Source organism: Streptomyces sp. NPDC007907, from assembly GCF_042959365.1.
In the GTDB taxonomy this organism is placed as follows: domain Bacteria; phylum Actinomycetota; class Actinomycetes; order Streptomycetales; family Streptomycetaceae; genus Streptomyces; species Streptomyces indiaensis.
This window is the reverse complement of the sequence record NZ_JBIBKR010000006.1, coordinates 401,318-456,139: the sequence shown is the minus strand read 5'-3', so window position 1 is coordinate 456,139 and position 54,822 is coordinate 401,318. Positions and strand designations below refer to the sequence as shown.

At 71.8% G+C, this 54,822-nt stretch carries 55 protein-coding genes (2 of these 55 only partly in view); 27 read left to right on the top strand and 28 right to left on the bottom strand.

Annotated elements, in window-relative coordinates:
- Nucleotides 1-199: the 3' portion of an NADH:flavin oxidoreductase gene (locus ACFZDI_RS26520; RefSeq protein WP_391253747.1), read on the top strand. The gene continues 929 nt to the left of window position 1, outside the view; only the last 199 of its 1,128 coding nucleotides appear in the window; its start codon lies beyond the left edge, outside the window; its stop codon occupies nt 197-199.
- A 91-nt stretch (nt 200-290) separates the two neighbouring features.
- Nucleotides 291-1,844, top strand: coding sequence for a carboxylesterase family protein (locus tag ACFZDI_RS26515; protein ID WP_391253745.1), 1,554 nt, complete (start codon nt 291-293; stop codon nt 1,842-1,844).
- Nucleotides 1,845-1,847: 3 nt separating this feature from the next.
- Here ACFZDI_RS26515 and ACFZDI_RS26510 read toward each other — a convergent pair whose 3' ends face one another.
- The 4 genes from ACFZDI_RS26510 to ACFZDI_RS26495 all read right to left on the bottom strand — a co-directional run bounded on the left by ACFZDI_RS26510 (nt 1,848) and on the right by ACFZDI_RS26495 (nt 4,499).
- The gene (locus ACFZDI_RS26510) at nt 1,848-2,417 is read right to left on the bottom strand and encodes a hypothetical protein (protein WP_391253743.1); all 570 of its coding nucleotides are present in this window, start codon (nt 2,415-2,417) and stop codon (nt 1,848-1,850) included.
- Between the two features lie 13 nt (nt 2,418-2,430).
- Complete coding sequence (locus ACFZDI_RS26505; protein WP_391253741.1) at nt 2,431-3,234, bottom strand: hypothetical protein; 804 nt, start codon at nt 3,232-3,234, stop codon at nt 2,431-2,433.
- A gap of 250 nt (nt 3,235-3,484) precedes the next feature.
- Nucleotides 3,485-3,667 (bottom strand): DUF397 domain-containing protein, encoded by a 183-nt coding sequence (locus ACFZDI_RS26500; protein WP_372486701.1) that lies wholly within the window; start codon nt 3,665-3,667, stop codon nt 3,485-3,487.
- A complete protein-coding gene (locus ACFZDI_RS26495) occupies nt 3,660-4,499 on the bottom strand; it encodes a Scr1 family TA system antitoxin-like transcriptional regulator (protein WP_391253739.1) in 840 nt (279 codons plus the stop codon). The genes ACFZDI_RS26500 and ACFZDI_RS26495 overlap by 8 nt, the downstream gene beginning before the upstream one ends.
- A 114-nt stretch (nt 4,500-4,613) precedes the next feature.
- Between ACFZDI_RS26495 and ACFZDI_RS26490 the strand changes: the two genes are divergently transcribed.
- From ACFZDI_RS26490 to ACFZDI_RS26470, 5 genes are all read left to right on the top strand, one after another.
- The gene (locus ACFZDI_RS26490; RefSeq protein WP_391253908.1) at nt 4,614-4,859 is read left to right on the top strand and encodes a hypothetical protein; all 246 of its coding nucleotides are present in this window, start codon (nt 4,614-4,616) and stop codon (nt 4,857-4,859) included.
- A 135-nt stretch (nt 4,860-4,994) separates the two neighbouring features.
- A complete protein-coding gene (locus ACFZDI_RS26485; RefSeq protein ID WP_391253737.1) occupies nt 4,995-7,025 on the top strand; it encodes a hypothetical protein in 2,031 nt (676 codons plus the stop codon).
- A gap of 92 nt (nt 7,026-7,117) precedes the next feature.
- Entirely contained in the window at nt 7,118-7,759 is a 642-nt protein-coding gene (locus ACFZDI_RS26480) for a hypothetical protein (protein WP_391253735.1), read from the top strand.
- A 50-nt stretch (nt 7,760-7,809) separates the two neighbouring features.
- Complete coding sequence (locus ACFZDI_RS26475) at nt 7,810-8,346, top strand: VOC family protein (protein ID WP_234850608.1); 537 nt, start codon at nt 7,810-7,812, stop codon at nt 8,344-8,346.
- Entirely contained in the window at nt 8,339-9,142 is an 804-nt protein-coding gene (locus ACFZDI_RS26470) for a TipAS antibiotic-recognition domain-containing protein (protein ID WP_391253732.1), read from the top strand. Before ACFZDI_RS26475 ends, ACFZDI_RS26470 begins: the two co-directional genes overlap by 8 nt.
- 42 nt (nt 9,143-9,184) lie before the next feature.
- On the opposite strand, the gene murQ is transcribed toward ACFZDI_RS26470, so the two are convergent.
- Together murQ and ACFZDI_RS26460 are read right to left on the bottom strand one after the other, a co-directional pair.
- Entirely contained in the window at nt 9,185-10,117 is a 933-nt protein-coding gene (gene murQ, locus ACFZDI_RS26465) for an N-acetylmuramic acid 6-phosphate etherase (RefSeq protein WP_234850606.1), read from the bottom strand.
- Between the two features lie 46 nt (nt 10,118-10,163).
- On the bottom strand, nt 10,164-11,099 hold the full coding sequence (locus ACFZDI_RS26460) for a MurR/RpiR family transcriptional regulator (protein WP_234850605.1): 936 nt from the start codon (nt 11,097-11,099) through the stop codon (nt 10,164-10,166).
- Between the two features lie 55 nt (nt 11,100-11,154).
- On the opposite strand from ACFZDI_RS26460, the gene ACFZDI_RS26455 reads away from it, so the two are divergent.
- Together ACFZDI_RS26455 and ACFZDI_RS26450 are read left to right on the top strand one after the other, a co-directional pair.
- A complete protein-coding gene (locus ACFZDI_RS26455) occupies nt 11,155-11,538 on the top strand; it encodes a hypothetical protein (RefSeq protein WP_234850604.1) in 384 nt (127 codons plus the stop codon).
- A 7-nt stretch (nt 11,539-11,545) separates the two neighbouring features.
- Complete coding sequence (locus ACFZDI_RS26450) at nt 11,546-11,833, top strand: DUF4031 domain-containing protein (protein ID WP_234850603.1); 288 nt, start codon at nt 11,546-11,548, stop codon at nt 11,831-11,833.
- On the opposite strand, the gene ACFZDI_RS26445 is transcribed toward ACFZDI_RS26450, so the two are convergent.
- On the bottom strand, nt 11,803-12,858 hold the full coding sequence (locus ACFZDI_RS26445; protein ID WP_391253900.1) for a GNAT family N-acetyltransferase: 1,056 nt from the start codon (nt 12,856-12,858) through the stop codon (nt 11,803-11,805). The genes ACFZDI_RS26450 and ACFZDI_RS26445 overlap by 31 nt on opposite strands.
- Nucleotides 12,859-12,892: 34 nt before the next feature.
- Nucleotides 12,893-13,555 (bottom strand): hypothetical protein, encoded by a 663-nt coding sequence (locus ACFZDI_RS26440; protein ID WP_234850602.1) that lies wholly within the window; start codon nt 13,553-13,555, stop codon nt 12,893-12,895.
- A 47-nt stretch (nt 13,556-13,602) separates the two neighbouring features.
- Here ACFZDI_RS26440 and ACFZDI_RS26435 point away from each other — a divergent pair, with 47 nt between their 5' ends.
- Nucleotides 13,603-14,283, top strand: a complete 681-nt coding sequence (locus ACFZDI_RS26435) for a maleylpyruvate isomerase family mycothiol-dependent enzyme (protein WP_234850601.1) — start codon at nt 13,603-13,605, stop codon at nt 14,281-14,283.
- 377 nt (nt 14,284-14,660) lie between these two features.
- Nucleotides 14,661-15,353, top strand: a complete 693-nt coding sequence (locus tag ACFZDI_RS26430; RefSeq protein WP_391253729.1) for a copper homeostasis protein CutC — start codon at nt 14,661-14,663, stop codon at nt 15,351-15,353.
- A gap of 31 nt (nt 15,354-15,384) precedes the next feature.
- On the opposite strand, the gene ACFZDI_RS26425 is transcribed toward ACFZDI_RS26430, so the two are convergent.
- The 3 genes from ACFZDI_RS26425 to ACFZDI_RS26415 form a co-directional block, all read right to left on the bottom strand.
- On the bottom strand, nt 15,385-16,125 hold the full coding sequence (locus ACFZDI_RS26425; RefSeq protein WP_391253727.1) for an ATP-binding cassette domain-containing protein: 741 nt from the start codon (nt 16,123-16,125) through the stop codon (nt 15,385-15,387).
- Entirely contained in the window at nt 16,122-18,221 is a 2,100-nt protein-coding gene (locus ACFZDI_RS26420) for a hypothetical protein (RefSeq protein WP_391253726.1), read from the bottom strand. Before ACFZDI_RS26420 ends, ACFZDI_RS26425 begins: the two co-directional genes overlap by 4 nt.
- 73 nt (nt 18,222-18,294) lie before the next feature.
- Nucleotides 18,295-18,588 carry a lactococcin 972 family bacteriocin gene (locus ACFZDI_RS26415; RefSeq protein WP_234850712.1) on the bottom strand — a complete coding sequence of 98 codons (294 nt, stop codon included), beginning with the start codon at nt 18,586-18,588 and terminating at the stop codon, nt 18,295-18,297.
- 431 nt (nt 18,589-19,019) lie between these two features.
- On the opposite strand from ACFZDI_RS26415, the gene ACFZDI_RS26410 reads away from it, so the two are divergent.
- A complete protein-coding gene (locus tag ACFZDI_RS26410; RefSeq protein WP_391253724.1) occupies nt 19,020-20,420 on the top strand; it encodes a hypothetical protein in 1,401 nt (466 codons plus the stop codon).
- Between the two features lie 14 nt (nt 20,421-20,434).
- Here ACFZDI_RS26410 and ACFZDI_RS26405 read toward each other — a convergent pair whose 3' ends face one another.
- Complete coding sequence (locus ACFZDI_RS26405) at nt 20,435-22,474, bottom strand: UvrD-helicase domain-containing protein (RefSeq protein ID WP_391253722.1); 2,040 nt, start codon at nt 22,472-22,474, stop codon at nt 20,435-20,437.
- 267 nt (nt 22,475-22,741) lie between these two features.
- On the opposite strand from ACFZDI_RS26405, the gene ACFZDI_RS26400 reads away from it, so the two are divergent.
- A complete protein-coding gene (locus ACFZDI_RS26400) occupies nt 22,742-22,933 on the top strand; it encodes a hypothetical protein (RefSeq protein WP_104786066.1) in 192 nt (63 codons plus the stop codon).
- Between the two features lie 123 nt (nt 22,934-23,056).
- On the opposite strand, the gene ACFZDI_RS26395 is transcribed toward ACFZDI_RS26400, so the two are convergent.
- Both ACFZDI_RS26395 and ACFZDI_RS26390 read right to left on the bottom strand, forming a co-directional pair.
- A complete protein-coding gene (locus tag ACFZDI_RS26395) occupies nt 23,057-24,700 on the bottom strand; it encodes a DNA repair helicase XPB (RefSeq protein ID WP_391253720.1) in 1,644 nt (547 codons plus the stop codon).
- Between the two features lie 232 nt (nt 24,701-24,932).
- Nucleotides 24,933-27,470, bottom strand: a complete 2,538-nt coding sequence (locus ACFZDI_RS26390; RefSeq protein ID WP_391253718.1) for a helicase-associated domain-containing protein — start codon at nt 27,468-27,470, stop codon at nt 24,933-24,935.
- A 153-nt stretch (nt 27,471-27,623) separates the two neighbouring features.
- Here ACFZDI_RS26390 and ACFZDI_RS26385 point away from each other — a divergent pair, with 153 nt between their 5' ends.
- Together ACFZDI_RS26385 and ACFZDI_RS26380 are read left to right on the top strand one after the other, a co-directional pair.
- Entirely contained in the window at nt 27,624-28,616 is a 993-nt protein-coding gene (locus ACFZDI_RS26385; protein WP_391253717.1) for a hypothetical protein, read from the top strand.
- 62 nt (nt 28,617-28,678) lie between these two features.
- A complete protein-coding gene (locus ACFZDI_RS26380) occupies nt 28,679-29,320 on the top strand; it encodes a haloacid dehalogenase-like hydrolase (RefSeq protein WP_391253715.1) in 642 nt (213 codons plus the stop codon).
- On the opposite strand, the gene ACFZDI_RS26375 is transcribed toward ACFZDI_RS26380, so the two are convergent.
- Nucleotides 29,299-29,547 (bottom strand): hypothetical protein, encoded by a 249-nt coding sequence (locus ACFZDI_RS26375; protein WP_391253713.1) that lies wholly within the window; start codon nt 29,545-29,547, stop codon nt 29,299-29,301. The two genes, ACFZDI_RS26380 and ACFZDI_RS26375, sit on opposite strands and share 22 nt — an antisense overlap.
- A 164-nt stretch (nt 29,548-29,711) precedes the next feature.
- On the opposite strand from ACFZDI_RS26375, the gene ACFZDI_RS26370 reads away from it, so the two are divergent.
- Entirely contained in the window at nt 29,712-30,095 is a 384-nt protein-coding gene (locus ACFZDI_RS26370) for a cold-shock protein (RefSeq protein ID WP_003991106.1), read from the top strand.
- A 25-nt stretch (nt 30,096-30,120) separates the two neighbouring features.
- Here the strand turns inward: ACFZDI_RS26370 and ACFZDI_RS26365 are convergent, their stop codons facing one another.
- From ACFZDI_RS26365 to ACFZDI_RS26350, 4 genes are all read right to left on the bottom strand, one after another.
- Nucleotides 30,121-30,969, bottom strand: coding sequence for a 1,4-dihydroxy-6-naphthoate synthase (locus ACFZDI_RS26365; RefSeq protein ID WP_234849640.1), 849 nt, complete (start codon nt 30,967-30,969; stop codon nt 30,121-30,123).
- Nucleotides 30,959-31,786 (bottom strand): futalosine hydrolase, encoded by an 828-nt coding sequence (locus tag ACFZDI_RS26360; RefSeq protein ID WP_391253711.1) that lies wholly within the window; start codon nt 31,784-31,786, stop codon nt 30,959-30,961. Before ACFZDI_RS26360 ends, ACFZDI_RS26365 begins: the two co-directional genes overlap by 11 nt.
- On the bottom strand, nt 31,756-32,229 hold the full coding sequence (locus ACFZDI_RS26355; protein WP_391253709.1) for a DUF2771 domain-containing protein: 474 nt from the start codon (nt 32,227-32,229) through the stop codon (nt 31,756-31,758). The genes ACFZDI_RS26360 and ACFZDI_RS26355 overlap by 31 nt, the downstream gene beginning before the upstream one ends.
- 105 nt (nt 32,230-32,334) lie before the next feature.
- A complete protein-coding gene (locus ACFZDI_RS26350; protein WP_234849643.1) occupies nt 32,335-33,768 on the bottom strand; it encodes an MFS transporter in 1,434 nt (477 codons plus the stop codon).
- A 273-nt stretch (nt 33,769-34,041) separates the two neighbouring features.
- Here ACFZDI_RS26350 and ACFZDI_RS26345 point away from each other — a divergent pair, with 273 nt between their 5' ends.
- From ACFZDI_RS26345 to ACFZDI_RS26330, 4 genes are all read left to right on the top strand, one after another.
- Nucleotides 34,042-34,968, top strand: a complete 927-nt coding sequence (locus tag ACFZDI_RS26345) for a DUF3027 domain-containing protein (protein ID WP_391253707.1) — start codon at nt 34,042-34,044, stop codon at nt 34,966-34,968.
- A 109-nt stretch (nt 34,969-35,077) separates the two neighbouring features.
- Complete coding sequence (locus ACFZDI_RS26340; RefSeq protein WP_391253705.1) at nt 35,078-38,206, top strand: sacsin N-terminal ATP-binding-like domain-containing protein; 3,129 nt, start codon at nt 35,078-35,080, stop codon at nt 38,204-38,206.
- Between the two features lie 194 nt (nt 38,207-38,400).
- Nucleotides 38,401-39,309 carry a hypothetical protein gene (locus tag ACFZDI_RS26335; protein ID WP_234849647.1) on the top strand — a complete coding sequence of 303 codons (909 nt, stop codon included), beginning with the start codon at nt 38,401-38,403 and terminating at the stop codon, nt 39,307-39,309.
- 210 nt (nt 39,310-39,519) lie between these two features.
- Complete coding sequence (locus ACFZDI_RS26330; RefSeq protein ID WP_391253703.1) at nt 39,520-40,374, top strand: hypothetical protein; 855 nt, start codon at nt 39,520-39,522, stop codon at nt 40,372-40,374.
- A gap of 106 nt (nt 40,375-40,480) precedes the next feature.
- On the opposite strand, the gene ACFZDI_RS26325 is transcribed toward ACFZDI_RS26330, so the two are convergent.
- From ACFZDI_RS26325 to ACFZDI_RS26315, 3 genes are all read right to left on the bottom strand, one after another.
- On the bottom strand, nt 40,481-42,874 hold the full coding sequence (locus ACFZDI_RS26325) for an HAD-IC family P-type ATPase (RefSeq protein WP_391253701.1): 2,394 nt from the start codon (nt 42,872-42,874) through the stop codon (nt 40,481-40,483).
- A gap of 133 nt (nt 42,875-43,007) precedes the next feature.
- The gene (locus ACFZDI_RS26320; protein ID WP_391253699.1) at nt 43,008-43,853 is read right to left on the bottom strand and encodes a methyltransferase domain-containing protein; all 846 of its coding nucleotides are present in this window, start codon (nt 43,851-43,853) and stop codon (nt 43,008-43,010) included.
- A 111-nt stretch (nt 43,854-43,964) separates the two neighbouring features.
- Entirely contained in the window at nt 43,965-44,252 is a 288-nt protein-coding gene (locus ACFZDI_RS26315) for a DUF2530 domain-containing protein (protein WP_234849651.1), read from the bottom strand.
- Nucleotides 44,253-44,369: 117 nt separating this feature from the next.
- On the opposite strand from ACFZDI_RS26315, the gene ACFZDI_RS26310 reads away from it, so the two are divergent.
- A complete protein-coding gene (locus ACFZDI_RS26310) occupies nt 44,370-45,821 on the top strand; it encodes an NCS2 family permease (RefSeq protein WP_234849653.1) in 1,452 nt (483 codons plus the stop codon).
- On the opposite strand, the gene ACFZDI_RS26305 is transcribed toward ACFZDI_RS26310, so the two are convergent.
- Nucleotides 45,791-46,063: a BrnA antitoxin family protein gene (locus ACFZDI_RS26305; protein WP_234849654.1), complete on the bottom strand. Its 273-nt coding sequence runs from the start codon at nt 46,061-46,063 to the stop codon at nt 45,791-45,793. The two genes, ACFZDI_RS26310 and ACFZDI_RS26305, sit on opposite strands and share 31 nt — an antisense overlap.
- Before the next feature lie 155 nt (nt 46,064-46,218).
- Between ACFZDI_RS26305 and ACFZDI_RS26300 the strand changes: the two genes are divergently transcribed.
- Both ACFZDI_RS26300 and ACFZDI_RS26295 read left to right on the top strand, forming a co-directional pair.
- Nucleotides 46,219-46,656: a MarR family winged helix-turn-helix transcriptional regulator gene (locus tag ACFZDI_RS26300; protein WP_234849655.1), complete on the top strand. Its 438-nt coding sequence runs from the start codon at nt 46,219-46,221 to the stop codon at nt 46,654-46,656.
- A 27-nt stretch (nt 46,657-46,683) separates the two neighbouring features.
- Nucleotides 46,684-48,060 (top strand): MFS transporter, encoded by a 1,377-nt coding sequence (locus ACFZDI_RS26295; RefSeq protein WP_344368591.1) that lies wholly within the window; start codon nt 46,684-46,686, stop codon nt 48,058-48,060.
- A gap of 7 nt (nt 48,061-48,067) precedes the next feature.
- On the opposite strand, the gene ACFZDI_RS26290 is transcribed toward ACFZDI_RS26295, so the two are convergent.
- Nucleotides 48,068-48,655, bottom strand: coding sequence for a Uma2 family endonuclease (locus ACFZDI_RS26290; RefSeq protein ID WP_234850218.1), 588 nt, complete (start codon nt 48,653-48,655; stop codon nt 48,068-48,070).
- 100 nt (nt 48,656-48,755) lie between these two features.
- Nucleotides 48,756-49,085 carry a hypothetical protein gene (locus ACFZDI_RS26285; RefSeq protein ID WP_391253696.1) on the bottom strand — a complete coding sequence of 110 codons (330 nt, stop codon included), beginning with the start codon at nt 49,083-49,085 and terminating at the stop codon, nt 48,756-48,758.
- Nucleotides 49,086-49,110: 25 nt separating this feature from the next.
- Here ACFZDI_RS26285 and thpR point away from each other — a divergent pair, with 25 nt between their 5' ends.
- The gene (gene thpR / locus ACFZDI_RS26280) at nt 49,111-49,683 is read left to right on the top strand and encodes an RNA 2',3'-cyclic phosphodiesterase (protein ID WP_234850216.1); all 573 of its coding nucleotides are present in this window, start codon (nt 49,111-49,113) and stop codon (nt 49,681-49,683) included.
- A gap of 191 nt (nt 49,684-49,874) precedes the next feature.
- On the opposite strand, the gene ACFZDI_RS26275 is transcribed toward thpR, so the two are convergent.
- Both ACFZDI_RS26275 and ACFZDI_RS26270 read right to left on the bottom strand, forming a co-directional pair.
- The gene (locus ACFZDI_RS26275; RefSeq protein ID WP_391253693.1) at nt 49,875-50,867 is read right to left on the bottom strand and encodes an aldo/keto reductase; all 993 of its coding nucleotides are present in this window, start codon (nt 50,865-50,867) and stop codon (nt 49,875-49,877) included.
- A gap of 82 nt (nt 50,868-50,949) precedes the next feature.
- Entirely contained in the window at nt 50,950-51,624 is a 675-nt protein-coding gene (locus tag ACFZDI_RS26270) for a GDSL-type esterase/lipase family protein (RefSeq protein ID WP_391253691.1), read from the bottom strand.
- 124 nt (nt 51,625-51,748) lie between these two features.
- On the opposite strand from ACFZDI_RS26270, the gene ACFZDI_RS26265 reads away from it, so the two are divergent.
- Nucleotides 51,749-52,723: a WD40 repeat domain-containing protein gene (locus tag ACFZDI_RS26265; protein WP_391253690.1), complete on the top strand. Its 975-nt coding sequence runs from the start codon at nt 51,749-51,751 to the stop codon at nt 52,721-52,723.
- 249 nt (nt 52,724-52,972) lie between these two features.
- On the opposite strand, the gene ACFZDI_RS26260 is transcribed toward ACFZDI_RS26265, so the two are convergent.
- Nucleotides 52,973-53,752 carry a TetR/AcrR family transcriptional regulator gene (locus tag ACFZDI_RS26260; protein WP_234850212.1) on the bottom strand — a complete coding sequence of 260 codons (780 nt, stop codon included), beginning with the start codon at nt 53,750-53,752 and terminating at the stop codon, nt 52,973-52,975.
- A gap of 109 nt (nt 53,753-53,861) precedes the next feature.
- Here ACFZDI_RS26260 and ACFZDI_RS26255 point away from each other — a divergent pair, with 109 nt between their 5' ends.
- Nucleotides 53,862-54,821: an ATP-binding cassette domain-containing protein gene (locus ACFZDI_RS26255; RefSeq protein ID WP_391253688.1), complete on the top strand. Its 960-nt coding sequence runs from the start codon at nt 53,862-53,864 to the stop codon at nt 54,819-54,821.
- Nucleotides 54,818-54,822, top strand: partial view of an ABC transporter permease gene (locus tag ACFZDI_RS26250; protein ID WP_234850210.1) — the start only. The gene runs 817 nt beyond the window's last position; only the first 5 of its 822 coding nucleotides appear in the window; it begins with the start codon at nt 54,818-54,820; its stop codon lies beyond the right edge, outside the window. Before ACFZDI_RS26255 ends, ACFZDI_RS26250 begins: the two co-directional genes overlap by 4 nt.

Here is a 54,822-nt window from a genome sequence, read left to right as displayed (position 1 = left end):
CCTCAAGTCCTTCCAGGGCCACGGCGCCGAGGTCGGCGACCTCGACAACCTCCTGGACCGCTTCGAGCGCGACGAGTTCGACATGGTCGCCGTCGGCCGCGCCCTGCTCCAGGACCCCGAGTGGGCCCGCAAGGTCCTCGACGGCCGCTTCGAGGAGCTGGCCCCGTACAGCCCGGCGGCGCTGAAGACCCTCAGCTGACCCCACTGCGCACGGGGTGCCTGGATCCGCTTGCGTCAGTCAAGGAGACTGAACGGACGCTTGTTCGCCGGCACCCCGTGAGGAGACCACAGTGACGACGACCGACTCCCGCCCCTCGGCGGGCGGCCCCTCCGAACAGCCCGGCCCGGTGGTGCGCACCACCGCCGGCGCCGTACGCGGACGGAGGGAGGAGGGTCTCGCCGTCTTCCGCGGCATCCCCTTCGCCGCACCGCCGGTGGGCGAGGCCCGCTTCCAGGCCCCGCGCCCCGCCCCCGCCTGGGACGGCATACGCGACGCGTACGCCTTCGGCCCGCCGCCCCCGCAGGACCTCGGCTCCATCGCCGGCCCCGGTCTTATCGACGTGCCCCAGGGCGACGACTGGCTCACGGTCAACGTCTGGACCCCCGAACCCGACCCGGACGCGCACCGCCCCGTGATGGTGTGGATCTACGGCGGCGCCTACAAGCTCGGCCACGCCGGCAGCCCCGGCTACGACGCCCGCCACATCGCCGCCGACGGCGACCTCGTCGTCGTGTCCCTCAACTACCGCCTCGGCATGGAGGGTTTCGCCCACATCGAGGGAGCCCCCGCCAACCGCGGACTGCTCGACCAGGTGGCCGCGCTGGAGTGGGTGCGGGACAACATCGTGTCCTTCGGCGGCGACCCCGGCCAGGTCACGGTCTTCGGCGAATCGGCCGGCGCCGGTTCGGTCGCCTCGCTGCTCGCCATGCCGCGCGCGGCCGGGCTGTTTGGCCGGGCGATCGCGCAGAGCGTGCCGGGGACGTTCTTCTCCGACGCCCTGGCCCGCGACATCGGCACGGCCCTCGCCGCGGAGCTGGGCCTGCGCCCCACGGTCGCCGACCTGTCGGCGATCGCCCCGCGCGAGCTGACCTCGGCGGGCGAGACGCTCGGCCCGAAGATGCCCCAGTACATCGACCGCTGGGGCCAGGCGGCACCGACGGTCACACCATTCGCGCCGGTGGTCGACGGCGAGGTGCTGCCGGCGAGCCCGTGGCAGGCGCTGACGTCGGGTTCCGCGCGGGACATCGAGCTGCTCGTCGGCCACAACCGCGACGAATACCGCCTGTTCATGGCCATGGCCGGCCGGCTCGGGCAGATCCCGGACGAGCGGGCCGCCGCGGCCCTGCGTCTGTTCGCCCCCGGCCCCGACGGCGAACAGGCCTACCGCGCGGCCTTCCCCGAGGCCTCACCGTCCGAGCTGTACGAACGCGTCCAGACGGACTGGCTGTTCGGCATGCCCTCCCTGCATCTGGCCGAGGCGCAGCGCGCGGGCGGCGGACGGGCCCACGTCTACGAACTGACCTGGCCGGCCCCGGGCGCCGGTGGCGCGCTCGGCGCCTGCCACGCCCTGGACATCCCGCTGCTGTTCGGTACGTACGGGGCAGATCTGGGGCTGCTGCTGTTCGGGGGCGCGGAGCCGCCCGCCGAGGCGCTCTCGCTGTCGTCGCGTTTTCGCGCGTCCTGGACGTCCTTCGCGCGCTCGGGCGACCCGGGCTGGCCGGCGTACGACGAGCGGCGGCTGGTGCAGGTGCTGGACGCCGAGCCGGAGGTACGGGCGTACCCGGAGGAGGCGTCGCGGCGACTGTGGGAGGGGTACGCGTTCCTGCCCCTGCCGCTGCTGTAGGGGCTAGTGGTTGCCCATCGGCTCGATGTCGACCCGCACGGGTGTCCCCCACACCCGCAGCACCTCGTAGTCGGTGAACTCGTGCACCAGGCGGTACGCCATCGCGGCCCGGGGAGCCTTGCGCTGGGCCGCGATGAACAACTCCGCCTCGCGGCGGTCCCGGCGCGGGGTGCCGCACAGCTGCCAGGCCTGGCCGTTCCACAGCTCCGCCAGCCAGCGCTGCTGGGGCTGGGGGCGGTCGCCCCGCACGCCGTAGCGGGAGGGCGCGGGTTCGGCGGGCGGCTGCTGGGGGGCGGGGCCGTTGAATTCCGCCCGGCGGGCCGCCCTGCGCCGCGTCTCGCACAGCAGGCACAGATCGGGCGCGGCCTCGTCGACGGGGCCGTTCGGATGCTCGGGACAGCGGGTACTGGGCGCGGCCGTCGTGACGCTGTCCTCCAGCAGGTCCAGCGCGCGCTTCAGATCGGCCTTGACCTCGTGCAGCTTGGCGTCCGGCGTGTCGGCGGAGAGTGCTTCGCCGTGCTCCCCGAGGAGCCGGAGGGCGCGGCCTAGGGCGGTCAGCTGGGCGTGGTTCATGGGTCCATTGTCCTCAGTCGGCGTCACCGCGGCGGCGCAGGGACATCGCAACGCGGATCTGGGCCGCGTGGTCGTGGACCGCGGGGGCGGAAAGGGGTGCAGCGGGTTGCGCGGGGGCGTGTTCGCCCCGGCAGGCGCTGCAACGCCCTCCTGGCAGGGTTTCCGGACGGCCCGGGGCGCCGCAGTTCGCGCACTCCAGGATCCTCAGGGGTGGGCGTGGGGCGGGTGGGGGCGGGAGTTTGCTGGTCAGGCGGGTGCGGACCAAGGCGGCGGGGTGATGGACGGGCGTCGGCAGGCCGGCCGTGAGCGCACGCAGGACGTCGTTCTCCGAGGCGCCCCGTTCGAACCAGTCCGCCACGAGGGGAGCGAGCGTCGCGCAGTCCGCCTCGGAGAGGGACAGCACGGGTGCCGTGCGGCCGAGGGCGGCCAGGAGGATGTGAGCCCGGGAGCGGGTGGGGCGTGCCGCCTGCCGCGGTACGTCGCCGCGGGTGAAGGCGGCCCACCAGTCGTCATCCCGTGCGGTGCGGGACCACCACGATCGGGTGATCCACCGGGAGCTGCCGTCGTCGGCCGTGATGCACTCCCGGCCGCGGCGCAGGTGGCCCGCCTGCTGGATGCGGTTGAGGGCGGTGCCGAGGGCGCACTGGCCGTACGGGAGCTGTTTGGCCAGCGTCTTCACCGAGATGTGCGCGCCGTCGGGGAGCCGGTCGACGTAGGCGGCGATGGCGGCTTCGCGGGGCGGGAGGTGACTGAAGTCGTGTTGTGCGCACGGGGGTTGGCTGGGTGTCGTGCGTTTGCCGTAGCCCGGGTTGGCCATCGGGTGCGCAGAAGGGATGCCGGCACTAAAGTTGGCGTCAGCCATGGGATCGACTGCTTTCGATCTCGATGGTTAAGCCCCCGCAGGTGTTGGCGCACCGGGCGGGGGCTGTTGCTTGTCCAGGAACGTCAGAGGCGGGTGACTGTCCGTGGCAAACCGGCGGCGTCACGTCAACTCTCCGGGTGGGAGGGCGGGTTGAGTCCCTCCACCCGTTCCTTGAAAAGAGGGCTCGAAGCCCGGATCCCGAAGCTCAGGCCGTCTCGTCCTTGAGGTTCTCGACGAAAGCGGACCAGGCGGTGGCCCGGAACACGAGCTTCGGGCCTTCGGGGTTCTTGGAGTCGCGAACCGGGATGACATCAGGGATTGCCCGGGTGACTTCCAGGCAGTTGTCGCCGCTCCCGCCGCTGTAGCTGGACTTGTACCACTCAGGCATGTTCCTCATGGTCGTAATCCTGCGTCATCGCTTCGAGCAGGGCTAGAGACTTCTTCGGCGAGAGTGCGGAGGCAGCGAGGAACTCGTAGTAGAAGCGGTACTCCGCGACGGTGGCGGGGTCGTCGTCCAGTCGCCCGGTGCCGACGCCTTCCAGGTATGCCAGCGGAGGCGCGTCGGTGAAGTCCATCAGCTTGACGCACCCTTGCATGGCGGGGTGCGCCCCCGCATCGAACGGCAGCACCTGCACGATGGTCCGGCTGCGGCGGGCCAGGTCGATGATGTGGCGCAGAGCCTCCGCCATCACATGCGGCCCGCCCGTCACCCGGCGCAACGCCGACTCGTCAATGACGGCCCACAACAAGGGCTTTGTTGGATCGTCGAGGATGTGGGTCCGCTCCATACGGGTGGCCACCCTCTTCTCGATCTCCTCATCCGGTGCCGTCGGCTGATACGCGCGGCACACTGCGCGGGCGTAGGCGGGGGTCTGGAGCAGGCCGGGGATCAGCATCGATGCGAACTCCCTGATAGCCGTGGCCCGGGCCTCCGCCTCCGCCGCCTCCGCGAAGTGCTCCGGATACTTCGACTTCGCCGCCGCCCCACAGTTCCGCGAGAAGAAATCCCCCGTCCCCAACTCCTCGTCCAGTAAACGGGCGTACTCCGCCTGTAGCCTCCGTGTCCCCGCCTCCAGCTGGCCGATGAACGACCCGCTCACGAACAGCCGTTGGCCCAGTTCCTCCTGGCTCAGGCCGGCCTTCTCACGGGCGTGGCGGAGTTCCGCGCCCAGGAGGGCCCGGGGGGAGGAGGACGGGTCGAGGTCCCTGGAGCCGGGCATGGGCAACTCCTCGTCTCACACATCGGGTTGTTGGACCGCCGTATCTGGCCAGGTTAGGGACATGCCGGACACGCTGTGTGGTGAATCATCGACTCAGCGTGGAGGTAGGAAAAGGTGCGTTCGACCGAAGAAGTCGTGCAGTCGCTGCGGGACGCCCTCGCCGGGGTCGGGGTCGTGCTGCCGTCGCTGGGCGTCGACCCCGTGACCGGCGCGAGCGACGAGCCGTTCGCGCTGGTCGACCTGGGACGGTGCAACGTCCGGACGGCCGAGCACCTCACCGAGGTCCTGCGCTCGCTGCCCGTGCAGGAGACGCTGCGGGCCCGTGTGCGGCAGGTCAACCGGGAGCCGAAGTCACGGTGAAGTAATGGCCAACGGTAGGGGTACAACCATTCGCCCCTCGCCGCCGTCGAACAGGCGTATCGCGCATACACCGGCGTTCGCCCCACCGCTCGCCACTCCGGAAATCTCATCCTTTCCCCAGAGGAATGCTGTCTTATGACGTTCCGTTGGCTGTGCGGTGTCCTGCGTGTGCGCGGGAAGACCGACCTTCTGCTCGTGTTCCTGTTCGCCGCCGGATTCGCCGCGTTGCCCGTCTTCGCGCTGCTCCCGTCGCTGTGGGGCTTCGCCGTCGCCTCGGCGGTGACGTACGCCGTCGACGAGGTGCTGCACACCCGCTCACCCGCCTTCGTGCGGCGGCTGGCCGCGTTGCAGCTGACCCGCACGATGCGGTTCGCCGTGCGGACGGTGATGCTGCTCGCGCTGGCCGACCGGATGGACGCGCCGGGCGCGGTCCTGGTGGCCGCACTGGCCGTGTTCGCCGCCCACTTCACCCTGGTGGTGCTGTACACGGCGGTGCACCACGCGATCCGGCGGCGGCGCACGCTGCCGGTCGTGGTGCGCAACCTCGACATGAGCGGGGCGGGCATTGCGCAGTCGCCCCCCGCGCTCCTGTACCGGCGGTTCCTGCGCAAGCTGCTGCACCTGGACCTGCCCGCCCACGCGGGGCTGCTCGTCGCGCTCGCGGTGGGGTCCTGGCAGCCCGCCGGGATCGGATTCGCGCTCACCGCCGGGCTCGCGGTCGCGGCCGTGACCGCGCTGCTGGGGCAGCTGCGCCGGGCCCGCCGGATGCCGTCGGGCGACGAGGTGATCGCCGAGCTCAACCGCCAACTCGCCGGTTACCGGCCGGAGGTGGCGCTCTACTTCAGTTTCGCGTCGGTGTCCCGGGACTTCATGTACCAGGTCAACATGTGGATCGAGACGCTGGAGCAGCTGGACCGGCGGCCGTTGATCATCCTGCGGGAGCGGGCCTCGTTCCGCCACCTCAGCCGTACGTCGATCCCGGTCGTGTGCGTGCCGAAGGCCGACGACGTGGCGCAGCTGGAGCTGCCCGAGCTGCGGGTCGTGCTCTACCCGGGCAACGCGGGCAAGAACGTGCACATGCTGCGCGTCGCCGAGGCCAAGCACGTGTTCATCGGGCACGGCGACAGCGACAAGCTCGCCAGCAGCAACCGGGTCAGCAAGGTGTACGACGAGATCTGGGTGGCCGGGCGGGCCGGGCGCGACCGCTACCAGCGGGTGCGGCACGCCATCAGCGACTCGGCGATCGTCGAGGTGGGCCGTCCGCAGCTGTCGTCGATCCGGCTGCACGCCGACCACGTGCCGGGGCCGCTTCCGACCGTGCTGTACGCGCCGACCTGGGAGGGCTGGAGCGACGACGACTGCCATACGTCCCTGATCCCGATGGGTGTGCCGCTGGTCGAGAAGCTGCTCGCCCAGAACGTACGGGTCCTCTACAAACCGCATCCCCTCACCGGCAAGCGCTCGCGTGCGGCGGCCGAGGCGGACCGGGCGATCCGGGAGCTGCTGCGTGCCGACAACGAGCGGCGGAACGGGGCCGCCGGGCAGGCCGCGCTCGCCGCCGCCCGGCCTCGGCTCGCCGAGATACGGGCCCGGCTCGGCGAGTTGTCGGGGCGGCTCGCCGGTGACGACGCACAGCAGACGCGCGAGGCGCGGGTCGCGGGCCCGGACGGGGCGGCGGAGTGGCACGAGCTGCGTGCCGCCTGGCACCGGATCTTCTGGGAGAGCCGCGGCCGCGTCGCCCACCAGGTGATCACGCAGCAACTGCCGTCGCTGTACGAGTGCTTCGACCAGGCCGACATCCTCATCAGCGATGTGTCGTCCGTGGTCGCGGACTTCGTGGCGAGCCTCAAGCCGTACGTGCTGACCAACGCCGACGGCCTGACCGACGAGGCCTTCCGGGCCGCCTACACCACCGCCGGGGGCGCCTACCTCCTCGACCGGGACTGCGACCGGCTGCCGGAGATCCTCGACGCGGTGCGCGAGCCGCGCCACGACCCGATGGCCCCCGAGCGCCGGATCCTCAAGGAGTACGTCCTGGGCCCGGACCGCCCCAGCTCGACACAGCGGTTCAACGCCGCCGTCAACGCCCTGGCGGAGAAGGCCGCGACGGAGCAGGAGGAGCGCTGCGAGGGGAGGCAGCCGCTGGTCGCCGGGCTTCCGGGCTGATAGGCCGATCCGCCTCCGGTCGGCTGCGGCGTGGCCCGCTTGGATATCGTGGCGGGCGCCAACGCACGTTCGAGCGACAGGGGATCGGGACCATGAGCGCGTCCGGTACGGCGGTGTCGGCCGACGGAGCCGGAGGGGCGGGGACCTCGCGGCCCGCTCCGTCCGGCGGACGCAAGACCGTCAGCTCCGTGCTGTGGGCCGTGCTGGTGCCCGCGCTGCTCCTCCTCGGCGCCGCCCTCGGGCAGTGGACGACCTGGGCGGGAGTCGTCGTCGCCCTGGCGGTCATCGCGGTCGCCGCCTGCGTCATCGGCGGCTCCTGGCACCGGGCCGGGGCGGCGACGCTCGTCTCCTTCGGCGGCTTCGCGCTGATGCTGTTCGCCGGGCCCGCCGCGTACGAGGCGTACATGAACACCGCCGGAGAGCCCGTCGACGCCGTGGTCACCCAGGTGGTCGACCGGGACCAGCGGCGCGGGCCGGACATGTCCTGCACGGTCCGGGAGCTCGGCGGGAAGCGGACCACGTACGAGGTGTCCCAGCAGGAGAACTGCTTCGGCCAGGCCCGGCCCGGTGTCCGCGTGGAGATCCGCAAGGACCCGCTCGGGCTGCTCGACCCCCGCCTGCCCGACAGCCCCGACCAGCGCAACACCACGGAGATCACCCTCGCGATCACCGCCGCGCTGACGCTGCTCGTCGCCGGGGGCACCTTCTACGGCGGGCAGCGCCGCCGGGGCTGAGTCGCGCACCGGCTTGACCCTCACGCTGCGGGAGGCCGGAGGGTGGGTGCATGAGCGACCACTACAACGCGTTCGAGATGAGCCCCGTGCCCGCCCCCGGCCCCGACGCCGTCGCGCCGGAGCCATTCCGCGGGATCTACGGGATGCCCGCGTTCGTGACGATCCCCACGAGTGATCTGGCCGCTTCGGTGGACTTCTGGGTCCGCGGGCTCGGGTTCTTCGAACTGTTCGGCATTCCCGGCAGGCTGGTGCACCTGCGCCGGTGGGCGTTCCAGGACGTCCTGCTCGTCGCGGCGGAGAGCGTTCCCGAGCGGGCGCCGGCGATGAGCGTCAGCTTCGCGTGCGTGCTCGGCGAGGTCGATTCCGTCGCCGAGTCCTGCCGCGCGCTGCGGCCGGACTCGGTCGACGGCCCCCGGGACACTCCCTGGACCACCCGCGACGTGGAGGTGATCACGCCGGAGAACGCACGGATCGTGCTCACCGCGGCCAAGCCGTTCGACCCGGACAGTCAGGAGGCGAAGGACCTTGCGGCAGTCGGCATCACCCCACCGGGCGCCGGTCGCGGCGACCATGGGGAGCATGCCTGAAGTCACCGATGTCGACGGTCTGACCGTCGGTCAGCTCTCGGCCCGGCTGGGCGTGACGGTGCGCGCGCTGCACCACTGGGACGAGATCGGCCTGGCGCGTCCGTCCCTGCGGACCGCCGCCGGGTACCGGCTCTACACCGCCGCCGACCTGGAACGCCTGCACCGCATCGTCGTCTACCGGGAGGTCGGCCTCGGCCTGGACAGGATCGGGGCCGTCCTGGACGACGCGAGCGCGGACGTGCCCGGCGCGCTGCGGGCGCAGAAGTCCCAGGTCGCCGAGCGGATCGAGCGCCTGAAGCAGCTCAGCGCCGGACTGGACCGGATGATCGACGCCCATGAGCGGGGCCTGCTGCTGACCGTGGAGCAGCAGGCCGCGATCTTCGGGCCCGAGTGGGACCCGGACTGGCCCGCCAAGGCCCGCCGGCGCTACGGGCCCACCACGCAGTGGCAGCAGTACGCCGAACGTTCGGCCTCCCGGACCCCGGAGGAATGGCAGGCCGTCGCCGACACGGTGGCCGCCCTCGACCGGGCCCTCGGGGAGGCGATGGACTCCGGTGTCACCGCGGGCAGCCCGCAGGCGCACCGGCTCGTGGAGCGGCACCGTGAGGTGTTCGCCGCGTACTTCCCCCTCACCCGGCAGATGCAGGTCTGCCTCTGGCGCATGTACGAGGACGACCCGGGCTTCGCCGCCCACTACGACGGCGTCCGCCCCGGCCTCGCCGCGTGGTTCCGCCGGATCGTGGACGCCGACGCCCGGGCGCACGGCATCGACCCGGACACCGCGACCTGGGAGTAGCGCGCGGACCGGGAGGGTGGTGCGGGGCGGGCGGCGGCCGGGTCAGTCGGTCGCCGCCAGCGCCGCCCGCAGGTGCCCGCCGGACTCCTCCAGGAGGCGGGCCGCCGTCGGGCCGTCCACGTCGGCCAGGAGGGTCAGGATGGCGTTCTTCACCTCGCCGTCGGTGGCGGCCAGGGCGCGTTCGATCTCGTCGTCGGGGGCGCCGGTGGCGAGGGCGACGATGCGGTGGGAGCGGGCGCGGAGCTTGTCGTTGGAGGCACGGACGTCGACCATCAGGTTCCCGTACGTCTTGCCCAGCCGGATCATCGTGATCGTCGAGATCATGTTGAGGACGAGCTTCTGCGCCGTGCCGGACTTCAGGCGGGTGGAGCCGGTGAGCAGTTCGGGACCGACGACGATCTCGATGCCGTGGTCGGCTGCGGCCGCGAGCGGACTGCCGGGGTTGCAGGCGAGGCCGACGGTGAGGGAGCCGCGGGCGCGGGCGTGCTCCACCGCGCCGATGGCGTACGGCGTGCGGCCGGAGGCGGAGATGCCGACCACCGTGTCGTCGGGCGTCAGGGCGAGGGCGTCCAGGTCCGCCCGGGCCAGTTCGCGGGAGTCCTCCGCGCCCTCGACCGAGGTGACCACGGCGTCCGGGCCGCCCGCGATCAGGCCGACGACCCTGGCGGGGTCGGTGTTGAACGTGGGCGGGCACTCGGAGGCGTCCAGGATGCCCAGCCGGCCCGCCGTGCCCGCGCCCGCGTAGACCAGACGGCCGCCCCGGGCCATCCGCTCCGCGACGGCGTCGATCGCGGCGGCGATCCGCGGCAGCCGTTCGCCGACCGCCCCGGCCACCGTGGCGTCCTCGCCGTTCATCAGCCGGGCGATGTCGAGGGTGGGCAGCCGGTCGATGTCCGCGAGCTCCGGCCGGAAGGCCTCGGTGGTCAGGGACTCCAACTCGGTCCTGAGGTCACGGGGGTGGGAGGTGGAGGTCATGGACGGCTCTTTCCGTGTCTTTCCGGTGCTGGGCGGGGCGGCTGCCTCAGGAACGGTGCCGGTGGGCCAGCGCCTCGTACGACGCCGACAGCGCCGGCGCCGCCTTCTCGTACGTCCGCTGCGCCACCCCCACGAACAGGCAGTCCACCACGAGGAGCTGACCCGTCCGGGACGACATGGCCGCCGGGCGCAGCTCGCTCTCCCGTGCGGTGGACGTGGTGAGGACGTGGTCGGCGTACTGCGTGACCGGGCCGTCGGGGCGGCCGGTGATCGCCACCGTCGTCGCCCCGCGCTCGAAGGCCACCCGCAGCGGCTCTATGACGTCCCCCGTCGAGCCGGAGTGCGTGATGGCGATCGCCACATCGCCCGCGCGCAGTTGCACGGCGTTGGTGACGGCCAGGTGCGGGTCGCTGTGGGCGTGCGCGAGCATCCCTATGCGCAGCAGCTTCTGTGTGAGGTCCTGGGCGACCAGGCCGGACGCCCCGACCCCGTACACATCGGTGCGGCGGGCCGTGGACAGCGCGGTGACGGCCGCGCCCAGTTGGACGGTGTCGAGACCGGCGGCGGTGTCGGCGAGGGTCTGCTGCTCGTCGTAGGCGAGCTTGGCGACCACGTCGGCGATCGGGTCGTCCACCGCGATGTCCGTCGTGATGGCCGGGGCGCGGCCCGACTGCTGCTGCGCGGCGAGCCCGGCGAGGGCCAGGCGCAGGTCCCGGTAACCCGGATAGCCCAGCAGGCGTGCGGTGCGTACGACCGTGGCCTCGCTGGTGCCGGTGAGCTCGGCGAGGCCCGTGACCGTGAGGGCCGCGCAGCCGGCCGGGTCGCCCGCGACGGCCTCGGCGACGCGCTGCATGGAACGCGTCATCGACGGTCCCAGCGTGCGGACTTTGGCCGCGAGAGCGGCCGGCGCGGGCGGGGCGCCGCCCGCCCCCGAGGAGCCACCGCGCTCGCGGGCGAAAATTTCCTTCACGTCTCGGGTCACGCTTGAAAGATATTTTCGGCGCGGCGTTCGGGTCAAGAGTGCGCACAATGGATGCATGGATCCCATCAGCCCCCTGGAGCAGGCGCTGCACGCCGCGCGCGCCCTCGTGCTGGCCGACCTCGTCGCGGGCCGCGTCGCCGACGCGGATGTCGTCTCCCTGGTCGAGGAGTCCGTCAAGCAGCGGCGGTGGTGGGTCGAGCAGTGGCCCGAGGGCGCCCGGTACGTGGCCGGCCTGGTCGCGCAGGACGTCCAGGACGCCCTGCTGGAGCGCTACGGCCGCTGGCCGCTGTGCCCCGTGTGCGGCACCGGCGACCCGCACGCCCTCGACGTCGAACCGGAGTTGGGGCCCGACCCGCACTGGGTGTGCAGCGAGGCGGGTGTGAAGGTCGCCGCGGTGGGGTCGCTGGGCGAGGCCATCGGCGGTCCGGCGTCCTCGTGAGGCCCGCGTGACGATCTACATCGACCCGCCGACCTGGCCCGGCCACGGCCGCCTGTGGTCCCACCTGATCAGCGACGTCTCCTACGACGAACTGCACACCTTCGCCGCGGCCCTGGGCGTCCCCCGCCGGGCCTTCGAACGCGACCACTACGACATCCCCGAGCAGCGCTACGCCGACGCGGTGCGGGCCGGGGCGGTGGAGGTCGGCAGCCGCGAGGTGGTGCGGCTGCTGCACGCGGCGGGGCTGCGGCGGCCCAAGGGGCGCTATCCCTCGTGCGGTTCGCGCAGCTCGTAGGTCAGGTGCTCGGGGTCCTCGGCGACCTGGGTGAACCCGGCGCGCGTGAGCACGTTCTGCGACGGTGTGTTGTCCCGCTCGACGTTCGCGACGACGGTCCGCACCTCCGGCCGCCCCAGCGCCCACCGCGACAGCGCGCGCAGCGCCTCGGTGGCGTAGCCGTGGCCGCGGGCGCCCTCGACCAGGTCGTAGCCGACCTCGATGCGCCCCTCCGGGTCCGGGACGCTGTGGAAGCCCATGGCGCCGATCGCGCGGTCGTCCTCGCGCCGGACCAGCACGTACATGCCCCACTCCGGCCGGTGGACGCCGTCCTCGTACTGCTTGTACACCAGCCCCGCGCCGACCCGGGTGCCGTCGATCGGGCCGCCCTCGACCCACGCGAAGCCGCCGTCGCCGACCGTGGACAGGTCGGTGGCCGCCGCCGGGGTGGCGCCCTCCAGGGTGAGCCGCTCGGTGCCGATCACCAGGTTGTTGTTCCAGCGCCACTCGGTGAGCGGGGCACGGCCGGCCAGTTCCCCGCGGCCGGTCGCCCACAGCAGGGTCGCCCACGGGGTGGGCCCCGGCTGGACGTGCGGGAAGATCCGGGTGAGCACGAAGTCGCACAGCCCGGGCGCCGGCTCGTACGCCACGCCCAGCCCCTCGGCGATGTCGTGCGTGTGCAGCAGCACCTCGGCCACGCCCATCGCGGCGAACCCCTCACGGTTCGCGCTGCGGAACGGGTACGGGTGGAAGGCCCGCACGTCACGCGGGGCGGTGCGAACCGCAGCGGCGAGCAGGGCCCCCGTCGTACGGATCACCTGCACCGCGCCGGCGTTGTCGGCGCCCTTCTCCAGCGACAGCTCGAACGGCGTGTACGCCTCCTGCTCCCGCCCCGCCAACTGACCCGCGTACGCGATGAGGTCCTCGGCGATGTGCACCGCCGTCTCCCGGCAGCTCCACTCCAGCCGCCCGGCCCGTACCCCTTCCCACTCCCGGTCGGCGACCGCCCCCAGCAGCCCCGCGCACTCGGCGACGGCCTGCTCCACCTGTTCCGCTCCCGTTGTCCACATGGTGGGCAGGCTACGAGGCGTCGTGGGGCGGGGGCGACAGCATTTCCAGCTCGGCGGTCAGGTTGTAGCGGGCCGTGGCCTCCCAGGCGGTGATGCCGTGGGGGGTCCTGAACAGGCGGGGCAGCTCCAGGAGTTGGCGGAGGATCGCGGCGCGGCCCGTGCGGAAGGCGTCGCTGGGGACGAAGTGGTACTCCTCGCGGACGGCGGTGGTGTACGCGGCGTACGCCGACGGGGGCGAAGCGAGGACCGAGAGGTCGGCGTCGCACAGGACCTGTCCGTCGGGGTCGTCGTCGGCGGGGTCGTGGGTGACGGTGAGGCGGACCAGGCGGGCCACCTCCGCGGTCTTCGCCTCGGGAACGCCGGCTTCCGCGAGGGCGCGTTCGGCGAGGCGGGCCGAGCGCTCCTCGTTCTCGGAGCGGTCGGGCAGGTAGACCGCGTCGTGGAACCAGGCCGCCAGCCGGACCACGTCCGGGTCGCGCGCGTACTTCCGGAGTTCGTCGACGCGGTCGAGGACCGCCGTGAGGTGCTCGACCGTGTGGTAGCGGCGCTGCGGCTCCTGCCAGCGGGCCAGCAGGTTGTCGGCGTACGGCGCCGGGTCCGGACCGCCGGCCGGGCCCCGGGCCGCTTCCAGGGCGCGGACGAAGCGGATGCGCAGGGAGTCGAGATCGGCCATGGGGGCATTCTCCCGCCGAGCGGGGTCGGGCACCTAGCGTGGGGTCCATGACGACTCCTGCTGATGTGCACGACGTACGGGACCCCGAGCAGCCCGGGCGGCTGCTCACGATCGAGCGTGACGCGCTGATCCCGCTGCTGCGGGGCCGGACCGGGGAGGACTTCGCCCGGCCGGTCGCCGCGTGCCCGGGCTGGACGGTGCGGGACGTGCTGGCGCACTGCTCGTCCGCGCTGACGCGGGTGGTGGAGGGCCGGTTCGAGGAGGGCGTGTTCTCACCCGAGTCCAACGACCGGGACATCGCGGAACGGGCCGGCTGGAGCGACGCGCAGGTCGTCGACGAGCTGGAGCGGGGGATGGGCGCGGCCGGGCCCGTGATCGCGCGGGCCGAGGGGAAGCTGGACATCCTCGCCGTGGGCGAGTGGGTGCACGCGGGGGACGTGCGCGAGACCTTCGGGGAGCCCGGGGCCTACGGCGGCGCCGGGCTGCCGGACGCGCTCGCGCTGCTCGCCCGGATCACCCGCGAGCGAGGGCACGTGCCGCTGCACGCCGACCTCGACGACCTGGACGAGCCGCTGCGGCTCGGCGAGAGCGGCGGCGAACGGCCCCCGGGCCGCTTCATCGGGGACGGGCCGACGCTCGTACGGCTGTACGCGGGGCGGCCGCTGGACGGGGCGCCGGCGTTCGAGCTGGCCGGGGTGGAGGCGAAGGAGCTGAACATCTTCGCCTGAGGCGCGCGCTCGGGGCGCGGGGTTCGGAGCTCGGGGTTCGGGGCCTGGGGCTCGGGGTTCCGAGCCTGGGGCTCGGGGCTCGGAGCCTGGCGCTCAGGGCTCAGGGCTCAGGGCATGGGGCCCGGGGTTTCGGCTGTCGGCTCCGGTCCTCGGGTTCGCGGTCCGGGGGCCTTGGGGGGCGGTTCCGCTCCTCGGCTCGGGGCTTCGTCCTCGGCTCGGGGCCGTCGCGCAAGGGGTTCAGGCGGCCGGCACCGTGGCCAGGCTTCGGCGTTCGTGTTCACGGCACGGGGCTTGGGGGTCGGCGTGAGTGGGCAGCGTAGGCTTTGATTGGACTAGACCTGTCATCGAACGCCGACGCATGCCGACGAAGGGGCCCCATGAGCAAGCGTGCAGTCCTGGAGGTGATCGCCCTCGACGTCGAGGACGCGGTCGCCGCCCAGGCGGGAGGCGCGGACCGCCTCGAGCTGGTCACCGACATGGCGGCCGACGGGCTCACCCCGTCGGCCGCCACGGTCACCGGGATCCGGCGGGCGGTCGACCTCTCCCTGCGGGTGATGATCCGGCTCGCGGACGGGTTCGCCGCGGGTGACGTCGGCCGGCTGACCGGCACGGCGGCCAAGCTGCGGGAGGCCGGGGCGGAGGAGTTCGTGCTGGGCTTCCTCGACGGAGGGGGAGCGGTCGATCTCGCTGCCGTGGAGCGGGTGGTGGGGGTGCTGGACGGATGCCCCTGGACGTTCCACCGGGCGATCGACCGGGCCGCCGACCGGGACGCCCTGCGCAAGCAGCTGGACGGGATGCCGGGGTTGGACACGTACCTGACCGCCGGATCGGCCCACGGGGTCGACGACGGGCTGCCCGTGCTGCTCGCCGAGGCGGGACGGTCGGGGGAACCCGGGTATGAGCAGCGGTTGCTGGTGGGGGGCGGGTTGCGGCTGGAGCATGTGCCGGTGCTGTCCAAGGCCGGGGTCGACGGGTTCCACATCGGCGGGGCGGCCCGCCCCGGGGGCTGGGACGAGCCGGTGTCGGCCGAAGCGGTCGCGACGTGGCGGGCGGCGTTGGACGCCCGTTGACGCCGTATCCCGGCTGCTGTTCGCGAACGGGTCAGTGGCCGGCCGAGGCCGGGGTGGCCACTTCGCGTGCCGGGGTGGTGGTGAACGAGGACTCGTGTACGGCGAAGACCGTGTCGCAGCGGTCCCGCACGGTGGCGTCATGGGTGGCGAGCACGACGGCGCATCCGGCCCCGCTCAACTCACGGAGTATGTCGATGACCACCTCGGTGTTGACGTCGTCGAGGGCGCCGGTGGGCTCGTCCGCGAGGACCAGCGCCGGGCGCTGGACCAAGAGCCGGGCCAAGGCCACGCGCTGTTGTTCGCCGCCGCTCAGACAGTGGATCCGTTCCTTGCCCCTGCCCCCGAGGCCCACCCGGTCGAGAGCCTCGTCGATGCCGGGACCGGCGCTGCCCGATCTCTTCCGCCGGGGTCCGACGGCCACGTCCAGGTTCTCCTGGACGGTCGCGTTCTCGATCAGGGCGTAGTGCTGAAACAGGTATCCGAGGGTGTCGCGACGGAACCGGCGGGTCTCACCTCTGCCGAAACGCGTGATGTCGTTTCCCTGGTAGCGGATCGCTCCTGTGGTCGGTCTGTCGAGCAGGCCGAGACAATTGAGAAGGGTGGACTTTCCTGATCCGCTCGGGCCGACGAGTGCGAGCATCTCACCCCGGCCGACGGTGAAGTCGACACCGTGCCACAAAACCCGTGACCCGAACGACTTGGACAGACCTTCCGCCTCGATCACAGCATTCTCCGAACCGAACGAGGGGCTTTTGGTGGTTGCAGGGCTCATGCCGCGGCCGCTCCTTCCTTCACGATACGGCGGTGGAAGAACGCGAGAGCGAGCAGCACGGCTCCGAATTCCACTGCAACCAGGGTCGTGATGACGCCGGCGTCCAGCGCGGTGAGATGGGTGGGTTGAAACGGCGTAGGTGCGCCGGCCGCCGCGTACTGTCTCAATTCCTTCTCCTGCTGCCACGCCTGGAAAGGAACCCGAGTGGCGAATATCGCGGCGATAGCCAGTTCCACGGCGAGAATGAAACGATGCGTGCTGACATATCTCCAGCCACTGATGTGGCGCGCGAAAATCGCCTGGGCGTTTCTGCGTGAGTAGATGAGGCAAACCCCGACGCCGGCGATGAGGAGAACGAGGGCGGAAACAATGAGATTGAAGACGTGAAGCCGTAGTTCGCTGACCGCGTTCCTGAGGTCCAAGGCGGTCTTCTGGCCGACGGGGCTGATTCCGCTGATATAGCTCTGCAGTTTGTTCGCCTTGATGCCGCTCAGTGCGTCATCGGGGTCAGGGAAGATCACTCCCGCTTGAGAGGCGTAGGTGGTGTATGCGTCGTGGGTGAGAAATCGCGAACCATTCGGTACGACGATGAGCACCGGGTCGCGCACCATGGACCTGTCCTCGTCGGGGCCGTGTCCGGAGTTGTAGACATAGGTGCCGGTGTTGTACCCGAAGAGGCGCTGTCCCGTTTTGCCCCTCAGCGCCTCGAGTGGGACGTTCTTGTTCTGACGTGAGCTCATGATCCTGGACGCCGTCTTCGTGATCACCGCTGTATGAGAAGCGAGAGAATCCGGGATGATGACCCGTATCGGTCGCGAGTCAGAAGCTGCGTCGTGCCCGGCTCCAGCGGTGTAGCGGCGCCCCGCCGGGTCCCGTACCGGCTGCGCGGCGAGGTACGTGTCGTTGACGATGAGGAACTCGCCGGACGGCAGACGGGCGCCGGGGGCGGAGGTCTGGAGGTCTCTGCGGCCGGCGAGGACGACCTGGCCGTCCCGGTCGGCCTGGCGCAACCAAGGCCCCACGTGCCGGTCCAGCTGTTCGGTGCGCAGGGCGAACGCGCCGCTGAGGCGGATCGAGACCGCCTCTCCCACCGTCTCGTAGACCTTCTGGTTGTCCAGGCGCATCAGCACGCCGCGGCCGGCGAGGGTGACGTTCGTGGCGATGCCGAGCGCGAGCAGGAGCGCGGGGATGCGTACGGCGTACACGCTGAGGGACGCCGCCCGTGCGGGCAGCTCGCCCTTGAGGGCCCGCAGTACGTCCACCTTGTAGGTCAGGGCGAGCACCGCCGCGTGGGCCGTGAGCACCAGGATGAGCAGGAGGACGGCCGCCACCGCGGCCACCACGGCGAACAGGCCGAGCCAGGCGAAGCCGTTGTAGAGGCCGAGCGAGATCAGCGTCACCGCCGTCACGGTGCCCGCTGCCGCGAGCCAGAAGAACGCCAGCTGTCGCAGGTCACGCAGGAGGATGCCGGTGAACGACATGCCCTGCATGCGGAGGATCCCGTACGTCTTGGCGTTGAGCAGCACGCTCGCGCCGGTGATCGTCACGGCCGCGAGTGCGACCACCCAGAAGGCCTGAAACAGCGGGTCTTCCGAGTACCGGGCGGTCAGCTCCGCGTACGACAAGGGGTGGGTCACGCTCGTGGTGAGACCCAGGCGATCGAGCTCGCCCACCAGCGCGTCCACGGTCGCGGCTGAGCCGAACACGTAGTAGGAGCCGCGAGGATCCAGTGCTCCGACCTCTGACATCGGGTGCACGCGCGTTGCGCGGTTCCTGCTGAACTGCGGATATCCCTCGTCCAGCCATCTCTCGGTCATGGCCGTGCCGACGGAAGTCACATAGAGATGCCGGAGGCCGTCGGGATTCATCATGTCGGGCATCTCGCGGGCTACCCCGACCCTGTACTCGGCCGCGATGTTTTCGACAGCCCGGACGACTTGGGCGCCGTTCTTCGACCCGTCGGAGTCGATCACTTCGACGAGTGCTGTGTTTCCTAGTATTCCGGTCTCATCCAGGCCGCGCACGAAAAGAAAAGACAGTGCTGCGGCGAAGGCGAGAACCGCGGCGTGGACGAATCTCGTGCCTCGATGCAGCATCTCTTACCGATCCGGTCAATCCATGAGGGAACAGCCGTGGGGGCGGGGAGCGCCCGCCCCCACAACTGAGTCGTCAGCAGCTGGGGTCGTAGTGGTACGAGATGGCGCCGCCGTTCTTCGTGCCCGACGCGAGGGACCACGGGCCCGGCGAAGTGCAGCCGCTCTTGAACGTCTGGCTGCCGATCTTCACGGACGACGAGTGCCAGTTCGACGCGTGCTTGAAGTTCGACCACGCCGAATTGGCACCCTGGTCGTAGCTCCACTTTCCGCCTGCCACGTCAACGGTGGTGGCGAGCGCCGGCGTGGCCGCAGCGAAAATGAGGGCCGCGGACGCGACGGCCGCCTTGACCACGTTCTTCTTGTGCATGGTGAATAACCTCTCACTGTGAGCTTTTCGTGAACTTGTCGTGTGCACCCCAAAGCTTGAACGGAAAGTGATCACGGCGCAACAGCTTGATCGTTTTCGGCTGCCGGTTGGCCGAAAAGCCATGGGTCGCGGAGAGATGGGTGTGGCGTGAATGGAGTGGGGGTGAATTCGGACAGTGGCGAGATTTCTACTGTCGCATGGGCCACAGAGGCAGGTGTGTTGGGGCAGGAGCCGGGATTCTTGGCTTATGGTGCTTCGGGTTGTGGCCGGTACTGATCACGGGAGTCGGCCTTCACCGCCAACTGTCCTCAGGAGCCCCCTACGTGTCGACCGGCCAAAAGTTAGAGACGGCATTCCGCTTTTCCCCGCCGAGAGCGGAAATCACGGCGCGCACTGCTTCGTCCCGCGTCACCCTTGTCTGGCTGCTGCCGATGCTGTGGACGACGGCCTGCGGTCTGTGGGGGCTCGCGCGGCAGGACAGCGTGTGGCGGGACGAGGCCGCGACCTGGCAGGTGGCTCAGCGCTCGACCGCCGAGATAGGGCACATGCTGGGAAACGTGGACGTCGTCCATGGGCTCTACTACCTGCTGATGCATGTGCTGTTCGAGTGCTTCGGCCCCGGCATCACGACGCTGCGGCTGCCGTCGGTGCTGGCCACAGCGGTCGCTGCGGCCTGCGTGGCAGTCATCGGCCACCGACTGGCCGGCGCGTGTGCGGGCCTGGCCGCCGGGATGGCCTTCGGGCTGCTGCCGGCCGTGCAGTTCTATCTCCAGGAGGGCCGCTCGTACGCGTGGGTCGCGGCCGGGACCGGAGTTTCCACCCTCCTCCTGGTGACCGCTCTGCAACGGCCGGTCCGCAGGCGTCACTGGGCCGCATACAGCGGCGCCGTCCTCTTCACGGGCCTGCTGAACTGGCTCTCGCTCATGATCCTCGCTGCGCACTTCGTCACGCTGCTCTGGACGTCTGCCCGGCGCACGGTCCTGGCTCGCTGGACGGTGGCGGCCGGGTGCGCAACGGCTGGTGCGCTGCCGTTGATCGTGTTCAGCCGGAGTCAGTCCGGGCAGTTGTCATGGATACCGCCGCTGTCCGCGCACATGTTGATCGGCCCCGGGGTTCTGCTGGCGATCGGGTGCGTCGGCGCGCTTCTGGACCGGCCGCGGGCCGGCCGGTTGTCATCGGCGGCCGTGGGATTGCCGCTTCTGGCGGTGCCGCAACTCGGCCTCATCGCGCTGTCGTTGATCCAGCCGTTGTTCCTGGACCGCTACATCCTCTACAGCATGCTGGGGCTTGCGCTCCTGATCGGTACCCTCGTCGACGCGGCGGTACGGGCGGCCCGGCCCCGCTTCCCGGGAGCGTCGAAGGGCATCCTCCCGATGGCGCTAGCCGTGGCGATGCTGGCACTGCTGCCGCAGTCACTGGCCAAGCGATCGCCGTCGAGCAGGGTGGACGACGTCCTGGCGGTGGCCGCGGAGATACGGCACCTGAAGCAGACCGGGAACGGGGTCCTCTTCATACCGTCGGCGCGTCGGGACACCAAGTCCGTCTCCCCGGACGCCTTCACGGGCCTCAGGGACATAGCGCTGGTGGAGACACCGGTGGAGTCCGGCACTCTGAAGGGCGTGGAGGCGGCCCCGGCCCGGATACGCGCCGCGCTGCTGGCCGAGCAGCGGGTCCTTCTGGTGACGGACGCCTCTCGGGTGGCCCGGCCGGTGACGAATGCCCGGGACAGAGTGAAGACGGCCGTCCTGCGCACCTCCTTCACCCCCGTGGCCGACGAAGAGATCCGCGGCCGCAGGGTGACGGTGTACGAACGCCGGCCGACGACCCGCTGACCGCCCGTGCGCCATCAGGCCAACTGCGGTGGCAGCGGGGCCGTGTGCGTCACCGTGAGGCCTGACACCGCCCTGGTCAGAGCCACGTACAGGCGGCGCAGGCCGGTGCGTTCGTCGGGTTCTGCGTCGACCACCGCCCGGGGTTCGTCCAGGACCACGTAGTCGTACTCCAGGCCCTTCGCCAGTGACGCCGGGACCAGGGTCAGACGGGTGTCCGTGGTCGTCTCCTCGCCGGGCGCGAGGTACGGGATTCCGGCCTGCTTCAGGGCGCCGGCCAGCTCCGGGACGCGAGCGTCCGCCGCGATCAGGCCCGTCGAGCCCTCGTGGCGCAGCAACTCGCGGCAGGCCTCGACCACGTCCGTCGTGCCGGCAACCGGCCGGACCTCGAAGTGGCCCGGGTTCTCGCGGATCGAGGCCACCGGGGTCAGCCCGGGGGCGATGTGCGGGAGCAGCCGCGAGGCGTAGGTGATGACGTCCGTCGGAACGCGGAAGCCGGCCGTCAGCTCCTCCACCAGGGCGTCCGGCTTGCCGAGGTGGGCCAGCGCCTCCTGCCAGCTCCGCGTCGCCCAGGGCGTCGTGCCCTGCGCCAGGTCGCCGAGGACGGTCGCGCTGCCGGTGGTGCAGCGGCGGCCGACCGCCCGGTACTGCATGGGGGAGAGGTCCTGCGCCTCGTCGACGACGACGTGCCCCAGGGAGTGCGTGCGCCGGATCAGGTCGGTGGCCTCGTCGATCAGGACGGCATCGGCGGTGGACCACTTCGCCGCCTTCACACTGCGCGCCGGCTTCACCCAGAGGATCGCCTTCTGCTCGTCCTCGTCGAGGATGCCGTCGGCGTGCTCGGCGAGGAACTCCCCTTCCGACAGCAGCCGCAGCACCAGCTTCGCCGGGTCGACGGCCGGCCAGACCGCCTTCACCGCCGCCTTGACCGCGCTGTTGCGGGCCACCGCGTCCTGCACCCGGTCGTCCGGCGCCTCGCCCGACCGCTCCATCTGCACCAGCACGGCGTGCGCGATGCGCTGCGGCAGGGCCTCGCGCGCGGCGCCGTAGCGGATGTCGCGGTCGAGCAACTCGCGGACCATCTCCTCCAGTTCGTACGCCGGGACCCGCCAGCGGCGCGAGCCGCGCACGACGACGACCGGCTCGGTGGGCATCGTGACGTGCGAGTAGAGGGCCCGGCGCAGCACCCGCGCCAGCCGGGCGTCGCCCTTGACGACGGCCGCGGCCGCCTCGTCCGTGCCCTTGATCTCCACGTGCGCCACCAGGTCGGCGACGGTGGCCTGCTGCACGGTCAGCTCGCCCAGCGCGGGCAGGACCTGCTCGATGTAGTGCAGGAAGGACCGGTTCGGCCCGATGACCAGGGTGCCGGTGCGGGCGAGGCGCTGGCGGTGGGCGTACAGGAGGTAGGCGACCCGGTGCAGGCCGACGGCGGTCTTCCCGGTGCCGGGGCCCCCTTGCACGCACACCGTCCCGGAGAGGCCGGACCGGACGATCTCGTCCTGCTCCGGCTGGATCGTCGCGACGATGTCCCGCATCGGGCCGACACGCGGCCGCTCGATCTCCTGCTGGAGCAGCTTGCTGGTCCGGGAGGTCTCGGCGGGGTCCGACAGGTGCTCGTCCTCGTACGCCGTGATGTCTCCGCGGGTGTAGCCGAAGCGGCGGCGCAGCGCGATGTCCATCGGGTCCTTCTTGGAGGCCCGGTAGAACGGCTGCGAGACCGGCGCGCGCCAGTCGATGACCATGGGGTCGCCGTCGTGGTCGTGCACATGCCGTCGCCCGATGTAGAAGCGCTCCCCCTCCGCCCCCTCGGCCTTGTCGCTCCCCGGGGCGTGCAGGTAGTCGAGCCGGCCGAAGAACAGCGGGGTGTCGCTGAGGTCCGCCAGGGCCTTGATGCGCTCCTCGATCTGGCGGGCCAGCACCTCCGCGTTGACCCAGTTCGCGGTGACGTCGCTGATGTCGAGGGACTCGACGTCCTCGCGCATGGCACGCAGGGCGGTTCTGGACGCGGCGAGGTGGGAGCGCTCACGCGCGAGCGGGTCGTCGACGGGCGTGGACAAGGGGGTGCCTCCGGAGGGACCTGCTGAAGAGTGGGCGGTGAGATGCCGGCCGGTTTCCGTCCGGTCGGCGGCACTCCGTGAGGGAGGCGGGCAAGAGCGGAGATCTTAGAGGAGCCGGGGCGGTGACCGCGAACGGTTTTTCCGCCCCCTAGGGGACGGGCCCTTCCACCTCGGGGCACGGGGTCGGCCCAGCGGCGTACGCGGCGGCCGGGAGGTTCGGTCCGGAGACCGACGCGGGCCTTATGGGTCGAAACGCACCATGGAGACATGAGCGCAGCAACCATCCACCCCGCCCCGGCACCGGGCCGCCCGCCCGGCGCCACCGCAGTGACAGGCAGCCACCGGCACCGCCTCGGCGACGCCCTGCGCGCCGTCAAGGTCTTCGCGGGCGCCGCCTTCGACGTGATCGTCCTCGGCCAGTACGGAGAGGAAGTCGGCGTGGTCCGCCGCCACAAGTGACCCGACCGGCGAGTCCCTGGACGTGACCCGACACGCCGGCCCCCGGAAGTGACCTGACCCGTCTGTCCCCGGAAGTGACCCGGCCCGCCCGCCCCGGGTGACGAGCCGGCCCGCCCCTCCTGCTCAGCTCTCCGCGAGCAGCTCGTCCGCGTCCATGATCCGGTACGCGTACCCCTGCTCCGCCAGGAAGCGCTGGCGGTGGGCGGCGAAGTCCTGGTCGATGGTGTCCCGGGCGACCACCGAATAGAAGTGCGCCTGGTGCCCGTCGGACTTGGGGCGCAGGACCCGGCCGAGACGCTGGGCCTCCTCCTGCCGGGAGCCGAAGGTGCCCGAGACCTGGATGGCGACCGTCGCCTCCGGCAGGTCGATCGAGAAGTTCGCGACCTTGGACACCACGAGCACGCTGATCTCGCCCTCCCGGAAGGCGTCGAAGAGCTTCTCCCGCTGCGCGTTCGACGTCTCGCCCTTGATCACGGGCGCCCCGAGATGCTCACCCAGCTCGTCCAGCTGGTCGATGTACTGCCCGATGACGAGGATCTGCTGCCCGGCGAACTTCCTCACCAGCGCCTCGGTGACCTTCCGCTTGGTCGCGGTCGTCGTGCAGAAGCGGTACTTCTCCTCCGTCTCGGCCGTGGCGTACGCGAGCCGCTCGGAGTCGGTGAGATTGACCCGGACCTCCACGCAGTCGGCGGGCGCGATGTAGCCCTGCGCCTCGATCTCCTTCCACGGCGCGTCGAACCGCTTGGGACCGATCAGGGAGAACACGTCCGACTCCCGGCCGTCCTCGCGGACCAGCGTGGCGGTCAGACCGAGCCGCCGCCGCGCCTGGAGGTCGGCGGTGAACTTGAAGACCGGCGCGGGCAGCAGGTGCACCTCGTCGTAGACGATGAGCCCCCAGTCCCGCGAGTCGAACAGCTCCAGGTGCGGGTAGACGCCCTTCCGCCGGGTCGTCAGCACCTGGTACGTGGCGATCGTGACGGGCCGGATCTCCTTCTTCGTCCCGCTGTACTCGCCGATCTCGTCCTCGGTCAGCGAGGTCCGCTTCACCAGCTCGTGCTTCCACTGCCGGGCGGAGACCGTGTTGGTGACGAGGATGAGGGTGGTCGACTTCGCCTGGGCCATCGACCCGGCGCCGACCAGGGTCTTCCCGGCGCCGCAGGGCAGGACGACCACGCCCGAGCCGCCGTGCCAGAAGTTCTCCACGGCCTGCTTCTGGTACGGCCGGAGCGCCCAGCCGTCCTCCGCCAGCTCGATCGCGTGCGCCTCGCCGTCGACATACCCGGCGAGGTCCTCGGCCGGCCAGCCCAGCTTCAGCAGCGTCTGCTTGATCTGCCCGCGCTCGGAGGGGTGCACGACGACGGTGTCGGGGTCGATACGGGCTCCGACCAGGGGCGTGATCCGCTTCGACCGCAGGATCTCCTCCAGCACCGGGCGGTCGGTGGTGGTCAGCACCAGTCCGTGCGCCGGGTGCTTGGACAGCGTGAGACGGCCGTAGCGGTCCATCGTCTCGGCGATGTCGACGAGCAGCGCGTGCGGCACCGGGTAGCGGCTGTACTGCACGAGCGCGTCCACGACCTGCTCGGCGTCGTGGCCCGCCGCGCGGGCGTTCCACAGGCCCAGCGGGGTCACGCGGTAGGTGTGGATGTGCTCCGGCGCCCGCTCCAGTTCCGCGAACGGGGCGATGGCCCGGCGGCAGTCGTCGGCCTGCTCGTGGTCGACTTCCAGGAGCAGGGTCTTGTCGGACTGGACGATGAGCGGACCATTCACGCGCGGCACCCTTTCTGTGGCCGGAGGGCTCGGACGGCTCGACAGCGCGATGCCTCGGCCAAACGTCCAGTGTGCCTGATCGACCGTGTCAGGTGGTGTGATCTGCGCGTCCGGTCGTACTGAATGCCGATTCATCCCGACGTGTGGTGCGCATTCAGTTTTTCCAGCGCGGCCCCGAAGAGCATGAACGTCCGCCCGCACCCGAACGGGTGACGCGGCCCGCGCGGGGCCGTCAGCCCGCGTCGTCGGCGAGCTCCGCCACCCCGGTGATGCGGTGCAGCGGAAACGTACGGACCTCGTCCGCGGTGTGGTCGTACGCCGTGACGAAGCCGCCCTCGACCCGGATCGGGGCGATGACCCGCTGGCTCGCGGCGCCCTCGGCGTTGACGAAGCCGATCCACAGGGCCTCGCCGGTCAGGACGGCGGCCTGCATGGTGGCGAGGGTCTCGGCGGCGCCGGTGCGGGGCAGTTCCCCGTTGGCCGCCGGGGCGGAGCCGGACTTGCGCGGGGTGGTGGAGGCCAGGTCACCGGCCCGGACGGCGCGCAGCGCGGCCGACAGGAGGGTGTCGTCGGGGACGGGCGGCCCGTCCGGGACCGGCTCGGGCGCGGCGCGGGGCGGGGTGCGGTGGGCCAGGGCGCGGGTGATCAGCACGTCGCCCTCCGCGGACTCGGCGGCCGGCGCGAACCCCATCGCCCGCAGGCCTTCCAGCAGCCCCGCCGGGTCGGTCCGGGCGGCCAGCACGGTCGGCGCGAGCCGGCGCAGCCCGAGCCCGGCGGCCCGCTTGTCCGCGAGGATCTCGCTGAGCACCGCGTCGTCGTCGCAGCGCACGTACGCCGAGGCCGCCCCGACCCGCAGATGGCCGTGCCGGCGGGCCACGTCGTCGATCAGGTACGCGAGCGGCTGCGGCACCGGCGTGCGGGAGTGCGCGGCGAGGAAGGCGTGCAGGTCGGAGGCGGCCTGCCCGGCGTCGAGGGCCCGCCGCACCGAGCCGGGCGTGAACCGGTAGACGGTCGCACCGCCCTTGGACTCGACGTCCGCCAGCACGCCCAGCATGTCCGCGAGCGGCCGCTTGAGGGGCCCGGGCGCCACCGCCGTCAGGTCGGCCTGGAGCAGCACGTGGTCCAACGGCTCGGGCAGCATCGGCGCGAGCAGCCGGGCCGCGGCGGCGGAGGCGACGGCCTGTTCGGCGGGGGAGAGGGCGGCGGGGGGCGCGGAACGGTGGTGGTGGACGGGCAGCTTGTCGCCCGGCCCGGAGGGTTCCGCCTCGGGGGCCGGTGCGGGAGGCACGGGCGCGCCCAGCAGCGCCCGGCCCTGGGACGACAGCGCGCCCCGGCCCGTGACACCCAGCAGCTCCGCCTCGGACAGCGCCCACTCGGCGAGCCGGCCCCGCAGGTCGTCCTCGCGCCGGTCGCCGCGCAGGGGCCGCTCCCAGCGCAGCCGGGCCAGCACGGACCCGGTGGCCGGCGCGGCGCCTTGCGGCAGTCCGGCGAGCAGCGCCAGCACCCGGCGCCGCACCTCGGGCGCCGCCGAGCGGTCCAGGCCCGGCCCGAGCGCCGACAAGGTACGGTCCTTGGCGTCCCGCCCGCCCACCAGACCGGCGGTCCGGGTCGCCGCGAGCCACGCCGTGACCAGCACCGACCAGCGCTCGGCGGCGGGCTGCTCCAGCCACTCGTCGTAGGCGGGGGTCGCCGCGTACCGCTCGTCGGCCTCGCCGTCCGAGGCGAGCAGGCCCGCCGCGTACGCCAGTTCCACCCAGAACGCCGCGGTCGGCTCCGGCACGTCGAGGGCGACGGCCGTCCGCTTCAGGTCCCGCACGCTGAGCCCACCGGCCCGCAGCACAGCGGGACCGCCCTCGTCCCAGTCCTTCAGCAGCTCCTCGACGGTCGCGAGCGCGGTGTACGCCTGCCCGGCCGCAGTGCTGTCCACAACCTGTGGACGATGAACGGCCGCCGCCTCGACCGCCGGCGGCACCGGCTCGGGCGTCCGGTGCGCCAGGCCGCGCCGCAGGTGCAGGGCCACCTCGCGCGGCAGGACAACCGTGCCGGGCGCCGTCGGCAGCAGCAGCCCGCGGTCCAGCAGCCAGCGCAGCCGGGGCGCCGGATCGGCGGTGACCTGCCCGTACGGCGGCCCCCACACCAGGCGTTCCAGCACGTCGAGGGAGTCGGCCGGGGCCTTCGCGAGCAGCGCGGCCATCCGGGCCCGGTCCGTGAACAGCCCCGTCAGGGCGCCCACCGCGGAGACCGAGTCGTGCGTCGAGGCCAGTCCGGCGGTCGTGACGATCTCCTGGATCCGGCCCGGGGACATCCCGGCGGTGGCCTCCTGGACCGTCGGGCCGAGCCCCGTCGGCGACGGGTGCTGCGGCGAGGGGGCCAGCAGCTCGCGGGCGGTGCGGACCAGCCGCAGCCGGTCGTCGTCGCCCCACACCAGCGCCTGTTCGCGCAGCAGGTCCAGGGCGTGCGGCAGGGCCGCGACGACGGCCGGGTCGGCGTCGTCCCCTGCCATGAGTCCGAGCAGTTCGTCGTACGTCGCCGGGTCCGCGGCCACGGCCAGCGCCTCCGCCGTCTGCAGCGCGAACCGGTCCAGCCGCTCCAGGGCCCGCACCACCGAGGCGCGGGTGCCGGCGCGGGTCGCGAGCTGGGTGAGGTCGGTGGGGACGGGCGTGATGAGATCGGGGCGGCTGCGCAGGAGCGCGCCCAGCGAAGCGTCACCCCGCGCGCGGAGCGCTTCCGCGAGGGAGCGGGGGGCCGGGGGCCTGTCCTCGGTGCTCATCCGGTCCACGGTAGCGGGTCGCCTCCCCGGCCCGGGTGGACTGTGCGCCGCCTCGCCCCCGTACGCGGGAGGGGCTTTTGGCGGCCCTGCGGGCACGCGCGGTACCGTCGTGCGAACGGCGTCACGCAACGCACCCGCCCCGGAGGGGACTTCGTGGGGATTGAGAGCGACCAGGTCGTTTACGAGTATCTGAGCCGTGTCGGCGACGTGGCCCAGCAGCGGCAGTTGTCGTCGGCCACGCGGATGCGTCTGGTCGCCGACCTGCGCAACGAGATCGACAAGCGTCGCGCCAAAGTCACCGTCGACTCGCCCGCCGCGGTCCGCCGCATCCTGTCCCGTCTGGGCAGCCCCGACGACGTCGTGACCGCCGCGGCGGACGGTACGGGCGGTGAGTCGCGCGGCGCCGCCGCCTCCGTGCCGGTGCAGCGCGACACCGAGCCGGTGGAGCGGGCCGAGCGGGCCAAGGGAGTCGTGCGGCGCGTCGTACCCCGGCCCCGACCCGCACGCCCCGCCGAGGAGCCGCACGCCGCGTCCTCCGACGGACCGGCCCCGCCGCACCTGGCCGCCGGGCACGAGCTCGGCGACAGCGCGGTCCAGCCCGACTGGTGGCGGGTGGACAGCGGCTCCTTCGGCGTGGGCGACGAGGTGCCGGGCTTCGTGGGCGGCGTGGAGCTGCCGGACCTGCTGAAGCCGCCGGCGCCGCGGAAGCCGGAGCCGGAGAAGCCGGCCGCCGAGGAGGCGGAGCCGGTCGTCGAGGCGGCGCGGGTGACCGAGAAGAGAGGCCGCCGTCTCGTCCCCCTCCCCGCCGGGAACTGGAGCAACCCGCTTCTGCTGATCGCCGCCGGGTGCCTGGTCGCCGGTGCCGTGCTCGGCAACTGGTTCGTGCTGCTGCTCGGCTGGCTCATCGCCTACGCCTCACGCCGCTTGACCCAGGCCGAGACCAAGTGGGCGGTCGTGATCCTGCCCGGCCTGTCCGTGGCGGGGGGCCTGCTCTGGTTGTGGGGCCGGATGAACGGCCGCTGGGGGACCCCGATCGCCGAGGGCCAGATGAACGCGGCGGTGTCGGAGACCTGGCCGTGGGTGGTCAGGGGTGCGGCGGTGGCGTCGGCCCTGTTCCTGGTGTGGCGCTCCCAGCGCGCGCGTTAGCGGACTCCTCCGGGGCCGTGGGTGCCGGGCGGACCGTCTGCCGTTCACACGCCCTGGGCACAATGGCCCATATGGCCTTCACGACCCCGCCCGTGCTCACCGTCGGCTTCGACCTCGACATGACCCTCATCGACTCCCGGCCCGGCATCCGCGCCTGCTACCAGGCGCTGTCCGAGCGGACGGGCACGTACATCGACGCCGACCTGGCGGTCACCCGGCTCGGGCCGCCGCTGGCCGACGAACTGATCCACTGGTTCCCGGCCGAGGAGATCCCGGTCATGGCGGACCTGTACCGGGAGATGTACCCGACGATCGCCATCACCGCGACCCCGGCGCTGACCGGCGCCCGCGAGGCCATCGCGGCCGTACGGGAGGCCGAAGGACGCGCGATAGTCGTCACCGCCAAGTACGAGCCCAACGCCAAGCTGCACCTCGCCCACCTCGGCATCGAGCCCGACGCCGTCATCGGCGACCTGTGGGCCGAGCAGAAGGCGGAGGCCCTGCGTGAGCACGGCGCGGGCGTCTACGTCGGCGACCACGTCGGGGACGTCCGCGGCGCCCGGGCCGCCGGGGCGCTCTCGGTCGCGGTGGCCACCGGCCCCTGCCCGCCGGAGGAACTGCGCGCGGCCGGCGCGGACGTCGTCCTCTCCGATCTGACCGAATTCCCGCGGTGGCTTTCGGACTACCGCCCCGCGCGCGCCTGACGCCGTCCCGCCGCCACGGAACACAGCACCCCGGCACCGGCCATCAGGAATCCGACGGCCATGAGCATGCTCAATCCGAACATGTACGTCGGAAAGGGAGTCGTCCCGAACAGCAGAGGGGCGACCGTGACCAGTGTGGCCAGGGCACCGATGAAGAAGACGACGGCTCCGGCCCGGACCAGGCGGTCACCGGGAGCGGCGGAATTCGTTTGGGTTTTGTCACGCACCCGACCAGGGTAGTTCCCAGCGCGAAGGAACAACCGGGTGACGTCTTGTCACCGGCTGCAAGAGCATTAGCCTTGGTACCGGCGGGTCCGTACGACCCGCCCGAGTGCTATCAAGAGCCGTTTCCCGAAGCAGTTTTCCGACGAGTACGAGGACGAGGACAGACGTGCCCACCGGCAAGGTCAAGTGGTTCAACAGTGAGAAGGGCTTCGGCTTTCTCTCCCGCGACGACGGCGGTGACGTCTTCGTCCATTCCTCGGTCCTCCCCGCCGGAGTCGAGACACTCAAGCCGGGTCAGCGAGTGGAGTTCGGCGTCGTCGCCGGACAGCGCGGTGACCAGGCGCTGTCCCTGGCGATCCTGGACCCCACCCCGTCCGTGGCCGCCGCGACCCGCAAGAAGCCGGACGAGCTGGCCTCCATCGTGCAGGACCTGACGACGCTGCTGGAGAACATCACGCCCATGCTGGAGCGGGGCCGCTACCCGGAGAAGACGGCCGGCAAGAAGATCGCCGGCCTGCTGCGCGCGGTCGCCGACCAGCTGGACGTGTGACGCCGATCCGGACGGGTGACGCCGATCAGGGGAAACGCAGCGCGTCCGGGCCGAGGGGCGGTACGAGTCCCTCGGCCGCCGCGCGGGTGAGCAGCCCGCGCACGGCCGCGTAGCCGTCCTCGCCCAGACCCGCGGTGAACTCGTTGACGTACAGCCCGATGTGCTGGTCGGCGACGGCCGGGTCCATCTCCTGGGCGTGCTCCATGACGTACGGCCGGGACGCCTCGGGGTCGTCCCAGGCGGCGCGCACGGACGTCCGGATCGAGTCGGCCAGCAGCCGCAGCTTCTGCTCGCCCAGCGACCGCTTGGCGATGATCGCGCCCAGCGGGATCGGCAGCCCCGTCGTGTGCTCCCAGTGCTCGCCCATGTCGGCGAGCTTGTGCAGCCCGTACTCGCCGTAGGTGAAGCGCGCCTCGTGGATCACGAGCCCCGCGTCGACCTTCCCGTCCCGCACGGCCGGCATGATCTCGTGGAACGGCATGACGACGATCTCGCCGACCCCGCCGTCCAGGGTGTCCGCGGCCCACAGCCGGAACAGCAGGTAGGCGGTGGACTTCTCACCGGGCACGGCGACGGTACGGCCGGCCAGGTCGACATCGGCCTCCCGCGTCAGTACCAGCGGCCCGCAGCCCCGCCCCAGCGCGCCCCCGCACGGCAGCAGGGCGTAGTCGTCGAGGACGTAGGGCAGTACGGCGTACGACACCTTCAGCACGTCGAACTCGCCGCGCTCGGCCATGCCGTTGGTGATGTCGATGTCGGCGAACGTCACGTCGAGGGCGGGCGCGCCCGGGACCCGGTCGTGGGCCAGGGCGTCGAAGACGAACGTGTCGTTCGGGCAGGGCGAGTAGGCGATCTGCAGCTGCTCAGCGGTCATGCCGGTTCCAACCCTCCAGTACGGGCGTGAGCTTCCCGAACCCCTCGGTCAAGGCTGCCAGGGCGTCGGCGATACGCCACGCGGCGCGGTCGCGCGGCCCAACGGGGTTGGAGATCGCCCGGATCTCCAGCACGGGCACGCCGTGCGCGGCGGCGGCCTCGGCGACGCCGAAGCCCTCCATGGCCTCGGCGAGGGCGGTGGGGTGCCGCTCCTGCAGCGCGGCGGCCCGGGCGGCCGTCCCGGTCACGGTCGACACGGTGAGCACGGCCCCGGTGCGGGCCCCGGTGGCCTCGGCGACCCGCCGCACCAGATCGGCGGGCGGCTCATGCCTGACGGTCCCGAACCCGAGCTCGGTGACCGGCACGAACCCCTCCGCGGTCTCGGCCCCCAGATCGGCCGCGACGACCTCGTCGGCGACGACCAGCGACCCCACAGGCGCCCTGGGGAGAAACCCGCCCCCGATCCCGGCGCAGACCACGAGGTCGTAGGGCGCCCCCTCGAGAGCGGCGGCGGTAAGGGCGGAAGCGGCAGAGGCAGCGGCAAGCGCGGGCCCCACTCCGACGGCGATCACATCGAGCGAGCAGCCTCTGTCACCGCCGTGCGCAGCCGCATCGCTCCCGCCGTGGGCAGTCGTTCCGCCGGGGCGGAACGGGTGAGCACGGCCGGCAGCGCCGAGCACCGCTTCATCGGGCCCCAGGGGCAACGCCCCCAGCCCAGCAGCCACCGCGTCCCTCTCCACAGGAACCGCGGTGGCGACAAGCACCCGGCGAGGCCGAGCGGCAGCGATCAGGCGTCCTTCTTCAGCTTGAAGTTCCACAGGCCGGACGGGTCCTTGCCGCCCTCCTTGATGGAAACCAGCGTCGAGTTGCCCTGCGCGCCGTACTGGGCGTTGAAGAACACGCTGCCCGGAATCGTGCGGTAGGTCTTCGTGCTGGAGTCGGTCAGCGGCTGACCGTTCATCAGGATCGTCCAGCCCTCGTCGGCGATCTCGGGGTCCACCCCGAAGCGCACCGTCTCGTCGGGGTCGACGGAGATGCTCTTGATGCCCTTGTCCTTCAGGCACCCGGCGAGATCGGACGGCTTCAGGGCGTCGCCCTCGCCGCCGCAGGTGGCCTCGGAGTTCACCGAGTCGCTGCCCACGGTGACCGTGGCCATCGGCGTCGGCTTGTCACAGGCCGACAGGACGAGCAGTCCGGCGGATACGACGCCGGCGACGGCGACGGCGCGGCGGCGTCGCACAACGGATTGCAACGTGTTCATGGGCGAAGGCTATCGGGCCCGCGCGGAGGACCGCCCACGCGGGGTACGGCTCCCCGGCAGATCCATCGGAAGGGCCCCTGCGCCCCCGGCCGCCCCACGCGGCACCTACGCCACCCGCGCCCGCCCCGTGCCGCCACGCCGGGCCGAGTCGATCAGCCCCCGTACGGTCGTCAGCCACCCGATACCGACGATCGCGGCGCCCACCGCCAGCCCGGCCGTGCCGTTGAGCGGCATCACGATGCCGATCGCACCGCCCAGCACCCAGGAGACCTGCAGCAGGGTCTCGGAGCGGGCGAAGGCCGACGTACGGACGAGCTCCGGCACGTCCCGCTGGATCAGCGCGTCCAGCGACAGCTTCGCCAGGGCCTGCGCGAAACCGGCGATCGCCGCCAGACCGGCCACCATGACCGCCCCGAAGAACACCGCCGCCGTGATCGCCGCCCCCGCCACGCACGCCACGACCGTCACGATGATGATCTCCGGTGCCCGGGACCGCAGCCACGCCCCCACGGCCGTACCGAGCGCGTTGCCCACGCCCGCCGACACGCCCACTATCCCCAGGGACACGGCGGCGCTCTGGCCGGACACCGGGTGCTCGCGCAGCAGGAACGCCAGGAAGAAGATCAGGAACCCGGTCAGACAGCGGATGGCGGCGTTGGCGGCCAGGGCGTGCGTGACCGCCGGGCCGACCGTGCGCAGCCCGGGACGTTTGACCGGCTGCCGGTGCAGCCCGTGCAGGTGCTGCTCGTCCGCCGCCAGCAGGGCACGGTCCTCACCCTTGGCGGAGTCGACCTTCGGCGGCAGTGTGAACGACAGGACCGTCCCCGTCACGAACAGCACGAAGGCGCCGTACAGGGGCCAGCGCGGGCCGATCTGCTGGAGTCCGGCGCCGACGGGCGCGGCGATGCCGGTGGCGAGCAGGCCGCCGAGGGTGACCCGGGAGTTGGCCTTCACCAGCGAGAAACGCGGGGGCAGCAGCCGGGGCACGACGGCGCTTCTCACCACGCCGTACGCCTTCGACGAGACGAGGACGCCGAGCGCGGCCGGGTACAGCTCCAGGCCGCCGCTGACGACCGCGCCGGACAGGACGAGCGCGAGCAGCGCCCGGGCCAGCATCGCCCCGGCCATGGCGGCGCGGCGGCCGTGCGGCAGACGGTCCAGGAGAGGGCCGATGACGGGCGCGAGGAGCGTGAAGGGCGCCATGGTGATGGCGAGGTAGAGCGCGACGCGCCCGCGCGCCTCGTCGGTGGGCACCGAGAAGAAGACGGTGGAGGCGAGGGCGACGGTGATCATGACGTCCCCGGCGCCGTTCACCCCGTGCAGTTCGATCAGCTTGCCGAGGCCGGACTCACCCGCGCCGTGCGCGTGCGTGGCCTTGCGGATGCCGCGGGCCGTGCCGGTCACCGGGAAATGCAGGGCACGGCCGATCTTGCGGAAGGAGCCGCCCACACGGCCCGGTCCGCCCGGTCGGATGCCTCCCTTGACCCCTTTCGACCCACCGGTCCCGGTGGCGCCCGGGGGTGTCTTCGCGGCTGCCACGACGTCATAGTGCCCCGATAAGGCCGTGGGTAGTGCCATTACCGCTTGTATAGGGCCTGTGGGGTGACGGCCCGGGGCGGCGGCCCGCGGGTCCGGTGGGCGGCGCAACAGGACCGGCGGTGTACGCGAAGTGGGGCGGAAGGGTAGCGTGCGTATCTCAGCCATCCCGCAAAATGGATGAAGGACGTCGACGCGGTCCCCCGGTCCGCTCCGTCCGCCCCTGTGCCGGGAGTGGCGCACTCGTGAGACGGCGTATGGAGAGAAGCGATACCTGTGAGCGCAGCGACAACGCGAAGCCGCACCCCTGACCGTCTGTGCGCCGAGGCCGTCGACCTCGCACGCGCCGCAGCCGAGGAGGCCGCCGCGCCCGGAATCGTCGGGGAGCACGTGGGGCTGGTCTCCGAGGGGGACCGCGTTGTCACGCACTTCTTCGAGTGCCGGGAGCTCGGCTACCGGGGCTGGCGCTGGGCGGTGACGGTGGCCCGGGCCTCCCGCGCGAAGATCGTCACGGTGGACGAGGCGGCGCTGCTGCCCGGCCCGGACGCGGTGCTGGCGCCCGAGTGGGTGCCGTGGAGCGAGCGGCTGCGCCCGGGCGACATGGGGCCCGGCGACCTGCTGCCCACCGACGCCGAGGACCTGCGGCTGGAACCGGGCTACTCGGGCGAGGACGAGGCGGCGCCGAAGGTGCCTGTGTCGCACGAGATGGCCGACCTGGTCGAGGCGGAGGACGCGGACCTCACCGGCGGCTCCGCGTCCGGCTTCACGGTCGCCCCCTCCCGCGGTTCGATCCCGGCGGTCGCCGAGGAACTGGGCATGCGCCGGGCCCGCGTCCTGTCCCGCTACGGCCTGTACAGCGCGGCCGACCGCTGGGAGGAGGCGTTCGGCCCGAAGACCCCCATGGCCCAGTCGGCTCCCGCGGCCTGCGTCAGCTGCGGCTTCCTCGTCCCCATCGGCGGTTCCCTCGGCCAGGCCTTCGGCGCCTGCGCCAACGAGTTCTCCCCGGCCGACGGCCGTCTGGTCTCCCTCGCCTACGGCTGCGGCGGCCACTCCGAGGCCGCCGTCATGCCCCGGCCGCCCCAGCCGGCCGCCCCGGTCATCGACGAGACCCGCGTCGACCCGTTCCCGCTGCGCCCGGCCCCGGACTCCGGCTCGGTGACACCGACCGCCGACGCGGACACGGAGGACCTGGGGCACTCGTAGCCCCCGCGTCCCACCGTCACCGCCCCGGCAGCCCGCGCCGGGCGGGCGCACACCGTCCGCTCCCCAAGCGGTACCTTCTCCTCACGTCCACGAGGAGAAGGAACGGAACGTGAGCAGCAAGTTCGTGCGGCCCGCCGCCGAGGGGGCCGATCCGTTCGGTACCGCCCGTCTGCGGCGCGGTGTCCTCGACGCCTGGGCCACCAGCCCCGCCCGGTTCCGTGAGGACGCCAACGCCGAGGAGGACCTGGTCCTCGGCGGCTACCGGGACCGGCTCGTCGTGGAACTCGCCCAGAACGCCGCCGACGCGGCCGCCCGGGCGGGAGTACCGGGCCGGCTGCGGCTCACCCTGCGCGACGGCGTGCTCGTCGCCGCCAACACCGGTGCCCCGCTGGACGCGGCCGGCGTCGAGTCGCTGTCCACCCTGCGCGCGTCGGCCAAGCGGGAGACCGGCGACACGTCGTCCGTCGGGCGGTTCGGGGTCGGCTTCGCCGCCGTGCTCTCCGTCACTGACGAGCCCGCCGTCGTCGGCCGGCACGGCGGTGTGCGGTGGTCGCTGGCCGAGGCCAGGGCCCTGGCCGCCGAGACCGCCCGGCACAGCCCCGGCCTCGGCGACGAGGTCCGGCGCCGCGACGGCCACGTCCCCCTGCTGCGACTGCCGTACGCCGCCGAGGGCACCGCCCCCGCCCCCTACGACACCGCCGTCATCCTGCCGCTGCGCGACACCCCGGCCGCCGATCTCGCCGAGCGCCTGCTACGGGCCGTCGACGACGCCCTGCTGCTCACCCTGCCCGGACTCCAAGAGCTGGTCGTCGAGATCAACGGGGAGAGCCCGCGAACCCTCACCCGCCGCACGGACGGCGCCTTCACCGTCGTCGACGACTCGGCCCACGGCGTCACCCACTGGCGCACCGCCGCCGCGCACGGCCCCCTCACCCCCGACCTCCTCGCCGACCGGCCCGTCGAGGAGCGGCTGCGGCCCCACTGGTCCGTCACGTGGGCCGTGCCCGTGGACAGCGACGGCAGCCCGGCCAGGCCCCGCACCGACGCCGTCGTGCACGCCCCCACCCCGAGCGACGAACCGCTCGGCGTCCCGGCGCTGCTCATCGCCTCGTTCCCGCTGGACTCCACCCGCCGGCACGCCGCCCCCGGGCCGCTGACCGACTTCCTCGTCCAGCGCGCCGCCGACGCCTACGCCGAACTCCTCGGCGACTGGCGGCCGGTGACCGGCGGGATCATCGACCTCGTGCCGGGCCCGCTCGGCAAGGGCGAACTGGACGGCGCCCTGCGCCAGGCGATCCTCCAGCGGCTGCCGCGGACCTCCTTCCTGCCGCCCGCGCTCCCGCCCCGCGAGGACGACGAGCTGCCGGAATCCCTGCGGCCGCGCGACGCCGAGGTCGTCGAGGGCGCGGGCGCCGACACCGTGCGGGTGCTCGCCGAGGTGCTTCCCACCCTGCTGCCCGCCGGACTGGAGCGCCGCGCCGAGCTGCGGACCCTGGGCGTCGCCCGCGTCCCGCTGACCGACGCGATCGACCGGCTGGCCGGCCTGGAGAAGGAACCCGGCTGGTGGCGGCGGCTCTACGACAGCCTGGCCGGGATCGACCCGGACCGCCTGTCGGGGCTCCCGGTGCCGCTCGCCGACGGCCGTACGACCATCGGGCCCCGGCAGATCCTGCTGCCGGGCGCGGAGGCCGCCCGGATCGACCCCGAGGTGCTGGCCCGGCTCGGTCTCAAGGTCGCCCACCCCGACGCCGCCCACCCGATCCTGGAGAAGCTCGGCGCCCTGCCCGCCACCCCCCGGGCGGTCCTCACCACCCCGCAGGTCCGGGTCGCCGTCGCCGCGTCCCTGGACGACGAGGGCGGCGTGAACTGGGAAGAGGACTCCCTCGACGCCGACGAACTGGCCGACACCGTGCTCGCGCTGGTGCGGGACGCCGGCCTGGAGCCCGGTGACGAGCCCTGGCTCGGCGCGCTCGCCCTGCCCGACGAGGACGGCGAACCGGCCCCGGCCTGCGAACTCGTCTTCCCCGGAGGGCCCTTCGCTCAGGTCATGCGCGAGGGCGAACTCGCCGCGGTGGACGCCGAACTGGCCGAGAAGTGGGGCGAGCAGCCGCTCGCCGCCTGCGGTGTCCTGGTGGACTTCGCGCTCGTCCGCGCCACCGACGTCGTCCTCGACCCGGACGAACTCGAACCCCGCGAGGGCGACTTCGCAGAACCCGACGACGCGGGCCTGCTGGACGCCGTCGACGTCTGGTGCGAGGACGTCCTCGACCGCTTCCCGGACAGTCCTGTGCCGCCGGTCGCCACCGAGATCGTCGCCGTACGGGACCTGGACCTCGTCGACGACGACAAGTGGGCGCAGGCGCTGGCGCTGCTGTCCCGGCCGCCGTTCAGGGACGCGATCGTGCAGCCCGTGCGGATCCTGCTGCCGGACGGGACGCACGAGGTCGTCCGCCCGTACACCGCCTGGTGGCTGCGCGGGAACCCGGTGCTCGACGGCCGCCGCCCGGCCGGCCTGCGGGCCGCAGGCGGCGACCCGCTGCTGCGCGGGCTGTACGACGAGGCCGACGCGACCGGCTTTGAAGACGAGCAGGTGCTGCGGGCGCTGGGCGTGCGGACGTCCGTCGCCGCGCTGCTGGACGAGCCCGGCGGCGCCGCCGAGCTGCTCGACCGGCTCGCCGACCCCGAGCGGGAGGTGACGGGCGCTCAGCTGCATGCCCTGTACGGGGCGTTGGCCGACCTGGATCCCGAGCAGGTGACCCTGCCGGACGACCTGCGGGCCGTCGTCGACGGCCGGGTGGAGGTCGTGGACGCGGCCGACGCCGTGGTGTGCGACTCGCCCGACCTGCTGCCGTTCACCGAAGGCGTTCCGCTGCTGCCCGTACGCCCGTCACGCGCCGCCGGGCTGGCCGAACTGTTCCAGGTGCGGCGGCTGAGCGAGTCGGTCACGGGGGAGGTCACCTCCGAGGGCACCGAGCACGACGTGCCGGAGCCGGTGCGGGTACTGCTGGGCCGGCTGACCCCGTCCTCCTACGTCGAGCACGAGGAACTCGTCGTCGACGGCGTGGAGATCGACTGGCGGCTCACCGACGACGGCGTCCTGCACGCCGCCACCCTGGAGGGCGTCGCCGCGGGGCTCGCCTGGGCCGCGGGACAGTGGCCGCGTCGCTTCGAGGTGGCGGCCCTGCTGGAGGACCCGTCCCGCACGGACGAACTGGCCCGGGACCGGTGGTTCGACTGAGCCGGTGGTGACGTGCGGCGTGCGGCTGCGGCCGCGTCCGACGGGCGGTGAAAACTCCCGCACAAAGTTTTCACCTGTCGTACAACCATGCGTATGACTCAGTTATCTGATCACGTGAGTCAACAGACTCCACGATCACTTGGGCCCCGAGAGCCGACGACGAGCACCGGGGTCCCTCTCCACCTGGAGAACGCATGCGTATCCGAGCCACCGTGGCCGCCGTCACCGGCGCCCTGGCCCTCTCCGCCCTCGCCGTCCCGGCCGCGCAGGCCGCGGAGCCGAAGGTTCCCGCGGACATCGCCGCCGCCAGCGAGGTCGTTCACGCCGACTCCGGCCGGTCGGCCTTCGTCGGCGGCGTGGACGGCGAGCCGACCGTCCTGAACGCGACCTTCTCCTCGGTGAAGGTCAACAACGGCAAGAACATCGCCGTGGGCACCACCAACCTGGTCAAGGTCCCCGTGTCCTTCACGCTGACCCACGGCACGGAAGTGAACATCCACGCCGCTGACTTCTTCGCGGGCGTCGAGCTGTACCGCGGCGCCTCGTTCGAGGAGTCCGTGTTCTTCTTCGACAGCAACGACGCGACCTGCACGGACTCCTCCGCGACCGTCGCGAGCTGCAAGGCCACCGTGGAGATCGACCCGTTCGCGCTGCTGAACGAGGACGCGGGCTCCTGGAAGGCGGCCGCGTTCGCGGTCGCGTTCAACGGCGAGGACCCGGAGAACCCGAACCTGGACAACGTCGGCGTCAAGGTGCAGGACCCGACGAACTCCTTCAAGCTCCAGCGCTACTCCAAGCTGACGGTCAACGCCTCGCCGGAGCCCGTGACGAAGGGCAGGACCATCACGGTCACCGGCAAGCTGTCCCGAGCCAACTGGGACGACAACCAGTACCACGGGTACACCAACCAGTCGGTGAAGCTGCAGTTCCGCAAGAAGGGCAGCGACACCTACACCACCCTCAAGACGATCACGTCCAACAGCACGGGCGAGCTGAAGACCACCGTCACCGCCTCGACGGACGGCTACTTCCGCTACTCCTTCGCGGGCACCACGACCACCCCGGCGGTCAACGCCACGGGTGACTTCGTCGACGTGCAGTAAAGCGCCCCAGCGGCTACGACACCGCCGGTCCCGGAGCCATGCCGGGGCCGGCGGTGTCGTCCCCACGTCGTCCCTGTGCCACGCGCGCGTCAAACGTTGCGGATGAGACGGCAAAAAGCCGGTCCGGCCCTACAACCCCGCCCGGGGCTCGTGGATCTGATCATCCGAGTCAGTCAGACTCCCAGATCACTTCTCCCCATGGGGAAACACATGCACATGCGAGCCACCGTGGCCGCCGTCGCCGGCGCCCTGGCCCTGTCCGCCCTAGTCGTCCCGGCCGCGCAGGCCGCCGACGCCCCCTCCGGCAGGCAGGCCTTCAGCTCCGCCGCGGCCGACGCGGGCACCGGCACCACCGCGTCGACCCTCGACGTCACCTTCTCCGACGTGAAGGTCAACAGCGGCAAGAACATAGTCGTCGGCACCACCAACGTGGTGAGCGTGCCGGTCACCTTCACCGTGACCCACGCCGAGGACCTCGACACGAGCTCCGACAACTTCGCCACCGGCCCGCTGATCTACCACGGTTCCTCGGTGGACACCGCGGACAACGTCCTCATCAGCGACGACCCGGCCACCTGCACCGCCGCCTCCTCCACGGTCCTCAACTGCAAGGGCGTCATCAGCATCCGCCCGGCCGACGGCGACCTGTTCAACTCCGACGCCGGCACCTGGGGCGCCGGTGCCCTCGCCGTCACCAGCGACGACGCCGAGAAGACGCAGGGCGGCCTGGGCACCGTCAAGGTGCAGCGCTACTCCAAGCTGACCGTCAACGCCGGCCCGGAGCCCGTCTCCAAGGGCAAGACCATCACGTCCACCGGCAAGCTGTCCCGTGCCAACTGGGAGGACAACGCCTACCACGGCTACACCGGCCAGCCGGTCAAGCTCCAGTTCCGCAAGGCGGGCACCAGCACGTACACCACGGTCAAGACGGTGACCTCGGACCAGTACGGCAACGTGAAGGCCACCGCCACCGCCCAGTACGACGGCTACTGGCGCTTCAGCTTCGCCGGCACGACAACCACCCCGTCCGTCAACGCCACGGGCGACTACGTCGACGTGAAGTAAAGGCGCCACGTAAGGGAGGCGGGGCTGTATCGATGTGCGGCTCCGCCGCGTGGGCGCGACCAGCCGAGACGGCGCCGCAGCGCACCTCGAACCCCGCCCCTCGGTGCTATGCGGGAAAGCGGCGGTCCACCCACCTCCACAGAACCTCAAGGGTGACCGCCGCGACCACGGCGATGCCGACGGCAGTCCACGGCATCGTCATCCCCACCAGCTTCAGCGCGAAGAAGTGCTGCAGCCACGGCACGACCAGCACCACCATGAACGCCCCGCCCATCGAGGCGACCAGGGCGATCCGCCACCACGTGTACGGGCGGGCGATGATCGCCAGCACCCATATCGAGACCAGGAACAGCGTGAGCGTCGCCGCGCTGGTCTCCGCGTCCAGCGCCCCCGCCCCCGTGTAGTGCTCCCGGGCGAGCAGATACGTCGCGAAGGTCGCCAGCGCCGCCACGACCCCGCCCGGGATCGCGTACCGCATGACCCGCCGCACGAAGTTCGGCTTCGCGCGCTCCTTGTTGGGCGCGAGCGCCAGGAAGAACGCCGGGATGCCGATGGTCAGCGTCGACAGCAGCGTCAGGTGGCGGGGCAGGAACGGGTACTCCACCTGCGAGCACACCACCAGCACGGCTAGCAGCACCGAATAGACCGTCTTGACGAGGAACAGCGTCGCCACCCGCGTGATGTTGCCGATGACCCGGCGCCCCTCGGCGACCACCGACGGCAGCGTCGCGAAGCTGTTGTTCAGCAGCACGATCTGCGCGACCGCCCGGGTCGCCTCCGAGCCGGAGCCCATCGCCACGCCGATGTCGGCGTCCTTCAGGGCGAGGACGTCGTTCACCCCGTCGCCCGTCATGGCGACCGTGTGCCCGCGGGCCTGCAGCGCGCCCACCATGGTCCGCTTCTGCTGCGGGGTGACCCGCCCGAACACCGTGCCGTCGTCGAGGGCGTCGGCCATCCCGTCCTGCTCGGCGGGCAGCCGCCGAGCGTCCACGGTGGTGCCCGACAGCCCGAGCTTGGCGGCGACCGCGCCGACCGACACCGCGTTGTCACCGGAGATGACCTTGGCCCGGACGTTCTGGTCGGCGAAGTAGCGCAGGGTGTCGGCGGCGTCCGGCCTCAGCCGCTGTTCCAGCACGACCAGCGCGGTGGGCTGCGCGCCCTTCGCCACGTCGGGGTCGTCCAGGTCCCGCGCGACCCGGGCCAGCAGCAGCACGCGCAGACCCTGCTCGTTCAGCCGACCGGTCTCGGTCAGGGCCGGATCGTCCTCGGCCAGCAGCACGTCGGGTGCGCCCAGCAGCCACCGGCCGGACCGGCCGTCGCCCTCGCTGAACGCGGCGCCGCTGTACTTGCGGGCCGAGGAGAACGGCAGGGCCTCGGTGCAGTGCCAGCCCTCCACGGCCGGGTAGGCGTCGATGATCGCCTTCAGGGAGGCATTCGGCCGCGGGTCCGACGCGCCGAGCGCGCCGAGCACCTTCCGTACGTAGGTCTCCTCGGCGCCCTGGAGCGGGCGCAGCTCGGTGACGTCCATGCCGCCCTCGGTGAGGGTGCCGGTCTTGTCGAGGCAGACCGTGTCGACCCGGGCCAGCCCCTCGATCGCGGGCAGCTCCTGCACCAGGCACTGCTTGCGGCCGAGCCGGATCACACCGATGGCGAAGGCGACGGAGGTGAGCAGGACGAGGCCCTCGGGGACCATCGGGACGATGCCGCCGACCGTGCGGGCGACGGAGTCGTCGAAGGCGTTCTCCTTCACGACCAGCTGGCTGACGACCAGCCCGATCGCGGTCGGGACCATCATCCAGGTGACGTACTTGAGGATCGTGGAGATACCCGAGCGCAGCTCGGACTGGACGAGGGTGAAGCGGGAGGCCTCCTCGGCGAGCTGGGCGGCGTAGGCCTCACGGCCGACCTTCGTCGCCTGGAAGGCCCCGCCGCCGGCCACGACGAAGCTGCCCGACATGACGTGGTCGCCCGGCTGTTTCAGGACCGGGTCGGCCTCGCCCGTGAGCAGCGACTCGTCGATCTCCAGGCCGTCCGCCTCGACGCAGACGCCGTCGACGACGACCTTGTCCCCGGGCCCGATCTCGATCAGGTCGTCCAGCACGATCTCGCTCGTGCCGACCTGGCCCGCGGTTCCGTCGCGGCGCACGGTCGGCCGGACCTCGCCGATCAGCGCGAGCGAGTCGAGCGTCTTCTTCGCCCGCCACTCCTGCACGATCCCGATGCCGGTGTTGGCGAGGATCACGAACCCGAACAGGCTGTCCTGGATCGGCGCGACCACCAGCATGATCAGCCACAGCACGCCGATGATCGCGTTGAAGCGGGTGAAGACGTTGGCCCGGACGATGTCGAGGGTGGACCGGCTGCTGCGCACCGGGACGTCGTTGACCTGCCCGCGCTCCACCCGTTCGGCGACCTGAGCCGCGGTCAGGCCGGTCTCGCGGGAGGTGACCGTCGCCGGCCGTACGGAGTCGGGGCGGGCACCCGCGTCGAGATGCGTCATGCAATCGACGGTACGTGCGGTTTTGCCGCTTCACCCGCTGAATGCGGTGAAGATCCGACTCGGGGTGGACGGACTCCGTGCCGTCGTCCTACGGCAGTTGTATGCCGTGGGACCACGGTGCCGCGCCCCGCCGTCAGCCCGCCCGGCGCGCCGTGAGGAGCAGGTACTCCCACTCCAGGGCGGTCCCGCCCGGGCCCGTGCCGAGGTCGCCGTCGCGGGCGAGGTCCACCAGGGCGCCGTCGAGGGCCGCGGCGCGTTCGGGTTCGCCGGCGATGTTCTTGTAGACGCTGATGGTGGGGCCGTAGCGCTCCTTGAAGTAGTCGCGGAACGCCTCGGGCGTCTCGAAGCGGTCGACGCGGACCGTGCCGCGCTCGGCGCGGACGTCCGTGACCCGGTCGCCGAGCAGGGCACGGACATGGTCCTCGTCCCCCCACAGCGGCGGCGGCTTGGCTCCGGGCGGGGGCGGCGGCGCGTACGGCTTCATCACGGCGAACATCCGGCCGATGAAGCCCTGTGGTGTCCAGCTGAGCAGCCCGATGGTGCCGCCCGGACGGCAGACCCGGACGAGTTCGTCGGCGGCCTGCTGGTGGTGGGGGGCGAACATGACGCCGACGCAGGACAGCACGGTGTCGAACTCCGCGTCGCGGAACGGCAGGGCCTCGGCGTCCGCCTCCTGCCAGGCGAGCCGCGCCCCCTGCTTCTCGGCCACCCGCCGGCCGGCCTCGAAGAGTTCGGGGGTCAGGTCGGAGGCGACCACGTCCGCGCCGGCCAGGGCCGCGGGGATCGCGGCGTTGCCGGAGCCGGCGCCCACGTCCAGCACCCGCTGCCCGGACCGCACCCCGCACGCCTCGACCAGGATCGGGCCCAGCTCGGGTATGAGTTCGGCGGCCACGGAGGGGTAGTCGCCCTGGGCCCACATCGCCCGGTGCTTGGACTTCAGGGCGCGGTCGGCTTCGGCCACGCTGTTCTGCATCGTCATCACTGCGCTCCTCACCGGTCGGGCGGCGGTTCCGCGCCGACGGTTTTCGAGCGTTTCGCCGCCTGATACGAGCGTAGGGAGGGGGTGGGGGCGTGTCTCGGCGGAGAACGGTCAGGACGGCGTCTGGTCGACCGGGGGTGCCGTCGCCGGGTCGCCGGCCGCGGCCCGTTTGATCGCCGCCTCGCGCCTGCGGACGTACCAGATGCCGATCAGTCCCAGCCCGCCACCGGCCAGGCAGGTCCACACCCACCAGGTGTGGCCATGATCGTCGAACCAGCCGTAGAACGGGAGCTGGACGAGGAAGAGGACGAACCACAGGATCGTGCCGCCGGTGATGGTGGCGACCACGGGGCCCTCCAGGGGCTCCGGCGCCTCGTGTCTGGGGGTCCACTTCGCCATGGGGACAGCTTACGAGGCGATCAGGTCTACGCGCGGAGATGGCCGATGGGGGCTTTATATGTTCATACTGAACCGGTTTGTGTCTGACCACTTCTCTTCGTAGGAACCACCAAACACATGTCCTCCTCGGCTCCCGCCAAGGTCCCCGCCCCTGATCAGCCGGGAGCCGGGCGCACGTACGGCACACTCGACCGCTTCTTCCGGATCTCCGAGCGGGGCAGCACCCTGCCGCGCGAGGTCCGGGGCGGTCTCGCCACCTTCTTCGCGATGGCCTACATCATCGTGCTGAACCCGATCATCCTCGGCAGCGCCAAGGACATGTACGGTCACCAGCTCGACAACGGGCAGCTGGTCACCGCGACCGCCCTCACGGCCGCGCTCACCACCCTCCTCATGGGTGTCATCGGCAACGTCCCGATCGCGCTGGCCGCCGGCCTCGGCGTGAACTCGGTCGTCGCCCTCCAGCTCGCCCCGCGCATGTCCTGGCCGGACGCGATGGGCATGGTCGTCCTCGCCGGGTTCGTGGTCATGCTGCTGGTCGCCACGGGGCTGCGCGAGCGCGTCATGAACGCCGTGCCCTACGGGCTGCGCAAGGCCATCTCCATCGGTATCGGCCTGTTCATCATGCTGATCGGGCTGGTCGACGCGGGCTTCGTCTCCCGGATCCCGGACGCCGCGCAGACCACCGTCCCGCTCCAGCTGGGCGGCGACGGTCATCTGAACGGCTGGCCGGTACTGGTCTTCGTGCTCGGCGTGCTGCTGACCCTGGCGCTGATCGTGCGCAAGGTCTCCGGAGCGATCCTGATCTCGATCGTCGCCATGACGGTCCTCGCGGTGATCATCAACGCGGTGGCCGAGGTGCCGAGCTGGGGCCTCACCACGCCCAAGTGGCCCGGCAACCCGGTCGCCAGTCCCGACTTCGGCCTGATCGGGCAGGTCAGCCTGTTCGGCGGTTTCGGCAAGGTCGGCATGCTGACCGGGGTGCTGTTCGTCTTCACCGTGCTGCTGTCGTGCTTCTTCGACGCGATGGGCACGATCATGGGCGTCTCCGACGAGGCGAAGCTGACCGACGGTGAGGGGCAGATGCCCGGCATCAACAAGGTGCTGTTCGTCGACGGCCTCGCGGTCGCCGCCGGCGGTGCCAGCTCCTCCTCCGCAACGACCGCGTTCGTCGAGTCCACGGCCGGTGTCGGCGAGGGTGCCCGGACCGGGCTGGCGAACGTCGTCACCGGCGGTCTCTTCGCCGTCGCCCTGTTCCTGACACCGGTCGCCACGATGGTCCCGTCCCAGGCGGCCACCCCCGCCCTGGTCGCGGTCGGCTTCCTGATCCTGGCCGGGTCGGTGAAGGAGATCGACTGGGCGGACTACACGATCGCCGTCCCGGCCTTCGTGACGATGCTGATGATGCCGTTCACCTACTCGATCACCAACGGCATCGGCATGGGCTTCATCACCTTCGTGGTGCTGCGGCTGGCGGCCGGACGGGGCCGGGAGGTGCCGCCGGCGATGTACGCGGTGGCGGCGGTGTTCGCCTTCTACTACCTGATGCCGGCGCTGGGTCTGACCTGATCCTCGTCCCCGGAGCCCGGGGAGCCGGTGGGGTCGGGGGTGCCGAAGGAGTCCGGAGATCCGGGGGTGCCGTAGAACCTCTCCGTCTCCTCGACGGCGGCCTGGAACCGCTGGTCGAAGTCATCTCGAACGAGCGTCCGGACGACGTAGTCCTGGACGCTCATTCCCCTTTTCGCGGCATGGTGCCGGAGCCGTTCGAGCAGGTCGTGGTCTATTCGCAGGCTGAGCACGCTGGTCCCCATGAGCACGAGGGTCGCGGTACCGTTCGGTCCGGCGGGGCACCTTTTGCCGCCGTGTCACCCGTATGAGTGATGTCACGGTTCAGTGGCGGGCGTCACGGGCGGCGGTGCGCATTCCGGCTGGTCTTTAGCGAGAGTAATGAGTTACGCTAAAGAACATGCCGGACCTCAACCATGGCGACGACGTAGCCGCCGTGAACTCCCTCCGATCCGCGGTGATGCGGCTGTCCCGTCGGCTCAAGCACCAGCGGGTCGACGAATCGCTCAGCCCCACCGAGATGTCGGTGCTGGGCACCCTGTCGCTCTGCGGCAAGGCCACGCCGGGCGAACTCGCCCGCAAGGAGCACGTCCAGCCGCCGTCGATGACCCGCATCGTGGCACTGCTGGAGGCCAAGGGCCTGGTCCGGCTGGAGCCGCACCCCGAGGACCGGCGCCAGAAGGTCGTCACCCGCACCGAGCAGGCCGAGACCATGCTCGAGGAGAGCCGCGCCAAGCGGAACGCCTTCCTGGCCACGCTGGTGGAGAACCTCGACGAGGACGAGTGGGCGAAACTGCGCGCCGCCGCCCCCGTGCTGGAGAAGCTCGCGCATCTGTAAGCAGGCCGTTGCAAGGAGGCGACACATTTGAGTCCGGGACCCGGAGCAGCTTCCGCCCCCGCACCTGACCCCCACGATTCCCCGCCCACCTCCGACGCACCCGCCGCCCGGCCCGCCCGCAAGTCCACGATGTTCTCCTCCCTGAAGGTCAGGAACTACCGCCTGTTCTTCATGGGCCAGGTCGTCTCCAACATCGGCACCTGGATGCAGCGCATCGCCCAGGACTGGCTGGTGCTCAGCCTCACCGGCTCCTCCGCCGCCGTCGGCATCACGACCGCCCTCCAGTTCCTGCCGATGCTGCTCTTCGGCCTCTACGGCGGTGTCCTCGTCGACCGGCTGCGCAAGCGGCCCACGCTGCTCGTGACGCAGTCCGCCATGGCACTCACCGCGATCGCCCTGGCGGTCCTCACCCTCACCGGGCACGTCCAGGTGTGGCACGTGTACGTCGCCGCCTTCGCGGTCGGTCTCGCCACCGTCGTGGACAACCCGGCCCGGCAGTCCTTCGTCTCCGAGCTGGTCGGCCCGGGGCAGCTGCAGAACGCGGTCAGCCTGAACTCGGCGAACTTCCAGTCGGCCCGCCTGGTCGGCCCCGCCGTCGCGGGCCTCCTCATCACCGGCGTCGGCACCGGCTACGCGTTCCTCTTCAACGGCCTGTCCTTCATCGCACCGCTCACCGGCCTGCTGCTGATGCGCGCCCGGGAGCTGCACGTCGTGGAGCGCGCCCCGCGCGGCAAGGGGCAGCTGCGGGAGGGCGTGCGCTACGTCACCGGCCGCCCGGAGCTGATCTGGCCGATCGTCCTGGTCGGTTTCGTCGGGACGTTCGCCTTCAACTTCCCCGTGTACCTCTCGGCCTTCGCGGACGACGTCTTCCACGCGGGCGCGGGTGCGTACAGCATGTTCAACACCCTCATGGCGGTCGGCTCGGTGGTGGGCGCCCTGCTCGCCGCGCGGCGGGGCACGGCCCGGCTGCGGCTGCTGATCGTGGCGGCGATGGCTTTCGGCGCGCTGGAGATCCTGGCCGCGACGACCCCCACGCTGTGGATGTTCGCCCTGCTCATGGTCCCGCTGGGGCTGTTCGGCATGACGGTCAACGTCACGACGAACACCAGCATCCAGATGTCCACGGACCCGGCGATGCGCGGCCGTGTCATGGCCCTCTACATGATGATCTTCCTGGGCGGCTCGCCGGTCGGGGCCCCGATCGTCGGCTGGATCACCGACAGCTACGGCGCCCGGATCGGCCTCGCGACCGGCGGCGCGGTGGCAGCGGTCGCCGCCGCCGTCATCGGCCTGATCCTGGCCCGCGTCGGCAACCTGCGCCTGTCGGTGGGCTGGCACGGCGGGCACCCCCGGGTGCGGTTCGTGCCCCGGGAGCAGCAGGAGGCGCTGGCTCCCGCGGCGTAGTGCGGCGTCAGTCCCGGGGGAACTCGCCGGTCTCGAGGACGAGCCCGACCACGGTTCCGGTCAGGTCGATCTCGTCCCCGAAGTCGAGGCTCAGCTCGCCCCGGTACTCGCCGTCCTTGGGCTTGGTGTGCAGGTGCCAGCGGCCGGTGTACGGATCCACGATCAGGTACACCGGCACACCGGCGGCGGCGTAGGCGTCCTTCTTGGGGCCGTAGTCGTTCGCCGCGGTCTTCCTGGAGATCACCTCGGCGACGAACTCGACGTCCTGGTAGCGCCACAGGCCCTTGTCGTTCTTCGTCGAGTTCTCCGCCATCACGGTGATGTCGGAGGCGAAGCCGTTGAGGTGGCCCGGGTAGTCGACGCGGACGTCGGACTTCACGCGCTTGCGCGGATACTTGCTGCGCAGCTGGTCGTAGATGTCCGCGATGATGTCCCAGTGGGTGTCCCGCTGAGGCGCCATGAAGATGTTCCCCCCGACGATCTCGACCTTGTAACCCTCGGGGACGGGCATCGTCTCCACCCACTCGAACATCATGTCGAGGGTGAGTTCGCCGCTGCTTTCGGCCATCTCGATCCTGTCGTCAAGGACGGTCATCGTGGCGCTCCTCCCCGGCCGCACCCGTGGATGAATCCGGCCGAGCAGTACAACGATACGCACGGTGACCAGGACACGCCCGGGTCCGCGGGACCCGTGCCTACACCCTGCGGGCCAGCAACTGCCCCGGCCACTGGCTCTCGCCCACCGTGAAGGCCTCCGTGCGGGTGAAGCCGTTGGACTCGTAGTAGCGGACGAGTTTGCCGTCGTCGCCCGCGTAACAGTCGACGCGGAGGAGGGAGACCCCGGCGCGGCTGCCCTCCGCCATGTACCGGCCGATCGACTCCACCGTCTTCGGGCTCTGCGACAGCGGCTTCGTCCCCCACTGCCCCGTGCGCCCCTGTGAGACCAGCCACTCCACGCGGCTGTCGAGCATGCCGAGTATCGCGGGAAGGTCGTCGGGCCAGCCGTCCCGGATGGTGATCCGCATGGGCTCATGGTGCCAGGCTGGACCCATGAGACTCTTCGCGGCCGTGCTGCCCCCGGACGAGGTGTGCCGTGAACTCGGCACCGTGGTCGACGAGTTGCGCGGGCTGCCCGGCGCCGACGGCATGCGCTGGACCGGCCGCCCCGGCTGGCACTTCACCCTCGCGTTCTACGGCGAGGTCGACGACGGTCTCGTGCCCGGGCTGTCGGAGCGGCTGGAGCGGGCCGCACGCCGTACCGAGCCGTTCGCCCTGGCCGTGCGGGGCGGGGGCCAGTTCGGGCACGGGAAGGCGCTGTGGGCCGGGGCCGAGGGGGATCTGGCGACCCTCCGCCTGCTGGCCGAGCGGGCCGAGGCGGCGGCGCGCAAGGCGGGGGTGCCGATGGGGGAGCACCGGCGGTACAAGCCCCATCTGACCGTGGCGCGGAGCCGCGCCGCGGGGGACGTACGGCCCTACCTCGACGCCCTCGCGGGGTTCACGGGCCGGAGCTGGACCGTGCGGGAGCTCTGCCTGGTGCGCAGTGATCTGCCGACCTCGGGAGTGCGGGGGGAGCAGCCCCGGTACGAGGCGGTCGGGCGCTGGGCACTCGGGGGTGCCGGTTAGGCTCGATGCCGTGGACCCGAAAACCCGCAACCGGATCATGGCCGGTGTGCTCGTGCTGATGTTTCTCGTCGTCGCCCTCGCTTCCGTGATCGGGAGGTAGGGCCGGGGCGGCGGGGGACTGCGGACGGCTGTTTGCCGGCTTCGGGCCGGCGGAGACCGGTCGCGCAGCCCCCGCGCCCCTGTGGGGCGACCTACCAGGCGAAAGCCTCCGGGCTCGGGCCCGGGCCCGGGAAGATCTCGTCCAGGGCGGCCAGGAGGTCCTCGGAGAGGTCCAGCTCGGACGCGCGCACGGCGGAGGCGAGCTGCTCGGCGGTGCGGGGGCCGACGATCGGGCCGGTCACGCCGGGACGGGTGAGCAGCCAGGCCAGGGCGGCCTCGCCGGGCTCGACGCCGTGCTTGTCGAGCAGGTCCTCGTAGGACTGGATCTGTGCCCGGGTGGCGGGGTCGCCCAGCGCGTCGGCCGCCCGGCCGGAGGCGCGGCGGCCGCCCTGCACCTCCTTCTTGAGCACACCGCCCAGCAGACCGCCGTGCAGCGGCGACCAGGGGATGACCCCGAGCCCGTACTCCTGCGCGGCCGGGATGACCTCCATCTCCGCGCGCCGCTCGGCGAGGTTGTACAGGCACTGCTCGCTGACCAGCCCGATGGTCCCGCCGCGCCGGGCGGCGATCTCGTTGGCCTGGGCGATCTTGTAGCCGGGGAAGTTCGACGACCCCACGTAGAGGATCTTGCCCTGCTGGACCAGGACGTCGATGGCCTGCCAGATCTCGTCGAAGGGGGTGTCCCGGTCGACGTGGTGGAACTGGTAGACGTCGATGTGGTCGGTCTGGAGCCGCTTGAGGCTGGCGTCCACGGCCCGCCGGATGTTGACCGCGGAGAGCTTGTCGTGGTTGGGCCAGGCCGGGCCGTCGGCGCCCATGTTGCCGTACACCTTCGTGGCGAGGACGACCTTGTCGCGCCGTCCCTCGCCCTTGGCGAACCAGTTGCCGATGATGCTTTCGGTACGGCCCTTGTTCTCGCCCCAGCCGTACACGTTGGCGGTGTCGAAGAAGTTGATGCCCGCGTCCAGCGCCGCGTCCATGATGGCGTGGCCGGCGGCCTCGGCGGTCTGCGGACCGAAGTTCATGGTGCCGAGGACGAGCCGGCTGACCTTGAGTCCCGTGCGTCCGAGCTGCGTGTACTTCATGGGGCTCAAGCCAACGTCTTGGAGTGCGCTCCAGGCAAGCACGAACCCTCGTGTGCGGGCCCACCGCCCGATGCGTGGACGGCTACTCCTCGTAGGGCCCGGCCACGTCCCAGCCCTGGTACATCGCCTCCGCGAACGCCGCCGCGATCTTGTGTTCGCCGCTCGCGTTGGGGTGGGTGCCGTCGTAGGTGTCCGTGGCGACGTCGTACGTGGGCGGGGGTGAGGCCAGGAGGACGGGGGAGCCGGGCTCGTCGAGGTCGGCTGCCGTCTTGGCGAGGAGTTCGTTGAAGCGGGCGACCTCACCGGCGAAGGCCTCGTCGGCGTGGGCGCGCACGTTCGGGGTGACCGGCAGCCACACCATGCCCACCCGCCGGTTCGCCGCCCGCGCCTCGGACACGAACGCCCGGACGTTGTCGGCGGTCTGCTCGGCGTTGGTGTAGAAGCCCAGGTCGATCAGGCCCAGGGAGACCAGAAGCACGTCGGCGCGGCAGGACCGCACCGCCTCGCCGATCAGCGGTGCCATGTGCTGCCAGCCCTCGCCCCAGCCGGCCAGGTGGGCACGGGGGAAGTCCGGTTCGGCGTACTCGTACGACACAGGGGCCTCGGCGAGCTTGTCGTAGAGCGTCTCGCGCGGGCCGACGAGGGTGAAGGGGCCGCCGTAGGAACGGCACAGGTGCTGCCACAGCCGGTAGCGCCATGTGTGTTCGCCCGCGCTTCCGATCGTCATGGAGTCACCGACGGGCATGAACCTGAGCATCCGCTCATGATGAACGATCTCGACGGCCGACGGGGTGTGAGTCGGGACACTCACCCCGGCCGCTCATGCGGGCCTGTGATCCATTACGTCGGTGAATCGCCGGGCCGGATGGCAGGCTTGGGGTATGCGCAGACCGTTCCCACTGCTCGCCGCGGCCCTCCTCACGGGGGCCCTCGCCGCGCCCGCCTCCGCCGCCGACGGCGACGAGAAGTTCACGATCAAGGACCCGCGCATCACCGAGTCCAGCGGCCTGGCGGCCTCACGGCAGCACCAGGGCATCTACTGGACGCACAACGACAGCGACGACGGCGCGTACCTCTACGCCGTCGACAGCTCGACGGGCGAGACGGTCGCCACGATCACCATGTCCGGCGTGGGCAGCCCGCGCGACGTCGAGGCCATCTCCATCGGTCCGGACGACCAGATCTACGTCGGTGACATCGGCGACAACCTCGGTGGCACCTGGCCGTACGTCTGGATCTACCGGCTGCCCGAGCCGAAGAACCTGCGCGACCAGACGATCAAGGCCACCCAGTACGTCGTGAAGTACTCCGACGGCGCGCGGGACGCCGAGTCCCTCGTGGTGCACCCGAAGACCGGCAGGGTCTACCTCGTCGACAAGAACGAGAAGGGCGGGCACCTGTACGAGGGCCCGGCGCGGCTCTCCCCGTCCGGGACGAACGTGTTCCGTCCGATCGCCGCGGTCCCCGACCTGGAGGCCACCGACGCCACGCTGTCCCCGGACGGTCGGCACCTCGTCGTGCGCAGCTACTTCGGCGCGATCGCCTACGACTGGAACGGCGGGAGGATCAAGAAGAAGGAGCGGCTCGGCGTGCCCTTCCTGGGGCAGGGCGAGTCCGTCACCTACACCGCGGACGGCAGGACGCTGATGTACGGCGCCGAGGGGGCGGACAGCCCGGTGGAGCCGCAGGACGCGCCGGGGACGGACGGGTCCGACTCGGCGTCGGACCGGGGTGGTTCGGGCTCGTCCGACGGCGGTGGCGAGGGCCTGGGCGGCAACCTCAAGACCGGGGCGATCGCCGCCGGCGCGGCCCTGGTGGTCCTGTTCGGCTGGCGGACACTGAGGCGCCGCCGCTAGTGCCGCGGGAGGCAACGTTCGCCCCGTCGCGACGCCCGGCACGCCCTCTCGCCGCACCGGCCGAAAGGCCAAGTACGTCCGGTACGAGGGCTTCCGGCCGGCACTCCCCCGAGCTCTTCGAGCAGGGGGCACCCCCAGAGCACGCACCGGACGCCGCTCCTTCACGGGCAAACGTTGCCTGCCGCGGCACTAGGCGCTGTCAAAAGCCGCTACGCGTAAGGGGCTTCACCGACAACGGCCCGGCCTCGGTCACCCACCGTTCCTGCGGCCCTCCACCAGCACCTCCAAACCGTCCAGGATCCGCTGCAGCCCGAACTCGAAGTGGTCGAAGTCCTGCCCGAAGGCGTCCTCGGACAGTGACGCCATCACCGGGTAGCGGCCCGAGGCCATGGCCTTCTCCAGGACCGGGACCTGCGCCTGCCAGAACTCGGCGTCCGTGAGGCCCGTCCGGCGCTCCGCCTCCAACTGGTACAGCTGCGTGCGCGCGGCCCCGACGACATAGCCGTCGATCATGATGATCGCGGAGACCAGCTCGGGGTCGCTCAGTCCCATCGGGCGGATCCGGGTCAGCACCTTCTCCATGCCGTCGAGGGCGCTCGGTCCGAGGATCGGGCGGGACTGGTTGACCTGGAGCAGCCAGGGGTGGCCGCGGTAGAGGGCGAGGGTGGCGCGGGCCAGTGCCTCCAGGGCCGCCCGCCAGCCGCCGTCGCCGAGGTCGGCGGGGTTCTCGGAGGGCCGCTGCACCCGGTCCAGCATCAGGTCGAGCAGCTCGCCCTTGCCGGGCACGTACCGGTACAGCGACATGGTGCCGGTGCCGAGTTCGGCGGCGACGCGGCGCATGGAGAGGCCCTCCAGCCCCTCGGCGTCCGCCACCTGGACGGCCGCTTCCACGATCCGGTCCAGCGTCAGGGTCGGCTTGGGGCCCCGGCTGGGCCGGCGGCCGGTGTCCCACAGCAGTTCGAGCGTGCGGGCGATGTCGCCGCTGCCGCTGGTCTCCGTACCGCCCGTGCCACTCGTGCCGCTCGTCATGGAGTCCAGCTTAGGACCCCGCGAAAAAACTGGGTACGGCGTACGCGTAATCGGGTACGGTGTACTCAGTTCGGTGCCGACGGGGCACGGGCGCACGGGAGGGGGCGGCATGGACGGATACGCGGTGCGGGCCGAGGCGCTGGAGAAGAGGTACGGCGAGAAGCGCGCCCTCGACGGCTTCGACCTGGAGGTGCGCGAGGGCACGGTGCACGGCCTGCTCGGGCCGAACGGGGCGGGCAAGACCACCGCCGTCCGCATCCTGTCCACGCTGATCCGGCTGGACGGGGGCCGGGCGACGGTCGCCGGGCTCGACGTCGCCCGGCAGGCGCGCGAGGTGCGGGCCCGGATCGGCCTCACCGGCCAGTACGCGGCGGTCGACGAGGTGCTCACCGGCCGGCAGAACCTGGAGATGTTCGGCCGCCTGTTCCACCTCGGCGGCAAGCGGGCCCGGCTGCGGGCCGTCGAGCTGCTGGAGCAGTTCGACCTGACCGACGCCGCCGACAAGGGCGTGGGGAAGTACAGCGGTGGCATGCGGCGCCGCCTCGACCTCGCCGCGTCGATGATCCTGGCCCCGGCCGTCCTCTTCCTCGACGAGCCGACGACCGGCCTCGACCCCCGCAGCCGGGGCGAAGTCTGGGAGTCCGTGCGGGCGTTGGTGGCGGGCGGCACGACCGTGCTGCTCACCACGCAGTACCTGGAGGAGGCCGACAAGCTCGCCTCCCGCATCACCGTCATCGACCAGGGGCGGGCCATCGCCGACGACACCCTGGACGGACTGAAGAACCTGGTCGGCGGCGACCGCATCGAGGTGGTGGTCGCCGAGCGGGCCGAGATCCCGCGGGTGGTGAAGGTCGTCGCCCGGGTCACGGACGGCGAACCCCAGGCGGACGAGACGGAGTTGCGGGTGCACGCCCCCGTCACCGACCGGGTCGCCGCCCTCACCGAGGTCGCGCGGACGCTCCAGGACGAGGGCGTCCGCGTCGAGGACATCGGGCTGCGCAGGCCGAGCCTCGACGACGTGTTCCTGCGCCTGACCGGACACCGCACCGAGAAGGAGGCCGCGGCGTGAG

Excerpts from the sequence above, each read along its gene's own strand:
- ACFZDI_RS26510 (WP_391253743.1), bottom strand. The coding sequence starts at position 2,417 with ATGAACCACGCCCAGCTGACCGCCCTAGGCCGCGCCCTCCGGCTCCTC.
- ACFZDI_RS26505 (WP_391253741.1), bottom strand. The coding sequence starts at position 3,234 with ATGGCCAACCCGGGCTACGGCAAACGCACGACACCCAGCCAACCCCCG.
- ACFZDI_RS26500 (WP_372486701.1), bottom strand. The coding sequence starts at position 3,667 with ATGCCTGAGTGGTACAAGTCCAGCTACAGCGGCGGGAGCGGCGACAAC.
- ACFZDI_RS26495 (WP_391253739.1), bottom strand. The coding sequence starts at position 4,499 with ATGCCCGGCTCCAGGGACCTCGACCCGTCCTCCTCCCCCCGGGCCCTC.
- ACFZDI_RS26485 (WP_391253737.1), top strand. The coding sequence starts at position 4,995 with ATGACGTTCCGTTGGCTGTGCGGTGTCCTGCGTGTGCGCGGGAAGACC.
- ACFZDI_RS26480 (WP_391253735.1), top strand. The coding sequence starts at position 7,118 with ATGAGCGCGTCCGGTACGGCGGTGTCGGCCGACGGAGCCGGAGGGGCG.
- ACFZDI_RS26475 (WP_234850608.1), top strand. The coding sequence starts at position 7,810 with ATGAGCGACCACTACAACGCGTTCGAGATGAGCCCCGTGCCCGCCCCC.
- ACFZDI_RS26470 (WP_391253732.1), top strand. The coding sequence starts at position 8,339 with ATGCCTGAAGTCACCGATGTCGACGGTCTGACCGTCGGTCAGCTCTCG.
- murQ (WP_234850606.1), bottom strand. The coding sequence starts at position 10,117 with ATGACCTCCACCTCCCACCCCCGTGACCTCAGGACCGAGTTGGAGTCC.
- ACFZDI_RS26455 (WP_234850604.1), top strand. The coding sequence starts at position 11,155 with ATGGATCCCATCAGCCCCCTGGAGCAGGCGCTGCACGCCGCGCGCGCC.
- ACFZDI_RS26440 (WP_234850602.1), bottom strand. The coding sequence starts at position 13,555 with ATGGCCGATCTCGACTCCCTGCGCATCCGCTTCGTCCGCGCCCTGGAA.
- ACFZDI_RS26435 (WP_234850601.1), top strand. The coding sequence starts at position 13,603 with ATGACGACTCCTGCTGATGTGCACGACGTACGGGACCCCGAGCAGCCC.
- ACFZDI_RS26430 (WP_391253729.1), top strand. The coding sequence starts at position 14,661 with ATGAGCAAGCGTGCAGTCCTGGAGGTGATCGCCCTCGACGTCGAGGAC.
- ACFZDI_RS26425 (WP_391253727.1), bottom strand. The coding sequence starts at position 16,125 with ATGAGCCCTGCAACCACCAAAAGCCCCTCGTTCGGTTCGGAGAATGCT.
- ACFZDI_RS26420 (WP_391253726.1), bottom strand. The coding sequence starts at position 18,221 with ATGCTGCATCGAGGCACGAGATTCGTCCACGCCGCGGTTCTCGCCTTC.
- ACFZDI_RS26415 (WP_234850712.1), bottom strand. The coding sequence starts at position 18,588 with ATGCACAAGAAGAACGTGGTCAAGGCGGCCGTCGCGTCCGCGGCCCTC.
- ACFZDI_RS26410 (WP_391253724.1), top strand. The coding sequence starts at position 19,020 with ATGCTGTGGACGACGGCCTGCGGTCTGTGGGGGCTCGCGCGGCAGGAC.
- ACFZDI_RS26400 (WP_104786066.1), top strand. The coding sequence starts at position 22,742 with ATGAGCGCAGCAACCATCCACCCCGCCCCGGCACCGGGCCGCCCGCCC.
- ACFZDI_RS26390 (WP_391253718.1), bottom strand. The coding sequence starts at position 27,470 with ATGAGCACCGAGGACAGGCCCCCGGCCCCCCGCTCCCTCGCGGAAGCG.
- ACFZDI_RS26380 (WP_391253715.1), top strand. The coding sequence starts at position 28,679 with ATGGCCCATATGGCCTTCACGACCCCGCCCGTGCTCACCGTCGGCTTC.
- ACFZDI_RS26365 (WP_234849640.1), bottom strand. The coding sequence starts at position 30,969 with ATGACCGCTGAGCAGCTGCAGATCGCCTACTCGCCCTGCCCGAACGAC.
- ACFZDI_RS26355 (WP_391253709.1), bottom strand. The coding sequence starts at position 32,229 with ATGAACACGTTGCAATCCGTTGTGCGACGCCGCCGCGCCGTCGCCGTC.
- ACFZDI_RS26335 (WP_234849647.1), top strand. The coding sequence starts at position 38,401 with ATGCGTATCCGAGCCACCGTGGCCGCCGTCACCGGCGCCCTGGCCCTC.
- ACFZDI_RS26330 (WP_391253703.1), top strand. The coding sequence starts at position 39,520 with ATGCACATGCGAGCCACCGTGGCCGCCGTCGCCGGCGCCCTGGCCCTG.
- ACFZDI_RS26325 (WP_391253701.1), bottom strand. The coding sequence starts at position 42,874 with ATGACGCATCTCGACGCGGGTGCCCGCCCCGACTCCGTACGGCCGGCG.
- ACFZDI_RS26320 (WP_391253699.1), bottom strand. The coding sequence starts at position 43,853 with ATGACGATGCAGAACAGCGTGGCCGAAGCCGACCGCGCCCTGAAGTCC.
- ACFZDI_RS26315 (WP_234849651.1), bottom strand. The coding sequence starts at position 44,252 with ATGGCGAAGTGGACCCCCAGACACGAGGCGCCGGAGCCCCTGGAGGGC.
- ACFZDI_RS26310 (WP_234849653.1), top strand. The coding sequence starts at position 44,370 with ATGTCCTCCTCGGCTCCCGCCAAGGTCCCCGCCCCTGATCAGCCGGGA.
- ACFZDI_RS26305 (WP_234849654.1), bottom strand. The coding sequence starts at position 46,063 with ATGGGGACCAGCGTGCTCAGCCTGCGAATAGACCACGACCTGCTCGAA.
- ACFZDI_RS26300 (WP_234849655.1), top strand. The coding sequence starts at position 46,219 with ATGCCGGACCTCAACCATGGCGACGACGTAGCCGCCGTGAACTCCCTC.
- ACFZDI_RS26290 (WP_234850218.1), bottom strand. The coding sequence starts at position 48,655 with ATGACCGTCCTTGACGACAGGATCGAGATGGCCGAAAGCAGCGGCGAA.
- ACFZDI_RS26285 (WP_391253696.1), bottom strand. The coding sequence starts at position 49,085 with ATGCGGATCACCATCCGGGACGGCTGGCCCGACGACCTTCCCGCGATA.
- thpR (WP_234850216.1), top strand. The coding sequence starts at position 49,111 with ATGAGACTCTTCGCGGCCGTGCTGCCCCCGGACGAGGTGTGCCGTGAA.
- ACFZDI_RS26275 (WP_391253693.1), bottom strand. The coding sequence starts at position 50,867 with ATGAAGTACACGCAGCTCGGACGCACGGGACTCAAGGTCAGCCGGCTC.
- ACFZDI_RS26270 (WP_391253691.1), bottom strand. The coding sequence starts at position 51,624 with ATGCTCAGGTTCATGCCCGTCGGTGACTCCATGACGATCGGAAGCGCG.
- ACFZDI_RS26265 (WP_391253690.1), top strand. The coding sequence starts at position 51,749 with ATGCGCAGACCGTTCCCACTGCTCGCCGCGGCCCTCCTCACGGGGGCC.
- ACFZDI_RS26260 (WP_234850212.1), bottom strand. The coding sequence starts at position 53,752 with ATGACGAGCGGCACGAGTGGCACGGGCGGTACGGAGACCAGCGGCAGC.
- ACFZDI_RS26255 (WP_391253688.1), top strand. The coding sequence starts at position 53,862 with ATGGACGGATACGCGGTGCGGGCCGAGGCGCTGGAGAAGAGGTACGGC.